The sequence below is a fragment of the Hominibacterium faecale genome, assembly GCF_020734085.1.
In the GTDB taxonomy this organism is placed as follows: Bacteria; Bacillota; Clostridia; order Peptostreptococcales; family Anaerovoracaceae; genus Hominibacterium; species Hominibacterium faecale.
In genome coordinates, this window is sequence record NZ_JAJAGH010000013.1 from 57,672 (window position 1) to 115,342 (window position 57,671).

General features: G+C 47.5%; 44 protein-coding genes (2 of these 44 cut by a window edge). 19 read left to right on the forward strand and 25 right to left on the reverse strand.

The window, feature by feature from the left end; translation table 11 throughout:
• Both LG211_RS16915 and gltX read left to right on the forward strand, forming a co-directional pair.
• On the forward strand, positions 1-1,047 hold the 3' end of the coding sequence (locus tag LG211_RS16915; RefSeq protein WP_227755491.1) for an EAL domain-containing protein. Its footprint begins 1,683 nt before the window's first position; the window shows 1,047 of its 2,730 coding nt (coding positions 1,684-2,730); the start codon falls outside the window, past its left edge; its stop codon occupies positions 1,045-1,047.
• A 61-nt stretch (positions 1,048-1,108) separates the two neighbouring features.
• Positions 1,109-2,755 carry a glutamate--tRNA ligase gene (gltX, locus tag LG211_RS16920; protein WP_269478048.1) on the forward strand — a complete coding sequence of 549 codons (1,647 nt, stop codon included), beginning with the start codon at positions 1,109-1,111 and terminating at the stop codon, positions 2,753-2,755.
• 80 nt (positions 2,756-2,835) lie between these two features.
• On the opposite strand, the gene LG211_RS16925 is transcribed toward gltX, so the two are convergent.
• The 7 genes from LG211_RS16925 to pdxR all read right to left on the reverse strand — a co-directional run bounded on the left by LG211_RS16925 (position 2,836) and on the right by pdxR (position 16,174).
• Positions 2,836-6,432, reverse strand: coding sequence for a response regulator (locus LG211_RS16925; protein WP_269478049.1), 3,597 nt, complete (start codon positions 6,430-6,432; stop codon positions 2,836-2,838).
• Entirely contained in the window at positions 6,429-9,026 is a 2,598-nt protein-coding gene (locus LG211_RS16930; protein ID WP_148397458.1) for an EAL domain-containing protein, read from the reverse strand. Before LG211_RS16930 ends, LG211_RS16925 begins: the two co-directional genes overlap by 4 nt.
• Positions 9,027-9,620: 594 nt before the next feature.
• Positions 9,621-10,505 (reverse strand): DUF5688 family protein, encoded by an 885-nt coding sequence (locus tag LG211_RS16935; protein WP_148397459.1) that lies wholly within the window; start codon positions 10,503-10,505, stop codon positions 9,621-9,623.
• Between the two features lie 182 nt (positions 10,506-10,687).
• Entirely contained in the window at positions 10,688-13,297 is a 2,610-nt protein-coding gene (locus LG211_RS16940; RefSeq protein ID WP_269478050.1) for an InlB B-repeat-containing protein, read from the reverse strand.
• Between the two features lie 314 nt (positions 13,298-13,611).
• Complete coding sequence (locus tag LG211_RS16945) at positions 13,612-14,397, reverse strand: hypothetical protein (RefSeq protein WP_269478051.1); 786 nt, start codon at positions 14,395-14,397, stop codon at positions 13,612-13,614.
• 29 nt (positions 14,398-14,426) lie between these two features.
• The gene (locus LG211_RS16950) at positions 14,427-14,696 is read right to left on the reverse strand and encodes a TIGR04076 family protein (RefSeq protein WP_148397462.1); all 270 of its coding nucleotides are present in this window, start codon (positions 14,694-14,696) and stop codon (positions 14,427-14,429) included.
• A 92-nt stretch (positions 14,697-14,788) separates the two neighbouring features.
• Positions 14,789-16,174 carry a MocR-like pyridoxine biosynthesis transcription factor PdxR gene (gene pdxR / locus LG211_RS16955; protein WP_253020876.1) on the reverse strand — a complete coding sequence of 462 codons (1,386 nt, stop codon included), beginning with the start codon at positions 16,172-16,174 and terminating at the stop codon, positions 14,789-14,791.
• A gap of 124 nt (positions 16,175-16,298) precedes the next feature.
• On the opposite strand from pdxR, the gene LG211_RS16960 reads away from it, so the two are divergent.
• Positions 16,299-16,778 carry a pyridoxamine 5'-phosphate oxidase family protein gene (locus tag LG211_RS16960; protein ID WP_227755499.1) on the forward strand — a complete coding sequence of 160 codons (480 nt, stop codon included), beginning with the start codon at positions 16,299-16,301 and terminating at the stop codon, positions 16,776-16,778.
• Positions 16,779-17,095: 317 nt separating this feature from the next.
• Here LG211_RS16960 and LG211_RS16965 read toward each other — a convergent pair whose 3' ends face one another.
• The 9 genes from LG211_RS16965 to LG211_RS17005 form a co-directional block, all read right to left on the reverse strand.
• Complete coding sequence (locus tag LG211_RS16965) at positions 17,096-18,346, reverse strand: adenosylhomocysteinase (protein WP_269478052.1); 1,251 nt, start codon at positions 18,344-18,346, stop codon at positions 17,096-17,098.
• A gap of 4 nt (positions 18,347-18,350) precedes the next feature.
• Positions 18,351-20,183, reverse strand: a complete 1,833-nt coding sequence (gene glmS, locus LG211_RS16970; protein WP_148397466.1) for a glutamine--fructose-6-phosphate transaminase (isomerizing) — start codon at positions 20,181-20,183, stop codon at positions 18,351-18,353.
• A gap of 12 nt (positions 20,184-20,195) precedes the next feature.
• Positions 20,196-21,545, reverse strand: a complete 1,350-nt coding sequence (gene glmM, locus LG211_RS16975; RefSeq protein ID WP_148397467.1) for a phosphoglucosamine mutase — start codon at positions 21,543-21,545, stop codon at positions 20,196-20,198.
• 44 nt (positions 21,546-21,589) lie between these two features.
• A complete protein-coding gene (locus tag LG211_RS16980) occupies positions 21,590-22,792 on the reverse strand; it encodes a CdaR family protein (RefSeq protein ID WP_269478053.1) in 1,203 nt (400 codons plus the stop codon).
• Entirely contained in the window at positions 22,779-23,636 is an 858-nt protein-coding gene (cdaA, locus tag LG211_RS16985) for a diadenylate cyclase CdaA (protein WP_148397469.1), read from the reverse strand. The genes LG211_RS16980 and cdaA overlap by 14 nt, the downstream gene beginning before the upstream one ends.
• 150 nt (positions 23,637-23,786) lie before the next feature.
• On the reverse strand, positions 23,787-24,314 hold the full coding sequence (gene hpf, locus LG211_RS16990) for a ribosome hibernation-promoting factor, HPF/YfiA family (protein ID WP_227755502.1): 528 nt from the start codon (positions 24,312-24,314) through the stop codon (positions 23,787-23,789).
• A gap of 321 nt (positions 24,315-24,635) precedes the next feature.
• Positions 24,636-25,376 (reverse strand): ComF family protein, encoded by a 741-nt coding sequence (locus tag LG211_RS16995; protein ID WP_227755503.1) that lies wholly within the window; start codon positions 25,374-25,376, stop codon positions 24,636-24,638.
• Positions 25,377-25,392: 16 nt separating this feature from the next.
• Positions 25,393-27,606: an SF1B family DNA helicase RecD2 gene (gene recD2 / locus LG211_RS17000; protein WP_227755504.1), complete on the reverse strand. Its 2,214-nt coding sequence runs from the start codon at positions 27,604-27,606 to the stop codon at positions 25,393-25,395.
• A 35-nt stretch (positions 27,607-27,641) separates the two neighbouring features.
• Complete coding sequence (locus LG211_RS17005; protein ID WP_227755505.1) at positions 27,642-28,601, reverse strand: 3'-5' exoribonuclease YhaM family protein; 960 nt, start codon at positions 28,599-28,601, stop codon at positions 27,642-27,644.
• 272 nt (positions 28,602-28,873) lie between these two features.
• On the opposite strand from LG211_RS17005, the gene LG211_RS17010 reads away from it, so the two are divergent.
• The 15 genes from LG211_RS17010 (at position 28,874) to LG211_RS17080 (ending at position 43,733) form a co-directional block, all read left to right on the forward strand.
• Complete coding sequence (locus tag LG211_RS17010) at positions 28,874-29,317, forward strand: cell wall hydrolase (RefSeq protein WP_148397473.1); 444 nt, start codon at positions 28,874-28,876, stop codon at positions 29,315-29,317.
• 18 nt (positions 29,318-29,335) lie between these two features.
• Positions 29,336-29,965 carry a hypothetical protein gene (locus LG211_RS17015; protein WP_227755506.1) on the forward strand — a complete coding sequence of 210 codons (630 nt, stop codon included), beginning with the start codon at positions 29,336-29,338 and terminating at the stop codon, positions 29,963-29,965.
• Between the two features lie 522 nt (positions 29,966-30,487).
• The gene (locus tag LG211_RS17020) at positions 30,488-31,132 is read left to right on the forward strand and encodes a TetR/AcrR family transcriptional regulator (protein ID WP_269478054.1); all 645 of its coding nucleotides are present in this window, start codon (positions 30,488-30,490) and stop codon (positions 31,130-31,132) included.
• A 63-nt stretch (positions 31,133-31,195) separates the two neighbouring features.
• Positions 31,196-31,828, forward strand: a complete 633-nt coding sequence (locus LG211_RS17025) for an MptD family putative ECF transporter S component (protein WP_269478055.1) — start codon at positions 31,196-31,198, stop codon at positions 31,826-31,828.
• Positions 31,825-32,529 (forward strand): energy-coupling factor transporter transmembrane component T family protein, encoded by a 705-nt coding sequence (locus LG211_RS17030; RefSeq protein WP_269478056.1) that lies wholly within the window; start codon positions 31,825-31,827, stop codon positions 32,527-32,529. Before LG211_RS17025 ends, LG211_RS17030 begins: the two co-directional genes overlap by 4 nt.
• Positions 32,530-32,538: 9 nt before the next feature.
• Positions 32,539-33,999 carry an ABC transporter ATP-binding protein gene (locus LG211_RS17035; RefSeq protein ID WP_269478057.1) on the forward strand — a complete coding sequence of 487 codons (1,461 nt, stop codon included), beginning with the start codon at positions 32,539-32,541 and terminating at the stop codon, positions 33,997-33,999.
• A gap of 24 nt (positions 34,000-34,023) precedes the next feature.
• Positions 34,024-35,763 carry an ABC transporter ATP-binding protein gene (locus LG211_RS17040; protein ID WP_269478058.1) on the forward strand — a complete coding sequence of 580 codons (1,740 nt, stop codon included), beginning with the start codon at positions 34,024-34,026 and terminating at the stop codon, positions 35,761-35,763.
• The gene (locus tag LG211_RS17045) at positions 35,760-37,493 is read left to right on the forward strand and encodes an ABC transporter ATP-binding protein (RefSeq protein ID WP_269478059.1); all 1,734 of its coding nucleotides are present in this window, start codon (positions 35,760-35,762) and stop codon (positions 37,491-37,493) included. The genes LG211_RS17040 and LG211_RS17045 overlap by 4 nt, the downstream gene beginning before the upstream one ends.
• A 33-nt stretch (positions 37,494-37,526) precedes the next feature.
• The gene (locus LG211_RS17050) at positions 37,527-37,892 is read left to right on the forward strand and encodes a metal-dependent transcriptional regulator (RefSeq protein WP_269478060.1); all 366 of its coding nucleotides are present in this window, start codon (positions 37,527-37,529) and stop codon (positions 37,890-37,892) included.
• A 202-nt stretch (positions 37,893-38,094) separates the two neighbouring features.
• On the forward strand, positions 38,095-38,412 hold the full coding sequence (locus tag LG211_RS17055; protein WP_336246086.1) for a winged helix-turn-helix domain-containing protein: 318 nt from the start codon (positions 38,095-38,097) through the stop codon (positions 38,410-38,412).
• Between the two features lie 216 nt (positions 38,413-38,628).
• A complete protein-coding gene (locus LG211_RS17060) occupies positions 38,629-39,018 on the forward strand; it encodes a cysteine-rich VLP domain-containing protein (protein WP_269478061.1) in 390 nt (129 codons plus the stop codon).
• Positions 39,019-39,302: 284 nt separating this feature from the next.
• Positions 39,303-39,653: a replication initiator protein A gene (locus LG211_RS17065; protein ID WP_269478062.1), complete on the forward strand. Its 351-nt coding sequence runs from the start codon at positions 39,303-39,305 to the stop codon at positions 39,651-39,653.
• Positions 39,643-39,906: a hypothetical protein gene (locus LG211_RS17070; RefSeq protein WP_269478063.1), complete on the forward strand. Its 264-nt coding sequence runs from the start codon at positions 39,643-39,645 to the stop codon at positions 39,904-39,906. Before LG211_RS17065 ends, LG211_RS17070 begins: the two co-directional genes overlap by 11 nt.
• A gap of 68 nt (positions 39,907-39,974) precedes the next feature.
• A complete protein-coding gene (locus LG211_RS17075; protein WP_269478064.1) occupies positions 39,975-41,618 on the forward strand; it encodes a recombinase family protein in 1,644 nt (547 codons plus the stop codon).
• 135 nt (positions 41,619-41,753) lie between these two features.
• On the forward strand, positions 41,754-43,733 hold the full coding sequence (locus LG211_RS17080) for an NAD(+) synthase (protein WP_253020870.1): 1,980 nt from the start codon (positions 41,754-41,756) through the stop codon (positions 43,731-43,733).
• A 129-nt stretch (positions 43,734-43,862) separates the two neighbouring features.
• On the opposite strand, the gene LG211_RS17085 is transcribed toward LG211_RS17080, so the two are convergent.
• The 5 genes from LG211_RS17085 to LG211_RS17105 form a co-directional block, all read right to left on the reverse strand.
• Positions 43,863-44,327 carry a hypothetical protein gene (locus LG211_RS17085; protein ID WP_227755508.1) on the reverse strand — a complete coding sequence of 155 codons (465 nt, stop codon included), beginning with the start codon at positions 44,325-44,327 and terminating at the stop codon, positions 43,863-43,865.
• Positions 44,328-44,329: 2 nt separating this feature from the next.
• Entirely contained in the window at positions 44,330-45,193 is an 864-nt protein-coding gene (locus LG211_RS17090) for an AraC family transcriptional regulator (protein ID WP_148397476.1), read from the reverse strand.
• A gap of 159 nt (positions 45,194-45,352) precedes the next feature.
• Positions 45,353-47,509, reverse strand: a complete 2,157-nt coding sequence (speC, locus tag LG211_RS17095) for an ornithine decarboxylase (protein WP_148397477.1) — start codon at positions 47,507-47,509, stop codon at positions 45,353-45,355.
• Between the two features lie 113 nt (positions 47,510-47,622).
• Positions 47,623-48,939 (reverse strand): 5'-nucleotidase C-terminal domain-containing protein, encoded by a 1,317-nt coding sequence (locus LG211_RS17100; RefSeq protein ID WP_336246088.1) that lies wholly within the window; start codon positions 48,937-48,939, stop codon positions 47,623-47,625.
• Positions 48,917-49,813 carry a bifunctional metallophosphatase/5'-nucleotidase gene (locus tag LG211_RS17105; protein WP_269478065.1) on the reverse strand — a complete coding sequence of 299 codons (897 nt, stop codon included), beginning with the start codon at positions 49,811-49,813 and terminating at the stop codon, positions 48,917-48,919. The genes LG211_RS17100 and LG211_RS17105 overlap by 23 nt, the downstream gene beginning before the upstream one ends.
• Before the next feature lie 243 nt (positions 49,814-50,056).
• On the opposite strand from LG211_RS17105, the gene LG211_RS17110 reads away from it, so the two are divergent.
• A complete protein-coding gene (locus tag LG211_RS17110) occupies positions 50,057-51,043 on the forward strand; it encodes a DUF2156 domain-containing protein (protein WP_253020868.1) in 987 nt (328 codons plus the stop codon).
• Positions 51,044-51,258: 215 nt separating this feature from the next.
• On the opposite strand, the gene LG211_RS17115 is transcribed toward LG211_RS17110, so the two are convergent.
• The 4 genes from LG211_RS17115 to LG211_RS17130 all read right to left on the reverse strand — a co-directional run.
• Entirely contained in the window at positions 51,259-53,073 is a 1,815-nt protein-coding gene (locus tag LG211_RS17115; RefSeq protein WP_148397479.1) for a sensor histidine kinase, read from the reverse strand.
• The gene (locus LG211_RS17120) at positions 53,048-53,734 is read right to left on the reverse strand and encodes a response regulator transcription factor (protein ID WP_148397480.1); all 687 of its coding nucleotides are present in this window, start codon (positions 53,732-53,734) and stop codon (positions 53,048-53,050) included. The genes LG211_RS17115 and LG211_RS17120 overlap by 26 nt, the downstream gene beginning before the upstream one ends.
• Positions 53,735-53,811: 77 nt before the next feature.
• The gene (locus LG211_RS17125; protein ID WP_148397481.1) at positions 53,812-55,161 is read right to left on the reverse strand and encodes an APC family permease; all 1,350 of its coding nucleotides are present in this window, start codon (positions 55,159-55,161) and stop codon (positions 53,812-53,814) included.
• 165 nt (positions 55,162-55,326) lie between these two features.
• Positions 55,327-57,671: the 3' portion of an EAL domain-containing protein gene (locus tag LG211_RS17130; protein WP_269478066.1), read on the reverse strand. 187 nt of this gene lie beyond the right edge of the window; the window shows 2,345 of its 2,532 coding nt (coding positions 188-2,532); the start codon falls outside the window, past its right edge — the gene reads right to left on this strand; its stop codon occupies positions 55,327-55,329.

Genomic DNA, 57,671 nt, shown 5'->3' on the forward strand with positions numbered 1-57,671 from the left:
TTAGGCATTTCTCTGTCAGAGGAAAGCGAGGCATCTTTTGCGGAAAAGCTGCAAAAATCAATGGCAGAGCCGGTCCATGCCAACAGCTCCTCCTTTGCTTTGAAAATACGGATGGTGATCTGCCGTTATCCGGACCATGGTTCCAATCCGGAAGCGCTCCTGGACTGCATACAGTCGGCCCTGCGTTTTGCGAAAACCTCGGACCGGCAATATGTAATCTACAACGACAGGCTGGACGAGATGATCCGAACGGAAGCCGGCATTATCCATCACCTGAAATCTTCGATTGAACAGGAAACCCTTGAAGTCTGGTACCAGCCGATGGCTCATCTTGTGAGCGGAACCTACAATGCAGTAGAGGCGCTGGTACGCTTGCCCGCTGGAAACGGAACGTATTTCTCTGCCGGACAGGTGGTATCATTGGCAGAACGGAGTGGCATGGTGGAAGTGCTGGGGGACTATGTACTCAAAAAAGCCTGTAAGTTCATCGCATCCCATGGAAGCAAACTGGGCCTTGAGCATATGGGCATCAATCTTTCAGTTCAGCAGCTCCTGATGGGCAACAGCTCCAATCATTTACTGACTATGATTGAAACGGCCGGCGCTGACCACAAACGGATCACTTTGGAAATTACAGAAAGTATTCTCATTCAATCCATCGAGCAGGCTTCGGCTATTTTGGACAAGCTGAGGGAAGCCGGGATTCGAATTGCTCTGGATGATTTTGGTATAGGATTCAGCAGCCTGAATTACCTTTCCAATCTACCGGTAGATGTAATCAAAATCGATCGCTCCCTGACGCGGCAAATTCCCACCAATCCCAAGCAGCACGCGTTGCTGCGCGCCATTGTGGAAATGGCGAAAATCAACTCGCTGACAGTCGTCGCAGAGGGTATTGAATCCCAGCAGGAGCAAAGCCTGATTGCGGCCCTGGACATCCAGTTTATTCAAGGCTTTTATTACGCCCGTCCTATGCCGGAAGAGGAACTCACTCGCTTTTTGAAAGAGAAGAATCCCCATTCTGATCCCCAGCTGACACCCACTTGATTATGACCGCCCTGCGGGGTATAATAATGGGGCAAAGCTTGAAAGAGAAAGGATGCAACACATGAATTATGATAAACTGGCGGAACTCCTATTTCCGCATATAACCAAAACACCGGAAGATTATGAAACCATCTATCCGCCTCGTCAGCTGCCGGCCGGAGCCAAGGTCACCAGACTGGGCCCCAGCCCCACAGGATTTATCCATCTGGGCAATTTGTACGGCGCCTTTGTCGATGAGCGGCTAGCCCGCCAGAGCGGCGGCATCTTTTACCTGCGTATTGAAGATACGGACGATAAACGTTATGTGGATGGCGCTGTTGAAACGATCATCACATCGCTGGACTTCTTTGGCATCGATTTTGACGAGGGAGCTGCCATCGACGGATCCAACGGCGATTACGGCCCCTATTACCAGAGTCAGCGGGGTGAAATCTATCAGTGCTATGTAAAGGCGCTGGTAAAAAAGGGACAGGCCTATCCTTGCTTCCTCACAGAAGAGGAAATTGCCGCTATTCGCCAGAATCAGGAGCAAAACAAAGAAAACCCGGGAATTTACGGAGAATATGCGCCCTGCCGCGGCCTCATCTTGGAAGAAATCGAGCAAAACATCAACGCCGGAAAACCCTATGTAATACGCCTAAAGTCCGATGGTCATCAGGATCCACAGAAGGCCAGGACCATTTCTATAGAGGATGGAATACGCGGCATACTCTCCATGCCGGAAAACTATCAGGATGTGGTGATTCTGAAAGCGACCGGGATTCCCACTTACCATTTCGCCCACGTAGTGGACGATCATCTCATGCGTACGACCCACGTGGTCCGGGGAGAAGAGTGGATTTCCTCCCTGCCCATTCATGTGGAGCTATTTGAAAAACTGGGATTTGAGATGCCGATTTTCTGCCACACCGCTCAGCTGATGAAGCTGGACAACGGCAATAAGCGCAAACTTTCCAAACGAAAAGATCCGGAACTTTCCCTGGACTATTACCGGCAGGAGGGATATATGCCCCAGGCCGTAAGGGAATACTTGCTGACGGTTCTCAACTCCAACTATGAAGAATGGCGCCAGAAAAACCCGGACGCCGATGCCGGAGAATTCCCATTCCAGGTTGAAAAAATGAGCAATTCGGGAGCCCTCTTTGATCTGGACAAGCTCAACGATGTTTCCAAAGATGTTCTCGTCAAAATTCCGGCTGACCAGCTGTGCGCATTTTTAAAACAGTGGGCCGGAGAATTCAAGCCTGAGATTCTGCCTCTACTGGAAGGCCATGAGGACTATATTGAAAAGATTCTTGATTTAGGAAGAAGCGGTAAGAAGCCGAGAAAAGATTTGGTCTACGGCAAACAGATTTTTCAATTTATCCGTTATTTCTTCGATGACTATTTTGAAATCGAAGACGCTTATCCGGAAAATGCGTCAGACGATGTCAAGGAAATTTTGTCCCGCTATCTGGAAACTTACGATCACAGCGACGACCAAAGCCAGTGGTTCGATAAAATTCGGGCGATTGGGGAAGAACTGAATTATGCCGCCCGCCCGAAGGATTACAAGAAAAATCCCGATCAGTACAAAGGTCATGTCGGCGATGTGAGCACGGTGATCCGAATCGCGGTCATGGGACGGAGCCAATCCCCCGATGTTTGGGAGATCCAGCAGATTCTGGGTGAAGAACGCACTAAGGCCAGATTAAAGGCCCAGCTCTAAGAAGATGATATTAAAAAGCCTGGCGCCCTGCTTATAAATAGTAGGCACCAGGCTTTTATATTAATCTATTTTTCAACCGCTTAGTCTTCCTCTTGTTCAAAAATAAAGGTATACAAGGTTTGATAAAGTCTCTGCGGATCAATCGGTTTTGCAAGATGTGCGTTCATGCCGGCCGCCTTGCTCTTTTCAATATCGTCATCAAAGGCATTGGCGGTCATGGCGATAATAGGAACACTCTCTGCATCCGAATTGCTGAGGTGCCGAATATTGACTGTTGCTGACAGCCCGTCCATCAATGGCATGCGGATATCCATCAGGATCGCGCTGTAATATCCAGGCTCCGATTTGCTGAACATCTCCATAGCCCGCAGACCATTCTCCGCGGCTTCTACCTGAAATCCTTTGCTTTCCAGCAGCATAACCGCTACTTCCGTATTAATGGCATTGTCTTCAGCCAGCAAGATACGCTTTCCGGAAAAATCGTAATCAAAATCCTCTTTTTTCTGCTCCCGTTCCTCTTTCTCTCCCATTGCTTTGGAAAAAGCAGAAACCAGCGATGATTTGAACATCGGCTTACTCATAAGCAAATTGACACCTGCTAATTTTGCTTCATGCTCGATCGATCCCCAATCATATGCCGTTATGATAATGATCGTCACCTCCGGACCTACGATCTGACGAATACGCCTTGCAGTTTCAATCCCGTCCATTTCAGGCATCTTCCAATCGATCAAGATCATATCGTAATATTTTCCAGAGCTCCACAGCTCCTTGACCCGGTCGATGGCCTTGCGACCGCTATCCACCCACTCAGCCTTAACGCCCATTTCATGTAGCGTAACCACAGCGCTTTCGCATACTGCCACATCATCATCTACTACAAGTGTTTTTAAGTGAGAGAAATTATAATTTTGCTTTTTCTGATGGTTGTGCAGCTTTTCATCTTCCTTCAGCCCCAGCTTGACGTCAACTGTAAACTCGGTTCCAATGCCTTTGATGGAGCGAACAGCAATATTTCCATCCATCATATCGACGATGTTTTTGCTGATTGCAAGTCCCAATCCGGTGCCGCCGTATACGGCCGTCGTACCTGTTGATTCTTGAGAAAAGGGTTCAAAAAGGTGAGGCAGAAATTCTTCACTCATGCCAACGCCCGTATCATTAACAATAAAACGAAGAACGGCATCGTTTTTTGTTCGCTTCCGCTGTGAAACGGACAATGACACTTTTCCCCCATCTCTTGTAAACTTAATGGCATTACTCAGGATATTAATGATAACCTGCTGCAGCTTCATAGCATCGCCAATATAATAATCATCCAGAACCGGATCGATAATACATTCATATTCTACGCCTTTGGATGCTGCCTGAGAATAGCAGATGGAATTGATGCCTCCAAGGAATTCTTCTGTTGGGATTTCCTCATTTTTCAACAGCATCTTACCGCTCTCAATGCGGCTCATATCCAGTATATCGTTGATTAATGATAGCAAGAACCTGGAAGAAATACCGATTTTGGAAATACATTCAGCCACCCGGTCGTCATTACCAATTGCCTGGGCTGCTATGGTGCTCATTCCAATAATCGCATTCATCGGCGTACGAATTTCATGACTCATACGGGACAGAAAATCCGTTTTAGCCGCATTGGCTTGTTCTGCAGCCACCAGTGCTGAAGCCAATTCTTCCTTCTGACGCTGTTCCTGCTGTACAATATCGGTCAAGTCCGTCCTAGCTGCACAAACACGTTTCAGCTCTTTGCTGATATAGAAAATCTGAAATCGCTTTATACGGGGATGCTTTTCATTTTCATCGAGAAATTCAGTAACAAAGCTGTAAGAATCCTGCTGTTCAAGCTGTTCTTCCATATATCGATACTCCAGGTTGTCCAAATAGATTTCTCTCGATGGACGATCCATCAATTTATCTGCAGCGATGCGAATTTCTTTTTGGAACTTTCCCTGCGAAGGGATTCTGCACGCCTCACTGCCAGGCAGGGAAATAACACGGTATGTATCCTGTGCAATATCAATTTCCATGATATTATCGTAATCAAGGTCGGCAATGCGTGTCAACAGCTGTTCTTGCAGCTTTTGCTCCGTAATATCCAGGGTATAGAAGAACATGATGATATCTCCGCTCTCCGGATTGAGGCAGGTACGGAGCCTTGTACTGCCCCAGAAAATACTATCATCGTTTCGCCTTCGCAGATAATCGAATTGATAATCCACCTTGCCGGCTGCATAGTCCGCCAGCACGCTCTCTTTCGCCAGCGTACCGGCCATCTTTAGCCCGTACGTCTCATCCACTGCTGAATGGGATAGACTTCTTACGATATCCTCATAGGAATCGCCGATTTTGGCTACAGCCACATCCGATGTAGATAGATAGGACTCCACCCTATCCTGCGTGACATTAACCGTTCCCTGAATACTACCGTCATCGGATGCCAAGGAGGCAAAATAGGCCAGTTCTTGCTCATAGAGTTCTCGAACCCTCTGCTGCAGCTGTTTTTCCTCCGTGATATCCACAAAAACACAATAGAAGTATGGTTCGCCGTCTTCCTCCACAAACATCTGCGCTTTCACCGAAACCCACTTTACAGCGCTATCTTTGCAGCACAAGCGATTCTCCACCTGAATACTGCTGCCGTTTTTAAGCTGCTCTCTTAGGTTTTTTTCCAACATTTTAAAGTCATTGGGATGAATGACCCGAGACATTTGATTACCCATATCCGCAAACTCTTCGCGTGAATAACCTAAAAACTCGAACAGCCCGTCATTTGCATCAATAATGGATAGTTCTTTGTCATACCGGCATCTGAACACAGCGCCGGGAATGTTGTTATAAAGATGCATGACTTCTTCCTGCGCCTGTTTCTGTGCATTGATATCAATACAAACAGAAGAAATGGCGGCTCTTCCATCCTCTGCTATCGTAGATCTTCCCAGATCGTGGACCCAGATATAGGAGCCGTCCTTCTTTTTCATACGGTATTCAACCACATATTCCGTTCCATGCTTTAGCTGTTCAGCCACAGCCTCATCGACCCGTTTGCGGTCATGGGGATGTATACAGTTAGAAATCATTCCGCCGATATCAGTGACAAAGTCTTCTTGACTTTCATACCCCAAATAATCCAGCATCTTTTGGTTGATGTAATAAAAGGGGAACCCCTCTTCTATGTATCCGCCCATCATGCCTCCCGGCACCGAATCATTGAGCAAGGCTTGCCGCTGCCGTGCGATCGTCTCCATTACCAGGGTTTGTGGATAATGTTCGCCTCCCTTTTGGCTGCTCCCCGGCTCGGCAGCATAAAAGCTGCAAATCTTCCAGTCCCCTTGTCCGTCCTGCAGCAAGGAAGAAAAGATGTGCAGTTTCCAAGAATACATAGAGTTCTTAAGGGTCATCTCCATAGATAAATTGCAAATGCCTTCTCCCAGACGCTGTTCAACGATATTTGCCAGTTCGCAGGAAAAAGGTTCTTTCATCTCGAGGATATCCTGGCGGATGTATTCTGTCATGGAAGATTTTCCCTGAGCATGCTCATTGCTGCTGGTTCCGACAAAGTTTATATCTTCTGTCAAAAAGGACACTGCGCCTACAGCATCTCGCTGCTCAAACCATTCGCTGCAGAACCTGTTTATCGTTTCTATCGCCGTATTGTTATGTTTCATTTTTGAGGCCCCTTCCATAGGCAGCATCCTCCCTTATTTTTTCCCTTGGCATTGTATAAAGCTTCATCAGCACGGTTAATCCATTCTGTAATTGATTGGCCCATACAATCACAGATCGCCACTCCCCCAGAACAGGCTGTGGGAGATTGCTCCTTAAAATAATTTTTTTGTAGGGCCCGGCATATTTCTTCACCCTTTTTTATTGCTGTTTTCTGTGAACCAAGCCTTTTCATAATAACAACAAATTCATCTCCTCCAAAACGAGATAGGAGATCCGTTTCTCTCGTATGCATACGCAGAACATTGCTGAATTCCTTCAGCATTCGATCGCCTTCCGCATGTCCAAAAGTATCGTTGATCTCTTTTAAATTATCCAAGTCAAAGAGAAAAACAGCAAATGGCAGGTCCTCTTTTTTCAACGACTCCGCAGCAGTATCCAAACCTCGACGGTTTAGAAGCTGGGTCAAGTAATCCCGATATGCATCTTCTTGAAGTATTTGCTGCTGCCTGCGGAATGAAGCAGCACCGCTGGCGCGAGTAACCCGTCTGCGCAGGCTTTTTAGCGTATGGGGCTTGAAGGCAAAATCGTCGGCTCCCATCTGCAAGGCCTGCTCCTCCATTTGTTCATCCGGCGGAGCGGTGACAATCACAGAAATGTCCCAAAGCGCCTTTTCCTTTTGCAGCATTTTCAAAAGCGTAAATCCGCTTTCCCCTCCCAGCGTCAGGCTCAGAATCACAACCGTCAGCCTATCTTGATTGCTCATGATGGCAGAAATCGCCGAATCGGCCTCTCCAGCTTCCAAAACCTGATATTTATCCTCAAACGTTCTGCGGACTTGGTCCCGATATTCCTTCTGTTCATCGATCACAAGAAGTATCTGGGAATGGGTTTCATCCTTGTGATTCCTGCCCCCATCCCTGCTCATAACAGCCAGCTGCCCGCTCTTCAGCAGATTTTCGAATTCGATGGCGGGCATAGGCTTTGCGAGGTAATAGCCTTGCACATAATCACAGCCCAATTCATTGAGGCGCTCCAACTGTTCTTTGGTTTCCACTCCCTCTGCCACAACTTTAAGGTCCATCCAGCGGGCAAGGCCCATAATAAACCGCAGCACCCCTTCATCAGCAGGTTTTGCGGTCTCGTTGCGAATAAATTTCATATCGAGCTTTAAAACATCCAGAGGCATCTCATTGAGCATATTCAAGGAGGAATATCCAGTTCCAAAGTCATCCATTTCAATAATAAATCCCCGCTGGCGCAAATTATTAACTGTGTCGATGATCTGTTCCTGATTCTCCGTATAAGCGCTTTCCGTAATTTCCAGGTGCAGAAGCGACGGAGAAAGCTGGTACTTTTCAATAAACCCGACTAGAATATCACAAAGATCCGCCTGATAAATATCGGCCCTGGACACATTTACAGACACCGGAACCTGTGGATAGCCCTGATCGATCCACCTCTTCAGAATTGCGCAGGACCTTTCCCAAACAAACTGATCCAGCTTTGTGATAAATCCGTTCTTTTCAAATAGTGGTATAAATTCGGCCGGCGATAAAAACCCCCATTGAGGATGATTCCAGCGTACTAGCGCTTCGGCTCCGGCCAGACACCCACCTTCAGCCGTATATTTGGGCTGAAGATAGACCAAAAATTGTTCTTCGGCAAGAGCTGCTTCCATACTATCGGTGATCGCCTGCTCGCGAAGCAGCTGGTTTCTCAAGTTTTCGTCATAGACGGCAAAATGCTTCCCATACTGCCCTTTGATGCTGTGAGCCGCAAGAAACGCTCGATCGCACATCTGCTCCACAGAAATTGACCGATCTTTAATGGCATAAATACCCCATTTGAGCACGACGCTCTTTGTATTAGACAATACGTTAAGCTGTTCTTCGTTGCGTACGAACAGATCATCCGTATAATCGCTGCGTCGTTCCATAAGGCACACAAACTGATCTGCGTTAAAGCGCCCGCAAATACCGTCTTCTCCTACAAGATTGGTATACATGTCCGCTACTCTGCAGAGAAGCAGATCGCCGGTGGGAACGCCGAAAATATCGTTGATCAGTTTGAAGTTTTCAATATCGGAACAGACAATATCATATTCCTGGTCCGGATGCTTTAAAAGGCTTTCATTAACCCTCTGGTAAAAGAATTCTTTACTGTTGAGGCCAGTCAGCTGATCATATTGAAATTGGTTGATCATTGCGGCGGTCTCCCTCAAATGTATGATACTGGCGACTCGATGCAAAATAACCTGCGGATTATATGGCTTAGGCACATAGTCGGAAGCGCCGTGGGCCAGAGCCGAAACTTCATCAGATTCGCTGTCGCTCTGGGTGGTTACGATCACGGGAATTGCAGAAAGCGAAGGATCAGCCTTTGCTATGGTAAGGAAGGTATATCCATCCATCACCGGCATAATGATGTCCAGCAGAATCAGGGCTATCTCTTCAGCATGTTCCTGTAAAATCGCTAGTGCCTCTTCTCCGTTGGCGGCTTCTAAGACCACATACTTATCATCCAGAATTTGGCATAGCATGGTTCTGTTAATGTCATTATCTTCTACAATCAGAATTTGTTTTTGCGGCATCATTGTGTTCTACCTCTCGCCTGAAAGCTCTTTAACTCTTGTTTTTAAGCATATACGGTTATATTATACCTTACGAGGGCCGGCCGCGCAACCGAACTCCGACCTTGCGGCAGGTGGTTGTTTTGACTCCTTGCGTATTGATTTTTTCCTCTCATCTTCGCTAATTAGAGAGCTTTGTCGACACGAATTAGACCTCAGGATTGCAAGGCAATTACAGTATATCCTATTTTCTTCCAAACCACAAACAAAATAGGAGACAAATCCCTATGAGTATTGGTATTTTTCTGCTTTTAATCGGGGGCTCTTTGAATACGGCCCATCAGGCTTCAGGCAGATACCTATACAGCACACAACAAAAAAGAAAAGGCCGCACCCCGAAGGATGCGGCCTTTTTCCTGTTATGCACTATACTAGTTATAGCAATTACAGAAGATAATCACTAACAGTAAGAAGAAAAATAATAAGCTAGTATCGATACCTTCTCCGTTGAGAAGTCCACAGTTGTTACCCATTTAATTCACCTACTTTTCTAATTTTTAACTTCAATATAGACTATGGCTCAGGACCCGAAAATGTTACTTATCCTTCAAAATTTTCTTACGGCAGATCTGTTCTTTCTTCTTGTGGTGAATAGGAGGCTGCCAGCTGAAAGGTCCCCTGTTTTTGGTCGTACTGGTAAATTGAGTTGGATAGGATTTCGAAATCCTGGGTACAGACCCGGTTGCCTTCCTCCAGCAGGCTCACCAGTTTTTGCAGATTTCCTTTTTCTTTGGGAACGGCCATAATTTCGTGGATCGAGCTGGGGATTAGATAAAAGTCTCCGCCGATCTTCTCAGCCAGCATCTGGACAGCCTCTCGGTACATCATTGTTGTAGCGCCATGTAGTTTGGATTCATTAGTCATCACATAGAGCATATCTGACAGCTTGAAAATTTCCACTGGGAACAGTCGTGCTGTATTCTCGTAAGCAGCTTGATCTAGTTCTTCCCGGCTCAATCCCATTTCTTGCATAATGCTGTTGTTGATCATTACCGTTGCCATCCCCTGTTCCTCTTTGCCCATAATGATACGGTAAATGACGGATAAGTCCATCACTTCTCTGTGAGGGACCGTCTTAAGCAGCTCCTGATTTCTGCGGGTATTGATTAGATTCATAACAATAAAATCCTTTCGCTTACTCAAATCCAAATCCAGTTCTTCAGTAGAAAAGCGGGCCGTATAGTGGATAATCAGCGCTGCCATCTTGCAGAGAACCCGATCCAAGTCCTGACACTCTTGGAATAGCTCATACATCTCGTCCATATAAATATTCGGCATGGCAGCGATGTCCGCTGTGCGCTCCGGTCTTACGATCAAAGTATCCTTTTTCTGGTTAATCTTGCAAACGGTACGAATCTCTACCCGATTATTCATAAATCCGGGAGGCAAGAAATCCTTAATGCGTTCTGTAATAACTTCTTTAAATAATTCATAATCCATCATAATTTAACCCCTTTACTTTATGGAAATAATTTACATTAACAGAATAGCACTCAATTTCGAATTTGTCAATATTTTACATTTAAAACCAACCTAACTTTTCGCCAAACAAAGCTAAAAATTATTGCAAAAAAAGAGATCACCTTTCCCTTTCGGAAAATTTGATCTCTGTCAGTATTCATTCTTTAACTTTTCTTATGACGTCTGATGAACAAGATACTGGCTGCTATCGCAGCTAACAGCATGGTGACGAACCATCCTGTCAGGCTGGTATCATCTCCGGTCTTTACAGCCTGAGCTGGAGTATTTTTTTCATCCTGACTGGAAGATCCGGCCTGTGGGCCGTTCTGATTTCCATTGCTGCCGGCTGCCGCCTCTTCGTCCTTTACCCATTTAGCATACAAGGTAAACGGTGAATCAACAAGGGTATTGAAATCATAAGTTAACCTATAATTTTTATCTGTATACCATCCAGCAAAGGTGAAGCCTTTGCGCACAGGGTCTTCCGGTCTGGTAATGGCCGAATGGAACCTGACCGTTTGGGGCTGGACCGGCGTGCCTCCCATAGTGTCAAAGTTTACGGTCACCGTCTCTGACGTGAGCAGCGCATAGGTTGAAAATTTATCGGTAGACATCCAAATAGTGCCCGTTTCCCGATTGATCTGATCGGTAGGAAGGATCTCCGGAACTCCATTGTGTATGCGCACGATACGGACGCTCTGATCCTTAATCAGCGAGGGATCAACTTGGATTGCAAACTCCAGCGGTGTATGAACGCTGGTGAGTTGAATGTTGTCCTCGGTGGTCTCTATACCGTTTTCTGCTTTTCGAACGACTTTCATCACTACCGAAAAATCCAGGTAAGCCGCTGCCTTTTCATCACCGGATGCAAGAGAGTGAATCAGGTCCTTTTCATTAGCTGTCACATTATTGTCATCCAGTTTGTTCGCATAAATGGTGATGGTAACACGCACCTCATCTTTGGAGGTTATATCTTTCAGCAGCTCCCGAATCTTAGCTGCGTCCTCTTCCGAGATTCCCTGGGGTGTTTTTCCTTCCAGAATGGCTTTTACTGCTTCCTTGGCATCCTTAGCAGCGGCGTCTGCCGTACTCTGTGAAACGCTTGCCGGATCGCCTTGTGACACGTCGGGTTTATTTATGGTAACTTCTGGTTCAAACGTGTATGGAACCACGGTTCCCGGAAGGTTCTTATCATCCAGCTTATACTGCATGTACTTTGCTTCGTCATAATACTTTGTATCCAGTATCGTATTATAAGTTCCGCCGGTTATAAAATCCTCATAATTTTCGCTGTATACCGACGCGGCATCTGCGGCCGTGCCAGTCTTATTGAAGGTGCCGCCGGTTATACTCAGCTTCACATCCTTGAAATTTTCCTGCAAATTGGGATTGTACTCATAAAGCGCCTTGCTGCCTTCGATGGTTCCGCCGGAGATGGTTACATGAATGGGTAATTTTGTTACATGCTGAACCACTGCAATTCCTGCGCCCTGTGTGGTAATGCCATTGTCATTGTTCTGATATTGAAAGGCATCGCTGCCCGTTACCTTGCCGCCGTTCATGTTCAGTGTGCCGCTTCGAATCTCCACACCTGTCTTTCCGGTGATTTGGCCGCCTTCGATCTTGAGGACGCCGAAGTGGGGCTGATAAATGGCCGCAGCCTTCTCCGATGAAACCACTGCCGGCTCTTTAATTGTAATCTCTGTTTTGTTGTCAAGGTTATTGTCGGTGCCATTGCCGGAAATGGCGAAGGTTTCCGTGCTTTTAACAGTACCTTCCACCTTGATTACAGCATTTTTCTCTGCTACGATCCCAAATTTAGCGCCGCCGTCAATTACTGCATCGCTGGCTATGGTGACATCGGCGCCGTTTACCCGAATTAAATTCTTGGTACTGGTTCCGGCTTTCACCGTACCGTTCTTGATTACTGCCTTAATCAGACCATCGCTTGTTTTACGGGAGAATGTGATTGCGGAGCTTGTTCCCTTTCCAGTCCATGTACACCTGTTCAAATCAATGACCACATTGTCGCTGGATATAGTCTGGGTAGCTTCCACATCCTTTAAAAGAGTCAGTGTTTCACCACTTGCCGGCGCTATATAGCTGCTACTATTGCAGTAGACGGTACTTCCATCTGCTGTCGTAATCCGTGCAACTGCTACTTCCTTTTTTTCTGCCCAATAGTACCCGCTTTTCCGAAACACGTCTTTTCCTGCAGGAGTGGAAAGCGTTCCTCGCAGAATACCTTTTCCGTACTTTGCACTTTCAGGGGCAATATAAACATATCCTGCTGATGAAGATGTCCCTTCAACCAGTACTTTTCCACCGCTCTGCACATCCAGCACACATTTGTCATGGATACCTAAACGTTTACTGTTCTCCGCTACAGTCAATGTCCTCCCCGCAGGAACGGTCAGCGTTGCACCTTGATAGCCCTCGCCCTCAGCCCTGCCGTACACATCCAGCAAAACATTTTCAGGGATTACAATATCTTCTGTCAGCGTATAATTTTCACGCACATAGACGAGTTTTGTACTTTCACTATTATCTTTGGCCGCAGCCAGCGCCTCTTTCAAAGAATTATAAGTTCCCAACTTATTTTCTTCTTTGTGGTTGCCTGTCACATATGCGTTCCATACCTCAATCGGCCCATCCGCCACTTTCGCTGCAGGCTTGGCTACCGTTTCTGCGAATACAGCGGAATTCATCGATAAGGCCAAAATCAGGGCCATTACCCATGCCAGGGTTCTTTTTACTGCCGTGGTTCTCTTCATTTCTCTCTCCTCCAAAACTCTGCATGAAACCTATGACTCTGCTTTTCGCTCGCCATCGCGCTTTTATCTACAGGATGTTTTGTATGTTTTCCATTAGTTACACATACTAATTGCTGCATGTAACTATACCTTGCAAGCCATGTCGCAGCAAGATTTACTATTTTCTTCCTTGCGGCAACGCCGTACTTGATGGGGAAAATAGTATACCATATTGGCAGCTTTTTAACAAGATTAAGGGAGTTTTTACCAGAACAAGGCAACTAAAAAGCCGGCCCACAGACACAAGCAGACTGCATGCCGGCATTTTTATCAGTTTAATAAAAGAAACATTTTCCACAGACCTCCGGTGAAGGAATGTATTCATCGATGGTCTTGCAGTGAGCCTGGCAGAGCTTCCGATCAATCCCCTTTTCAGTGATTGCCCCGGCCGGGCAGGCCTGAATCATCTCCTGGCTGCAGGATACGCCTTGTGCTTCCTGGTAGCAATATTGGCGCTGAATTTCCTGATAGGTCGCCTCCAGCTGATCCGAATCCAGAACTTTGAATTCTTCCGCGTAGCACCCGTCCGTTATAATCGAACCAAATCGGCCGGCAAACCCGTTTTCCGTTTGGAATGACCCGGCAGGCCCGAATTCTCCCATTCCGGCGGCATAAGCCACCAGCTTGTGAGACCACTCTTCTCTGCATAGATCTTCGTCCCAATCCGTAGGCGTATTGGTGCATGAGGACAGTCTGCCCACTCCATCCAGTACTTCACGGATAACCCCGTTCAAACGCATGGACAGCCACATGGAATCGTTGAAAGCAGTCAGCCACGCTTGGGAAGGCTCCTTCCCTCCACGGTTGCTTTCGGTGATTTCCGGCGCATAGGGGACAAAATGAACGACAGCCGTGTTCCCGGGCCGGTAAATCTTCTTTGGATGGTCGCAGATGTTTCTTGAAAAGTACATATCGAAAATGGGATTTCTCGTGTCCGCATAGCCTACGAGAGGTTCCCCGAATTTGGTCTTAATATCCTCTCTTTCCTGAAACTCCTTCATAGCTGTTTTCACAGCCTCCAATATCTTTTCTTTTATATCCATTCCAAATTTCGCGCTCATAATCGCTCCTCTCCGGGCCGCATCGCCCTCTATTCCTTGATTCTTTCTATTTTAAAAACGTTGATAACTCTTGCATCCGGGCAGCAAAACAGGCATTCGTCCTCGTTTTCCTCGCCGGGAACGGTCCCGCCGTATCGTAAAATGTCGATATACGGAAACGCCGTGTGGAGCATCATTGGGCACATTTTATCCCGGTCCTGATCAAAGTCAAAGGAATCTCCGATCCCATGCCCGTAATGACATGGGCCCTTTTCTTTTTTATCCACCATCGTAATTTTTATCTTCGGTCTTCCCGCCAATTGACTCACCTCTCTTTCGGGACTTTTGCTTCTACCACTTTATCTCATCTTTGGCCTGTTTAAAAGTGTCAATTTTTATGTATTTTCTGGGGTCAATTTTTCAAGGCCCGGAGGATCCGCTCTGCTGCGTCCCGGATGTCCTCCTGTCTGATGCCGCCGAACCCGGCCATAATCAGGTTCCGCTTGCAGCCCAGGGCAAAATATTTGTCCATCGAATAGACTTTGACGCCCTGCCGCTCAATGCGCACCATCATTTCCTCACCAGTGAGCCGCCGTGACTCGACAATCAGATGGAGGCCCGCGCCTTTTCCCAGCAGGCGAAAATCTGGCCCCAGGCCCTTTTCTAGCTCTGACACCAGGATATCGTGTTTTCGCTTATTGGCGAGGCATATTTTTCGTACATGCCGCTCCCAGCTGCCTTCGGCCATGAAAATCCGAAGGGCGTCCTGCACGGTGGCGGAAACGGTGTTGTGGTATTGGGAAAACCACATGTCATATCGGTTTTTCAGCTCCGCAGGCAGTACCATGTAAGCCAGGCGCAGGGAAGGGGCCATGGCCTTTGATGTGCTGCCCAGATAGATCACCTTGCCGCAAGGGTCCAGACCTTGCATGGAGGGGATGGATCTGGCACTATAGCGGAAAATGCTGTCGTAATCGTCTTCAATTATATAAAATCCGCCTTTCTGGGCCATTTGGATCAGCTCCATTCTGGTCTGTATAGGCATCACTGCGCCCAGGGGAAATTGATGAGACGGCGTCACGTATACCGCGTCAATCCTTTCTTCTTTTAGCAGTTCCAAGTCAATGCCGTTCCTTCCCACCTGAACTGGAACAGGCTCTACCTGGTGGTTTTCCAGGACCGCTCGCACGCCATCATATCCCGGTTCCTCAATGGCGCACCTTTTTGGCTTCACCAGCTGAACCAGTATGCTGAGCAGCTGCTGGGTTCCACCGCCGATGATGATCTGCTGGGGACCGCAGGTTACGCCCCGGGCCCGTTCCAAATAGTCGGCCAAATAAGTTCTCAGTTCCAGGTCACCGCAGGAATCCCCATAAGCGGCCAGCTTGTTTCCACACTCGCACAGGGCCTGGTCCATCGCTTTTCTCCATTTTCCCAAAGGAAACTCGTCCATGTGGCAGTTGCCGTATCTCATGTCATAGCGATAGCTGCGCCCGGCGCTCCTCGCTCTATGGTATTCCTGCATTCTCTTTGTCACGGCTTCTTTATCGATCAGGGAAGCGTCCACGTGCTTGACGTAATAACCGCTCCCCCTTTTGTTTTTCAGATAACCTTCTGAGCAGAGCTGGAGATATGCCAGCTCCACTGTGTTGCGGCTCACCCCGAGATTTTCCGCCTGGGTTCTGATGGCTGAAAGCCGGTGGCCTTCTTCCAATTCTCCGGAAATGATTTCTTCCCGAATATGCTGATAAATTTGCGTGTACAAAGGTATTTTACTTGCTCTGTCCAGAATAATCATGATTACCTCCAAAATTGTAACCTATAAGTTTATTATAATTGGCCCTTTCTCCTAGTGCAATTTGTTTTATAATAAATGCATGACATTCGGTATCGAGATCACTGTAATAGAAAGGATAGAAACCATGAGTAGAGAAATGTACAAGAAAGAAAGACAGATCGCGGATGAGACGGTAAAGGAAATGCTGCTGAGCTGTAAAGAAGGAACTCTGGCGGTAAACGGCGATGACGGCTACCCATACTGCATACCAATGAATTTTGTGTATACAAAGGATGCCATCTATATGCACAGCGCCAAGTACGGGTATAAAATCGATGCGCTCAACGCTGATAAAAAAGTCTGCTTTTCCGTAATTGTGCGTTCTGAAGTTGCACCGGAATTATTCACCACCCGCTACGAGAGCATCGTGGCCTGCGGCGACATGGAATTTGTTGAAGACGACAGCGAAAGACGCATGGTCATGGAAACGTTCATCGATCGCTTCTCCCCGGACTTCCACGAAGGCGGCATGAAGTTTATCAAGGGAGCCCTGGGAAAAACAGCTGTACTTAAATTGAACATTAAGGATATAAAGGGCAAGGCTTTCCGTTCTGATAAGTGGTAAGCAGCGCCGAAAAGCCGATTCGACTTAATCATTCTTCTAACCGGCGCAGCCGTAGCCCCCGGAAAACTTCTGTGAAACTATGCATTTTTTTCGCAAAGTTGTGGGTTTACGGGGCCTGATTTGGTGAACAGGCAGGGTTTTCGGCTACAAGGTCGATTCACAAGGCTACAGCCGTTGGAAATTGCGTAAATTTCAAAAATTTTTCCTTATATTTTCCCTCAACTGCTCTTCCACTAAGAAACAGCTGCGCCCACCAAGCGCACCGCACAAAAAAGGCAGCGTACCGCCACCAGTCCGCTGCCTTTTTCAATTGTCTATCAAACCTGCCAGCTGTTGAGATACTGCTCCTGCTCCGAAGTCAGGGCATCGATTTCGATCCCCCAGCATTCCAGCTTTCTTCTGGCAATTTTATCGTCGATCTCAGCCGACACATCGATCACTTTCTTTTCCAGATTGGAGTGATTTTCTTTGATGTACATGGCGGAAAGCGCCTGCACCGCAAAGCTCAGATCCATGATTTCCGCCGGATGTCCGTCCGCGGCGGCGATGTTGACCAGCTTTCCTTCTGCGATGACGTTAATCCACTTCCCGCTGTCAATGCGGTAGCCCATGATGTTTTTGCGGGTTTCCACTTTGTCAGAAGCGGCTTTCTCCAGGCCCTCCATGTCGATCTCCACGTTAAAATGTCCGGCGTTGGCCAGGATCGCCCGATCCTTCATCTTCCTCATATGGTCCACCGTGATCGTATGCTTGCATCCGGTGGCGGTCACAAAAAGATCCCCCAGCGGAGCCGCCTGATCCATCTTCATCACGTCGAATCCATCCATTCTGGCTTCAATGGCTTTGACCGGATCGATCTCGGTGATGATCACCTTTGCCCCCAGCGCCGAAGCCCGCATGGCGATTCCCCTGCTGCACCAGCCATAGCCTACGACGACCACCGTTTTGCTGGCAACAATCAGGTTGGTATTGCGCATAATGCTGTCCCATACAGACTGGCCTGTGCCGTAGCGGTTGTCAAAAAGGTGCTTGCACTGGGCGTCGTTGACAGCAACCATGGGGAACTTGAGAATACCTTCTCTTTCCATGGCCTGCAGACGAATGACGCCGGTCGTCGTTTCTTCGCAGCCTCCCCAGACCTCTTTTGCCAGATCCGGCCGCTTGTTGTGGAGCAGCCCCACCAGATCCCCGCCGTCATCGATGATAATATTGGGTTTCTGCTCCAGGCACATTTCGATATGCCGCTCGTATTCCTGGTCCGTGGCTCCGTGATATGCGTAGACCTTCAGGCCTGAATCCACCAGAGCCGCGGCCACATCATCCTGGGTGGACAGCGAATTGCTGCCGGTTATGGACATCTGGGCGCCGCCGGCGGCAAGTACCAGACATAAATAAGCGGTCTTGGCTTCCAAGTGGACCGACAAGCTGATTTTTACGCCGTCAAAGGGCTTTGTTTTACGAAATTCTTCCTCCAGCCCGGACAGCAGCGGCATATTGTTTCTCACCCACTCGATTTTCTGATGACCCGATGGAGCCAGGGTGATATCTCTTATCTGATTGTTTTCCATACGATTACTCCACTGTTACAGATTTCGCCAGATTCTTCGGCTTATCGATGTTGCAGCCTCTGAATTTGGCCACAAAGTAGGCAAACAACTGGAGCGGAACCACTGACAGCAGAGGAGTAACTTCATCCATACAATCGGGAATATAGATCACTTCCGTGGATTGTTTCTCAATCTCCCTGTTTCCTTCCTTGGCAACGCCTACCACATTGGCCCCTCTTGCCTTGATTTCCTGAATATTGGAAAGCATCTTCTCAAAGAGGAAATCTTGGGTAGCCAGAGCGAATACCAAAGTATCTTCTTCGATCAGAGCGATGGTTCCATGCTTCAGCTCTCCTGCCGCAATAGCAAAGGAGTTAATATAGGAGATTTCCTTCAGCTTCAGCGAGCCTTCATAGGACACGCCCGAATCCACGCCTCTGCCGATGAAAAAGACCTGCTCTTTTCTACAATACTTCTTGGCAACGGCTTCAATTTCTTTTTCCTTTTTCAGCAGGTCCTCAAGCTTATCCGGGATCTGCTTCAGCTCTTCAATGAAGCGGGCATAATAGTCCTTGTCGATCACGCCTTTGGTGTGGCCCATGTACAGGGCCAGCAAATACATACACATCAGCTGGGTCGTATAAGCCTTGGTGGATGCCACCGCGATTTCGGGCCCGGCCCAGGTATAAAAGACATCGTCCGATTCTCTGGCAACGGAGCTTCCCACCACGTTAACCACGGATAGGATTCTGGCACCCTTCCGTTTTGCTTCCCGAAGGGCTGCCAGCGTATCCAGCGTTTCACCGGACTGGCTGATGGCAATGAACAAAGTCTTATCATCCACAAAAGGATCGCGATAGCGGAATTCAGAGGCAATGTCCACTTCCACCGGTATGCGGGCCATTTTTTCAATGGCCGCTTTTCCCACCAGACCGGCGTGGTAAGCCGTTCCGCAGGCCACGATATAAACCTTGTTGAAGTTTTCAATATCTTCCTTAGTCATGGAGATGCCGTCCAGATTGATGGTATCGTCTTCGTTGAGCCTTCTGGTCAGCGTCTCATACAAGCCTTTGGGCTGCTCATGGATTTCCTTCATCATGAAATGCTCGTAGCCGTCCTTTTCAGCTGCGTCCGCATCCCAGGTGACATGAAAGACATCCCGCTTTACAACCTTCTGGTTTTCGTCGTAGATTTTAATCTCGTCTTTTGTTAAAACGATGGTTTCGTTGTTCTCAATCAAATAAATTTTTCTCACGTACTTGAGCAGAGCCGGAATATCGGAAGCAATAAAATTGCAGCCTTCGCCGATACCCGCTACCATGGGCGCATCTTTTCTAACCGCGACGATCTTGTCGGGTTCCGCGGCAGCGATCACGCCGATGGCGTAAGCGCCTCTCATCTGTTCCACCGCTCGGTTCACCGCTTGATGCAGATCGCCGTCATAATAAATGCCGATAAGATGGGCGATCACTTCCGTATCCGTATCGGACTTGAATTTGACGCCGTATTCATCGATGAGCCATTCCCGCAGCTCTACAAAATTTTCAATGATGCCGTTATGTACAACGGTTATCGTGTTGTCGCTGTTGCTGTGGGGATGGGCGTTCACATCCGACGGAGCGCCGTGGGTAGCCCATCTTGTATGGCCGATTCCAACTGAACTGTCATAGTCGGGGTCTCCGATGATCTTTTCCAAATTGGCGATTTCCCCCACATGTTTGCGGGTTTCCACCTTCCCATCTCTGCAAAGGGCGATTCCCGCCGAGTCATATCCTCTGTATTCCAGGCGTTTGAGCCCTTCAATGATTACTTCCTTGGCATTATTCTCAGTGCCTACATATCCTACAATACCGCACATACCTGTTACCTCCTAACCAAACCTCTTTGTCAATAGCTTCGCCAGATCGTGGGCCAGTTCCGTGATATGATCCACATCCTGCCCCTCCAGCATTACGCGAACCAGCGGCTCTGTTCCCGAAGGACGGATCAGCACCCTGCCGCTGCCTTCCATCTCTGCTTCAACCTTTTTAATGGCTTCGCAAATCTCAGGATCGCTCTTATATTTTGATTTATTTTCGTTTTTTACCTTGGCGTTTTTGAGCACCTGGGGATAGATTTCGATTTCATCCGACAGCTGGGACGCCTTCTTGCCCGAAGCCAGTACAGCCTTTACCAGCTGCAGGGACGACAGAATTCCGTCTCCTGTGGTGGAGTGATCGAGGAAAATAATATGTCCCGACTGTTCACCGCCAATCACGCATCCGGTTTGAATCATGCTTTCCAGCACGTACCGGTCGCCAACGCCGGTTACATCCACCTTGCATCCGAGGGATTCAATATACTTGTGAAAACCGATGTTGCTCATGACCGTTGCCGTGACCTTGTTATCCTTCAGCTGGCCTGCGTCTTTCAGCATCTTGGTGCAGATGCAGATCACCTTATCTCCGTCGATGACCCGGCCCTTTTCGTCAATGGCAATGAGACGGTCCGCATCACCGTCATAAGCCAGGCCCATGAAAGCTCCTTGTTTTATAACTTCCTTCTGCAGCTTTTCCGGATGGGTGGATCCGCATCCGGCATTGATGTTGAGACCGTCCGGCTCATTGCCGATCACCGTCACATCAGCGCCCAAATCCCCGTACACCATCTCCGCCACTTTGTAGGACGCTCCGTTGGCACAGTCCAGTACCAATTTCAATCCATCCAGCCGGCGATCAATGGTGCCGGTCAGATAACGGGCGTAAATCGCCGCCGCGTCATCATCCGCTTCCAGGCATCTTCCCAGCTTATCGCCGGTGATATGGCTGTTGACATCAATATCTCGGAGGATGATATCCTCGATCTCATCCTCAATTTCATCGTCCAGCTTAAAGCCTTCGCTGTTGAAAAATTTAATTCCATTGTACTCAAAGGGGTTGTGGGACGCAGAGATAACCACGCCCACATCGGCCCGGTAATGTTTCACAAGATATGCTACGGCCGGGGTCGGCAGCACGCCGACTTTGATCACGTTGCCACCCACCGCGAGAATTCCCGCACTGAGCGCATCCTCCAGCATATCGCCGGAAATTCTGGTATCTTTTCCGATCAGGACAACCGGCTTCCCTTTTTTCTTGCTGAGCACGTGGGCTCCGGCCTTACCCAGCTTGAAAGCCAGTTCCGGCGTCAGCTCCGCATTGGCTACGCCCCTCACTCCGTCGGTTCCAAAAAGTCTTCCCATCTTATAATCTCCTTATCTTGATCTCTTTCATCGAACACACGCTTTTAGTTCTGCCCGTTGATCGTAATTTCTACTTTCTCCGGGTTTATTTTCAAACTATTAAATTCTTTATCAGAAGTTACCTTAACGGCCACCGTATGGTTGCCTGCCTTGAGCCCCTTCAGGTCTACCTCCAGTTTAAAATCCGAAGCCTCCAGGTCTTTCAGCATCTCTTCGCTTCCGGTAACGGTAGCTTTGACCTCAGCCGTATTAATATATGCGTTCAAACCATCTTCCACGTTTTTGATCTCGCTGTTTTTCGTTGACAGCGTAATCGTCTTTGTGGACAGTCCCTTGATCTTGATTTTCACACCAATGCCCTTTGATTCATCCGCCAATTCTACGCCCTGAGGCAGATTAGGATGGATTTTCAAGGTGGTGCTGGCCTTGACCTTGCTGATATTCACCGGATCGGCGGTAACGCTGGTGATGTCCTCCACAGCGCTCTTTGGACCGCGGATTGAAATCTCGTCAGGTACGGAAAGATCGGTCATCTCATAGGAACTGGGAACCGCTCCCTTAATTTCCACTTTCAGCGGCACCGTCTTTGTATAAAACAAGGTCGCCTGCACTTCCACCGATTCGGCAGATAAGGACACGTCATAAACCGGTTCATGATTCCCATCCACCGCTACCGGCACTGCGCTGAAGCTCTGCTCGTCGTCGGTAATCTCAGAAGCTTTTACCTCTGCCTGCACAGCCTTTACTGAATTTACAACGGATTTGGCGCCTTTGACTTCGATTTCCGTTGGGCTGACACTCACATTTCCCGGCTCCGTGCCTGATGGAGTCTTGCCGGTAAACTTAACACTGATCTGTTTGTATACGGAAACTAATTCCTCCAAGATTACCTTAATCTTAGGGGTTTTGATCTGTCCCAGGGAAACGTTATCCGGCAGCTGCACGGAAACCGGCACATAATTTTCGCCCTCTTCATATCCGAACACATCTGCGGTGGCTTTAATCTTCTCCTTATCCAAGCTGTTCAAGTCGGCTCGTTTTCCCTCCACGACCACATCCACGGAAAAATTGGCTCCGCCCTGGATCGCCAGATCCCTTTGATCCAAAGTGTCCACATTGAGAAGCTCCACTGGAATGTTTTCAAAGGTTTGGGAAGTTGTTGGGTTAATCTCGCCCATGACATAAAACCACAGAAAAATCGCAATTAATAGAGAAAGAATTTTTAAGATGGTATTATTTTTCAGCATTGTTCTTCCTCCTTATCTTTTTAAAGAAATCCGGGAAGAAGTTCTTTTTATCGCCGATGTCTCCGTTATTGAGATACAGATTCAATAAGGTCTTTTCCACAGTTTTGGTGTCCAGGAACCGGGAGAGCTTTCCGTTGACAGCCATAGAAATGATTCCGGTTTCCTCGGATACGATCAATGTCACCGCGTCCGAATGTTCGGTGATTCCGATTCCCGCCCTATGGCGAGTGCCCAGCTCCTTGCCGATCGTCTTGTTCTGCGACAGAGGAAGAACGCAGCCGGCGGCAAAAATTCGGTCGCCTCGTATAATCACCGCTCCATCGTGAAGAGGTGATCCTTCATAAAATATGTTTCCTAAAAGTTCAGCGGATATCTCCGCATCGATTACGGTTCCCGATTCCGCTATATCGGTAAGGGCGGTCTCTCGTTCCAGGACAATTAATGCGCCCACTCGTTCTTTAGAAAATGACTCGATGGCACGGATGAATTCAGTGGTGACATGCTTTGCCCGATCCTTATCCAACTGTCCAAATCCTCCGGGGCGTACCAGCTTTGTCCGCCCTAGGTATTCCAATCCCCTCCTCAGCTCCGGCTGGAATACGATGACCAGAGCAACAAGTCCCAGGGTCATCGTTCCTTTGAGAATCCAGTTGAGGGTATAGAAATTGAGCTGGTCAGATAAAAAAGTCGCAATAACTAAAATAAGCAGACCTTTTACCAACTGCTCTGCTCTTGTTTCCCGTATGAATCCTAAAATTTTATAAATGATAAACGCAACGATCAGGATATCGATGATATCGGTAATACCAACACCTGATACAACGTTTCTGAAAAAATCCTGCATTTGCTATCCCCTTATGCTTTATCTCATATATTGTACAGAACTTCATTCCTTTTTTCAATAGATCAGCCCAAGTTTTCTCCCTATTACAAAAACAAAGCGCCGGATTTGGTCCGGCGCTTAAATTTTTTCGGGTGGTAAAGCCCACAAGGTCTAGTATGCGGTTTCTAAAAGTCCATAATCGTTATCGTTTCTCTTGTAAACGACGCCTACGCTGTCCGTCTCCATGTTGAGAAAAACAAAGAAATTGTGTTCCAAAAGTTCCATCTGCACGACGGCTTCATCGACAGTCATCGGTACCAGATCGAATCTCTTCTTTCTGACAACCTGAATTTCTTCCTGTTCTTCTTCAGTTTCCGGAAGCTCAGCGAACGCAAGGTCCTTGTGATCTTTATATTTTCTCTGCAGCTTTGTCTTGAATTTGGACATCTGGCGAGATAATTTTTCTACGACGCGATCAACGCCTTCGTAAGGATCCTCTGCCAGGACTTCTGCCCGGAAGATGGTTCCCTTTGTATTTATGGTAGCCTCAACTTTATACTTTCCTTTCTCCCTCAGGGTCATAACATTTGCAGTAATTTCGTTTGAAAAGTATTTGTCCAGTTTTGCGAACTTCTTTTCAATAGTCTCTTTTAACTTTTCACTGGCATTATAGTTCTTACTGTTGATAACTATCTTCATACCCTTAACCTCCTTGCCGCGATACAGCTGATGCCGCATCCGCTTATTAGTGTAAACATATTATAGCAATAAATACAAATTTATTCAATGAATTTGCATGAGAATGTAAGAAAAAGAGCGCAGTCTGTGCCGGCTGCTCAGCTGACCTGGTCTTTGCCCCCACACTTGCCTTTACCTGACTTTGTCAGAGGACTTACTTCTAAGCTACGCCATGATCACTGCCGCCTTGCGGATCAGCTTACGTGGGACCTTTTGCCCGTAGCTGGCATGGCCTTTCAACCACAGGCCTGAGCAGCCGGCGCAAACTGCGCCTTGTATTTTTTATTGTTTAGGCGCTTTGTTTGCCCCGCAGGCGAAGGAAAGCACATGAATTTCCTTTGCGCCCGCCTCGCGCAGCACCCTGCTACATGCATCCATCGTACTCCCTGTAGTATAAATATCATCCACCAGTAAAATCCTGCGGTCTTCCAGCTTATAATGATTCCCCGGCGCTGCAGCAAAGGCTCCTTCCAGATTCTGCTGCCGCTCAAATGCGCCCAAACCCTTCATGGGCAATGTCCGGCGACGGCGAATCAGCAGATTGGGCACGCAGGGCGTCCCCATGCGCCAAGCCAGACGGGAAGCCATTACCGCTGCCTGGTTGAAACCCCTCTGGGCCTGTTTTTTCCCATACATGGGCACAGGCGCGATCAGGTCGAAGTCTTCTTCTTCCAGGCGCATTCGGTCGTAGAGTACATCGCCCAGCTTGCGGCCGATATAGGATTTCCCCCTGTACTTATAATCCAGCAGCACACCACGTTCATAGAGGCCGTACTGGACGCAGGTGTATCCCCGGTCAAAATCGTGGCCGTACGTCCTGCAGTCCCAGCATAAATCGCGGTGATAGCTTTCCTCAAGTATTTTTCCGCATTTTCTGCAGGTCTTTTTTCCCAGCCAGTGAAATTTCTCTATGCACTCGTCACAAAGGGCGTACGGCCGGGTCTTGTCGATGATGCTGCCGCAAGAAATGCAATAAATATTGGACGGATACAAAAGTTCCAATCCTGTTTCAATAATCCCCATAAATCCCCCTTTTATCTTAAAAGCTCAGCAGCGCTTTCAGCCGCACCGAAAGTCCTGAATACCGCTGGGTGATCCGATTGTTGTCCACCATGGCATGCATCTTGTTTTCCGATCCTACCAGTACCACGGCGTGCTTTCCCCTGGTAACGCCTGTGTAGAGCAGATTTCTCGTGGCCAGAACCGGCGGGAACCAGGACATGGGCATGATGACAATGGGAAATTCGCTGCCCTGGCTCTTGTGAACTGTAACCGCGTAGGCCAGTTCCAGCTCATCCAATTGGCTGAAGTCATAGGTAACGTATTTGCATTCGTCAAAGACCACCACCACTTCATTGAATTCCCGGTCAATACTGTTGATGAATCCCACATCGCCGTTGAAAACCCCTTCGCCCTCTGTGAAATCTTCTTGGTTCCGCCATTTAAGCTGGTAGTTGTTCTTAATTTGCATGACTTTATCATGCTCCCGAAAAATCCGGTCGCCTGCTTTACGCTCCTCCAGCTCCGGACAGGGCGGATTGAAAACGTCCTGCAGCTCCCGGTTGAGGTTGATGCTGCCCAGAAGGCCTTTTCTCACCGGCGTTAATATCTGTATATCCCTCACAGGCATGATCTGTGTGTAATAGGCAGGAAGCCTGCGAATGCAAAGGTCTTTGATCAAATTGAGCATGTCCTTTTCCGACTTTTGACGCATCATGAAAAAGTCTTTCCCCTTTTCGTTACAGTCCGGATATTCTCCCCGGTTGATTTTATGGGCGTTGACCACGATTAGGCTTTCCTTCGCCTGACGAAAAATTTCTGTAAGCTTGACGCAGTAAATATACTCGCTGTTGATGATATCACGCAGAACATTTCCAGCCCCCACAGACGGCAGCTGATCCGCGTCCCCCACCAGAATCAGTCTCGTTGCCGGCTTGATAGCGCTGACAAGTCCGTTCATCAGCATGAGATCAATCATGGATGCTTCATCGATAATCACAGCATCGTAGTCCAGAGGGTCCTCTGCGGTCTTTCCAAAGCGCATGGTGTCTTCCCCTTCGGAATAATAATATTCCAGCAGCCGGTGTATGGTGCTGGCCTCATAGCCGGAAGTCTCGGTGATCCGCTTGGCTGCTCTTCCGGTAGGCGCAGCAATGGCCGTCTTAAGGCCGCTGTGCTGGAGAATCTTGATGATGGAATTGATGATCGTCGTCTTTCCTGTTCCAGGTCCGCCGGTGATCACCGATATCCCCTGGTTCAGCGATGTTTTCACTGCGTATTTTTGGTTTTCGGAAAGGGCGATTCCGCTTTCCGTCTCTGTGACAGCAATCAAACTGTCCAGGTCGGAGCCGATGGCTTTCAGCCCGGCCGAGTTGATCGCGGCCAAACATTTACATACATTCTGTTCTGCCAGATAATAGGGCATTAGAAAGACCACATTGCGGTTTTCTAGATTTTCAATATGCACATCGCCTTGAAAAGCCATCTCAACCAGGCAGTCGTTAATTTTATCGCTTTCTACCTCCAAAAGTCCGCCCGCTTTTTCGCAGAGAACCGTTTGCGGCAAAAATGTATTCCCCTCTCCTGCAAAATACCAGAGGGTAAATTTGACACCGCTCTTGATCCGATGTTCGTCGTCCCTGGCGATTCCCATTTTTTCAGCAATCTTATCGGCTTTTTTAAAGCCGATGCCGAAGATATCCTCTGCCAGCCGGTAGGGGTTTTCTTCAACAGCCGTGATCGTATCGGATCCATAAACGCGGTACAGCTTCATCGCATAGTCTGCATTGATTCCGAACTGCTGCAAATATAAGGTGATCCTGGCGAATTCCCTGTGGCTGCGAAACGCCTCGGCCACAGCCTCTGCTTTTTTGTCGCCGATGCCGTCGATCTCCGTCAGCTTTTGCGGCTGTTTTTCAATAATTTCAAAGGTCTCGCTTCCAAATTTGGCAACGATGGCCGCAGCCGTCTTTTTTCCAATGCCTTTGAGGACTCCGGATGCCAGAAATTCTTGGATCCCGTCCTCCGTAGAGGGCATGACCTCTTCAAAACCGCTTACAGCGAACTGTTCGCCGTAAGTGGGGTGTATTTTCCACTGGCCCCTTAGTATATAGCTGCTGCCCTTATGGCAGGATGGCAGGCTGCCTACTGCAGTAAACTGTTCCTCTTCTGTTTCAAAGACCGCAATCGTATATCCGTTTTCTTGGTTATGAAAAATAATCTCTGCGACGCTGCCTTGTTTTTCTTCCATCATTTGATTTTCTTCACTCCCCGAAACACTCCTTCCGATCAGTCTTTTACCTTGTACAGTCTGCGGTTATCCAGCGTCCATACTCGGTCGCTGAATTCGCCTGGCTCTGTTTTGTCCAGGGCATCCTGCATGTCAAACATTCTGGCGTCAATCATATCCAAATAGTGGAGGATCTCTGCTTCCGGGAAAAGGGGTTTTTTGGGACTTCCAAATTCCGGTTCATAATGATGGGAAAGGATCATGTGTTCCAACATGATCGCCTTTTCTTTTGGAAAGTCCAGTTCCTCCGTCAGTCGATCCAGAACCTTAATTCCCTGGATCAAATGCCCCAGCATCTGGCCTTCAAAGGAGTACCCGGATGAAATCCCCAGTTCGTTGGATTCGATTTCATTGAGCTTTTCCATGTCGTGGAGGATCACCCCGGCCATGACCAGATCTGCGTTCAGGTTGGTGTACACCTGGCACATCCGCTCCCCGTTCATGAGCATTCTTTTCACGTGGTAGAGCAGTCCGGCCATCTCCGCATGGTGGTTTTTCTGGGCAGCCGGGTAGTACATAAGTTTTTCTCTATTTTCTTGCAGGACTTTGACGCATAGCTTTTTCAGGTCCTGATCGGAAAAGGCCTCCGCCTTGCCTAATATATATTCATACATATCTTCCGGTCTTTCCGGGGCAGCCTTGATGAAATCGCTGAATTCAAGCGGATCATTCTCCGCCCGCCTGCGAATCCGCAGTACCCGGAATTGTTTGAGCCCGTTCCATTCGGTCACGTTGGCCCTGATCTTGACAATGTCACCTTCCTTGATCTGGGCCAAAGACGGCAGCTCCTCGTCGGCTACATCCCATTTCTTTCCCGATATTTCACCGGTCTTATCCGCCAGCATTACATCCAGGTATTGTTTTTTATTGGCTCCAATCTTCACGGCGATGGATTTCACCATAAAAAAATCCGTAACTTCCTGCGCGGTCTTTATATTTGCAATGTAAACTTCTTTCATTTATTCACTATGTTTCCTCTCTAAAATCTATTTATCTATTATACTACAAGTTACCTTGGAATGGGCGGCCCTTTTTCGCAAAGTTATCAAAAACCCATTTCTAAAACGCTGGCTCTGCGCGGCCATCGAACCCAGCAATTCAATAAAAGCCATAGAATAGGATTTTCCCTTTCGGTACATTCCCCTGATCCTGCCTGCCGTTTTGTAAGTATGCACCAGATTTCGTGTCTATGCATATACTGACTGTAGTATGAAAAGCAGAGGTGAATTTTATGGCACTAGACACTCGTGAGCTGTTTGCACGGCTCATCCAATGCGAGGCGGGTGGAGAAGGGGACGATGGAATGAGAGCAGTTGCTACGGTTATCATGAATCGAGCCACCATTGATTACGGTGAGTTTGCCCGGGTCAGTCAAGGCGGCGACGTACGCAACATTATCACTCAGCAGGGCCAGTTTGTCTGTATGAGAGAATCCGTCGGAGGCCGTTACAACCCGCAGAATGTATATAATATGACACCTACCGATATCCATTACGATATTGTGGATTGGGCGATGGCAGGCGGCAGGCTCCAGGGCGTTGACCATTCTTTATTCTTTTTTAACCCTTATAGTGATACCTGTCCGCCTTATTTTCCCACCAATGTAGGCGTGATCCATAATCGCGTTGGCGATCATTGTTTTTATATTCCAACTTCGAACTATGCGAATACTTAAAAAGAGAGGTATGATTTTATGGCATGTTGTGAAACTCCATTAATACGAATTGAGAAAATTAAGAAAAACCAAATTGTAAACCCGGGATCATCTCCTTATAACCAGATGCCGGAAACAGGCCCAAGCAATAGCACTCAACCGGGAAATCTGCTTCCGCCGCAGGATATGACTCCTATTGTAACACCAAATACTCCAGTGGACTCTGGAGCGGATCCGGTCAATCAGATACCCGCTGCACCTGGCTCCAGCATGACACCGGAGCTGATCCCCAATGCGCCCACCTTTACGGTTCCCGCCAATCCGCTCCTTCCGGAAGGATACCGGGAAGTTCTGGATTATAATGCGGTACAGTATGCCAATGGTTTCTACCGGACGCAGATCGGCCGTTACGTGCGCGTTGAGCAGCTGATGGGGTCTAATTCCATAGAAACGAGGGAAGGCTACCTGATTGGCGTAGGAATTAATTATATCATTCTTCAGGAAATGTCCACAGGAAATATTCTTGTAATTGATTTCTACGGCATTAAAAGCATGTATGTTTATTACAATTTGGGCGGCACACCAGTCCTTCCAAGAACAATGGAAGCAGAAGACGAGGCAGTATCCGCGCAGCAGGAAACAGAACCAGCTGTAAAAGGCAAGAAATAAGATTTGCCATCCGAATCTTTTAATGCAAAAACTTAACGAAATCCATGATAAATCCCGGAGCAGCTGTGCTTACGGGATTTTATCGTTTAGTAACAGCCAATTGGAAAAGCAAAAGATTCTGCTCAACGGCAGAGGAGCATAAGGAAGTATTGCAAAAATACTGCCCTATGCCAAGTGAACGGGAAATAAGAAAACTCTATGTGAATGGACGAACCATTTGCATAGAGTTTTTCTTTTGCTTATTGAAAATTTTTCAGCGTCCACAGGACGCGCAGCCGCTACCAAAGGTAGCGATCTTGGGGGCTTGGGGGTTATCCCTCAACAAGCATTTTGGCGGGGTTGTTCCCCGCCAAAATCGCAAATATGTACATATTTGCATTGCTTGCCAATCTGTGAAAACATATATGTTTTACCGTACCGGAAAGTCAAAAGTTTTGCTTGACAAGAGAGAGGCTTGTTCTTATAATAAAAATATCAGTGTTATTTTATATCACTGCTATTATTTAAAAAGGGGGTGAAAAAATGAAAAACAGTGATTCGACAAAGCAATACGTGAAGGGGGAGCAAACACGTCAACATATTTTAGACGTTGCAAAAGCAGAATTTCTGGAGAAAGGCTATCTCGGCGTTTCTATCCGCAATATAGCAAAAATAGCAGAAGTAACAACGGGAGCAGTCTTTCGGTATTTCCCGGATAAAGAAAGTCTTTTTGGCGCATTAGTGGATTCGGTGGCAGACACAGTATTGTCAATGTATAGCAAAGGAAATCAACAAGGGTATCAACTGTTGGAAGGTGGAGAGCCACAAAAGATGTGGCAAATTTCCGATCAGTTCATTCATAACTTTGTAGAATATCTTTTTGCAAACAAGGAGGCGTTCTCTCTTTTAATCAACTGTTCCGGCGGAAGTCCATACGAAAGTTTCATAGATAATTTGGTGGCAGAAGTGGAGCGGCAGACATACGCATTTTTACAGGAGATGTTGAAAAAAGAGTACCCCTGCAAAAAGTTATCCAGCGATGAAATACATATTTTAATCAGCGCCCAATATCATGCCATATTCGAGATTGTGCGGCATGACCTTTCTAAAGAGGATGCAATTTCACGCCTTCGTCTAATCGGAGACTTTTTCCGTCCCGGCTGGAACAACATTTTTGGTGGAAAGTAATAATTTTTTGTCCAAAGGTTAGCTATCGCTAACTAAATTGAATTTTTGGAAGGAGAATCTATCATGAGTACAAATTCAAAGACATCTATTGAAAACGCAAAGAAAAAAATCACGATCCGAGACATTATGACTATTGCAGCAATGATGGTGCTTACCTTAATCGTTAGTGGCGTAACAGGCCCTTTGACACTTCCCGTACCATTTCTTTATCTATATGTATGCGCTGGCCTGCAAATGTTCTTGTGCGCAACTTTCTACCTCGTTGTTGCAAATCGTCTGAACAAGCATGGGATTTTTCTTGTCTGGGGCGTGGTGTATGGCCTGCTTCTTGGTTTGAGCGGCTATCTGTTCCTTCTGCCGTATTTCGTTGGTGTCGCTGCTATCTGTGAACTGGCTATGATTGGGAAAAATACCTACCGTAACCCGCTTCGCAATACGATAGGCTGGAGCATTTGGGGGCTTGGAATGATTATCGGAAATGCAGTACCGATTTGGGCGGCATGGGATTCTTATGTAGCGCAAGCATCTGCAAGTGGATTTTCTCAAGAAGTGTTTGATATGCAGATCAATATGTTATCTAATCCTTTGAATATGGTTTTTGCCTGTGTTATTACGCTTGGGTTGGCGGTATTGGGTTGTATGTTCGGAAATCGCATCTTGCGCCGTCACTTTAAGAAAGCGGGGATTGTTGGATGACCTGTGCAGTCTCAGCAAGTACCGAGAGGATACGAAAAATCAATGTGTTGGTTCCACTGTTTATCACAGTTTGCGCCTGTGCAGTAGCTTTTTTGGCGAAGCAGGCTGTGTATCAGATGGTTTTTACCTGCCTGCTCTTTTTGCTGATGGCATTTTGGGGATTTGCTAAGACGGGTTTGAAATTTTTGTTGGTTTATGCAATCTGTGAAGTTTGGTTACGCATCAATCTTCACTTTGGTATTGGCTTCCCTTCACCCATGATGTTTACCTTTATCATTGAATTTATTCCTATCATGATGCCGGTATATCTGGCGGTTCAGGTGCCGTCTGGAAAACTAACAGCAGGGTTAAGACAGTTGCCAATCCCCACGAAAATGATGTTGACTGTCATCGTTATTCTTCGCTTTATGCCAACCATTTTATCGGAGTTTTCCGATGTAAAAGATGCTATGCGCACAAGGGGATTTTTACATTCTCCATCGCGTGTGCTTCTTCATCCGTTGGCAACAATGGAGTACGTGGCTGTCCCAATGATTTTCCGTTCGTTGAAAATTGCGGATGAATTGGCATCTTCCTGTATGGTACGTGGAATTGAGAGTCCATATAAAAAGCAGGGGTACTATGTAAATAAGATGCGGTGGAGTGATGTGTTGCTTATATCTTTCTTTCTTGCCGCTACTGTGGCTTTTCTCGTATTGTGAGGTGATCGTTTGAAAGAAGCAATCGAAATTAAGAATGTAAGTTTTGCTTATGAAGGCGTGTCGGAACAGCTAAAAAATGTGAATCTCTCTATAAAGGAAGGCGAAGTAGTTGTTTTAACAGGACCTTCAGGCGGCGGGAAAAGCACTTTAACAAGAGTCATCAATGGTCTGGTCCCTTACTTTTATGAAGGGGAGCTTTCCGGCGAGGTTTATCTTCTCGGGAATAATTTAGCGGAACTTCCCTCATGGGAACGCGGACGCTTTGTGGGAAATGTTTTTCAAGATCCCCGAAGTCAATTTTTTGCAAACGAAGTGGCTGGAGAGATTGCCTTTGGCTGTGAAAATTATGGATTTTCCCATAATGATATTGTAACACAAGTAGAACGAACAGCAACAGAATTACAGATCAACAATTTGCTGGAAGAAAAAGTACGCTATCTCTCCTATGGTATGCGCCAGCGGGTAGCAATCGCTTCCGCAAAAGCGATTGATCCTCCTGTTTATGTTATGGATGAACCTTCTGCAAATTTAGATATGAAAGCAACCTTGGGATTAGCCGATTTAATCCAAAGGCTCAAATCACAGGGAAAAACAATCCTTATTACAGAACACCGACTTTACTATCTGCAAAATATTGCAGACCGCATTGTGTATTTACAGGATGGGAAGATTGTTGCAGAGTTCTCGCCATCGGATATGGCGAAACTTCCAACAGAGCAGATTAGGGAATGGGGACTTAGAAGCATGGAACTAAGAACGCTTCCTGTTCAAGAAAGAGATGTGCCCCCATCGGTAGATGCCATATTTGAAGTAAAAGGGTTATGCAAGAATTTTGGTTCTCATATCGTTGCCGAAAACGTGGGGTTTCAATGCAAAAAGGGAGAAGTTATTGCTATTGTCGGCCCAAATGCTGCGGGAAAAAGTACACTGGGCAAGATGTTATCTGGCCTTGTTAAAGAAAGCAGCGGAACGGTATCTTATATGGGTAAGCGATTGAAGCCTTCCAGCAGACGCGGCCTTATATGGTATATCATGCAGGATTTAGATAGCCAGCTTTTTGGCGAGGACTTGATGGACGAACTGCTTACAGGGCAGAAAATCACACCGGAGAGAAAAGAAAAAGCCGCAAAAATCTTACAGGAATTGGATTTGTCTCCCCTTATAGAACATCATCCCGCAACCCTTTCCGGTGGACAAAAACAGCGCCTTGCCTTGGGAGTCGCGTTGATGAACGAAGCTCCAGTGCTAATTCTCGACGAGCCGACCAGCGGCCTTGACGGAAAAAACATGCGAAAGGTAAGCGAACAGATTAAAAAACTTGCCGCCCGAGGACACATTATATTGATGATTACCCACGATATTGAGTGCGCCCTTTCTACATGCAATCGGGCATTACATATAAAGAACGGATGCCTTGTAGACGATTTTGAGATCAAAAGCGCGGAGCAATTACTGCGCGTTATGCAATGAATATGAGACGAGAGGAGTGATAGCATGGAAAATACGCAAAAATCCGGTATAGCCTATCTTTTCCAGTTGGCAGGAAAATACAAACTTCATTTGGCGTTATCCGCAGTGTTTGGTATTTTAAGCGCATTATGTACTTTTATCCCCTACATAATGATTTACAAAACGCTCTTGCTGCTGTTCAGCGGAAACGTAGATTTTTCAAAAGTATTGCAATATGGAGTGATTGCAGCCTTGGCGATTGTCGGAAAGTTTGGATTCTCCATTGTTTCCGGCACATTCTCCCATTTGGGAGCTTTTAATACCTTGTATCAGGTGAGAACACAGATCAGCCGCCATATAGCTAAAATCAATCTTGGCTTTTTCACCAACCATACATCTGGAGAAATTAAAAAGGTCATTATTGAAGATGTAGAACGGATTGAAAAGTTTTTAGCGCATCAGATTCCAGATTTTACATCGGCTATTTGTGTGCCGGTCATTGTGTTTATTTATCTTTTGACCGTCAATGTTCCGATGGCTCTTTGCCTACTGATTCCTGTGGTACTGGGATTAGCCGTTCAGTTTGTTGCAATGGCTGTTACAGGAAAACAGATGCCTACCTATCATAGACTGCTCGGCAAATTAAACTCCACAATTATGCAATTTATCAATGGTATGCCGGTGATGAAAACCTATAATATGACAGCGGAGAGCTATCGTGAGTATGCTGATACCGTAACGGAATACAATGCGTTCTGGAAGCAGAGCACTCGCAGTCAAGGATATACTTACGGTATCTTTATTACTTTAGTGGAAAGCGGAATCCTATTTGCGTTGCCTTTAGGCGGCTGGCTTTACTTTCAAGGCGGCCTTTCCGCTGGTGATTACCTTTTCTTTATGATTATGAGTATGGTGTTTTTAACCAGCCTTCTAAATCTGATGAATTTTGCCATGATGTTTAATCAGATTATGAGTGGCCTTTCCCGTATTCAGGCTATCATGGAAACGCCTGATTCTACAGAGGGCACACATACCTTAAATAAAGCAGAGAGTCACAAAATTTTGTTTGAGCATGTTACCTTTCGTTATGATAAGGCAGACGTATTAAAAGATGTCAATATAGAATTGCCTGCCGGAACGGTTACAGCTTTTGTGGGAGCCTCCGGGGCGGGAAAAACTACAGCAGCACAGCTTGTCCCCAAGTTTTGGGAAGTATCAGAAGGAGCTATCCGTATTGATGGAAAAAATATCAACGAGTTGAAAACAGAGAATCTTATGGATTTGGTTTCTTTCGTTTTTCAGGAGACTTTCATGCTGAACGACAGCATCTATCAAAATATCGCCATAGGAAATCAAGCAGCAACTCGTGAGGACGTGGTAGCTGCGGCTAAAGCGGCGCAAATCCATGATTTCATTACGAGCCTGCCCCAGGGCTATGATACAAAACTTGGTGAAAATGGCGTGAAGATGTCGGGGGGAGAAAAGCAGCGTGTGTGTATTGCCCGTGCTATTTTGAAAGACGCACCAATCATTGTTTTTGACGAAGCCACCAGCTATACCGATATTGAAAATGAACATAAAATACAGATTGCCCTTTCTAATCTGTTAAAAGGTAAAACCACCATTATGATCGCCCATCGCTTACATACGATTATTAGTGCGGATCAAATTTGTGTATTCGATAAGGGAAAAGTAACTGAAAAAGGTACCCATAACGAATTGCTCGCCCAAAACGGTCTTTATAGTCGGATGTGGCAAACTTATATGCAGGAGGTGGAAGTATGATTTCTTTTTATAAAACCGTAAAAGATGTCGTTGGAGAAAGAATGAAAAACTTTATTCTCCCAGTGGTCTTATCATGTGTAGATTCTATCCTGCATATGGGCATGTTCTGTATTATGCTGACTGTCCTCTTGGAATTGTTGAATCAATCCTTTTCTTCTGACAAACTCCTGATTTGCAGTATTATCCTTTTGGTTTTGTTTGTTGTACGGGCTATCCTCTATTCGATCAACTATACCCGGACACAATTTCGCGGTGCGGATGTAACTGCACATCTGCGCTTATCATTAGGGGATCATATCCGAAGTCTGAATTTAGGATATTTCAATAAAAACAGTATTGGTCGGCTGACTTCAACCCTTACAACTGATATAGCCGACTTCGAGCAAATCCTTACCCATTCAATGTCCAGTATTTTTAAGGTTCTATTTTTCAGTGCGTTTACACTGCTGTTTGCGTTTATCATAAGCTGGCAATGTGGATTGACGCTGATGGCTTCGATTATATTAGCTTTCCCTTTAATGTATATTAGTGGGAAAATGTCAAAAAAATATGGTGCAAAGCAGAGAAATAGTGTAAATGGTGTGATTTCCCGGATTGTTGAGTACATCAATGGAATTAAGACGTTCAAACTGTATAATCTGACAGGAGAACGATTTGAAAGATTGGATAATAGCTTCAAGGATTTGAAAAAACAATCTATTCGGCTGGAACTTTCTATTATGCCATTTTCCATTCTTTTTTCCATTGTAACCTCTTTCATGCTTCCAGTTACGCTTGTTGCAGGCACATGGATGCTGCAAGGAGGAATCCTTGATACGCAGGCGTTTGTTTTGGTAATTATGATTGCCGTATCGCTTTCCAGTATGATGGCTACCTTGGGAAGTTTGTACCCGGAAATGACTTATCTTGGGAAAGCTGCTGAAAATATTTTGCGAGTTCGGAAAGAAAAGCCGCTAACTTATCAAAAAGATGCGGATGATATAGAAGCATACAAGATTTGCTTTGATAACGTACATTTTTCCTATGAGGACGATATAGAGGTATTACAAGGTATTTCATTCCAAGCTGCTCCAGGTACAACGACTGCATTGGTGGGACCGTCCGGCAGCGGTAAGACCACAGTAATCAGTCTGCTCTCTCGTTTTTGGGATGTAACCAAAGGAACAATTTCGATTGGCGGACAGGACATTAAGAAGCTTTCTCCAGACAGTTTAGCCAGCCATATGGCTGTAGTATTTCAAGATGTTTATTTGTTGAATGATACGATTGCTGGAAATATCCGTGTTGGGAATCCAAATGCCACACAGGAACAAATTGAGGCAGCCGCAAAAGCAGCAAGATGCCACGACTTTATTATGCAGTTACCGGATGGATATGATACTTTGGTTGGTGAAGGTGGTTCCACGCTTTCCGGTGGTGAAAAACAGCGTATTTCGATTGCAAGGGCATTGATTAAAGATGCGCCTATTGTCCTGTTGGACGAAACTACTTCTAATCTGGATGCTGACAATGAACAGGAAATCAATAAGGCTCTGGATAAGCTCATGGAAGGTAAAACGGTTATTGTTATCGCCCATCGGTTAAACACGATTGTCAATGCCGATCAGATTTTAGTCTTACAGAACGGAAATATAGCGGAACAGGGTACCCACCAAGAACTAATCAAACGTGGCGGCTGGTATTCTCATGTAATCTCCGAACAGGAAAAATCAAAGGAATGGAAGATATAGAGCACTCAAAATTACTGCAAGGGAGGTGTGCCAATGGCTTTGACATCAGCAATGGAGGATTATCTGGAGGCCATCTTAATGGTAAAACAGCAGCACGGTTATGTTCGATGCGTAGATGTTGCAGAGCAATTAGGAGTAAAAAAGCCTTCCGTAAGCCGGGCAGTCAAGGAACTCACAAAATCCGGCCATCTTGTTAAAAATGCCAACGGCACGCTCTCCCTGACAGAAGCAGGCTTGCAGCTTGCCGAGCAGATTTACGAAAAGCATCGCTTTTTTACAGAACGGCTTATCGCAGCCGGTGTGGATCCCAAAATCGCAGAGCATGATGCCTGTAGTATTGAACACGCGATCAGCGCGGAGTCTTTTCAAAAATTAAAGGAAGCATTGGATGACGGTTAGGTGGTGATGATATGGGAAATTAGCTGTACTGGATTTAGCCGAAACCGGCTGGCAGATTGGAGAAAAATTGTTTGCCTTGCTTTCTGTAGAGCAACGGAGGGAACTTGCGCAGTTTGTTTTCGAGAGCGAAACAAACTATACCAATCCGGTTCATTTGCCACATCAGGCCATCTTCCGCGGCAAATATTCTATCCCCCAAAGGGTGAACCACTCCCTAACAGAAACCCGATCCGGAGATTTGTACTTCTGTTTAGAGCAGAGACTTGTTACAATCCGAGAGCAACCAATAGAATTAACGGTCAAGGAATTTGAAATCTTCTCCCTACTTATCTTAAATCCTAAACGGGTATTCACCTATGAAATGCTTATGGATTTGGTATGGCATGAGGACTATACCTACTACTCCCGCAAGGCAGTCAATAACCATGTGAGCAATCTGCGGAGGAAGCTAAAGATTGCGCCTGATCTACCGGATTATGTGAAAAGCGTCTACGGTATCGGCTACAAGTTTGAAATATGAAAGGCAGAAATGCCGTCATGATTTTCATATCATGGCGGCATTTTTTAATTCCCTAAAATTTTTCCACTTACCCATGCAACAATCCCCCGAAAAATGTACGGATATATGAAAGGTGTTTTTTGACTGCCACAAATTTATTTTCAAAAAGGGGTTTCATTTTGCTTTCAAAATGTACGGATAGATAGAGAGAGTTTTTTGACCATCTGAAAGGAGGTGATGGAAATCAAAGAAAAGCTCCCCGTCATGACCTATTCCCAGTACCGCAGAGCCAGAAAGCTGGTCCATCAGTGCTGCAACTATGACGGCGGGAACTGCCTTGTCCTTGACGATGGAGAAGAATGCGTGTGCGTGCAAAGCATTTCCTACTCCCTGCTGTGCAGGTGGTTTCGAGCCGCTGTCCTGCCCTTGGATGAGCCTTTGGCGGCTGCTTTGCTTTATCGAAAAGAGCAGAAACGGTGTGCTGTCTGCGGCCAGCCATTCCTTCCCGGTTCCAACCGGGCGAAATATTGCAAGATCTGTGCCGCCATCGTTCACCGCAGGCAGAAAACAGCCAGCGACCGGAAAAGGAGGGCTGCCTGCGGACAATTAGAGACGAAAAAACCTTGATTCTACAGGCTTTGTAAACGCTGGTCAACGGGATAGAGGGATAAATCCCTTATACCCGCCAAAAACGAGCTTCTAACTGTCCGTATTGGGATTTTCCGTATTCGGGATTCTAGGACACGGCAAAGCGGACGCTCTGGAGCGCCCATATCCTGTATTTCAGTCCGTGGCTTTCCCGCCTCTCTGACAGCCCTGATTTAGACGGTAGTTAATAAGAAAGAGTCAAATACAAAACAGTCAATATCAATCTATCTATCACAGCGATGGATGGATAGGAAGGAGGATTTATGATTCCATACAAAACAGATACGGAAATTTCGTCTTACATCATTTTTCCACGGTTCCTTATCTCTCTGGATTTATCCAATGACGCCAAGGTGCTGTACGCCCTGCTTTTGGACCGGGCGGGGATTTCCAAAAAGAAAGGCTACATCGAATCGGACGGAACCATCCGCCTGTACTTTACTGTGGAGGATGCCAAAGCGAAACTCCGCCGGAGCAGACAGGTAACGACGCGGGCGTTTCACGAGCTGGAGTCCTTGGGCCTGATTGTCCGCCGGAAACAGGGCCTCGGCCGACCTGCTGTAATCACCCTAAATATGCCGACTGATAAAAGGAGGTGCGCCAATGACCGATGAACAAAAGCTGTATGAACTGCTGAAAGACTTTGACCCCGATGTGGGAGAGCGAATGGAAAAGCATTTCAAAGACGGAGCGTTTTACTTTGACCTTGGCGGCAGCAGCTATCCCTTCTTTGAGGGGAATACTGTCTACACGGTCATTCCCCACTTTGCAGGAAAAGGTTCGGAAGGGATCGTGAAGAAACTGAGGCGGCTGATGGAGAAGGATTTGCGGGAAAAAGAACCTGAAATTGAAGAAACGGAGCTGTAAAAAGCGATTTGGAGCGTTATAATAAGGGCAACTGTTTACTTGGCTGCCTGAACAGAAAGGAGAAGCAAATGAACCAGCAGCCAGAGAAAATCACCGCTTTATACTGCCGCTTGAGCCAGGACGACGCCCTGGACGGGGAAAGCAATTCCATTACCAACCAGAAGGCCCTGCTCAGTAAATACGCCGCCGAACATGGGTTTCGGAATATCCAATTCTTTGTAGACGACGGATATTCGGGAACCAGTTTTCAGAGGCCGGGCTTTCAAGAGATGATGAAATATGTGGAGGATTACAGCGTATCCGCTGTGATTGTCAAAGACTTGTCCCGGCTGGGCAGGGAGTATTCCTATATGGGGCGGCTTCAGGATTTCATTTTCCCCGCTTATGACGTCCGCTTTATCGCTATCAACGACGATGTAGACAGCGCCAAAGGGGAAAATGATTTTGCGGTGTTCAAAAATGTGTTCAACGATTACTACGCCAAGGATACCAGCAAGAAAATCCGGGCAGTGGTAAAGATGCGGGGAGAAGCCGGGGAACATCTCGCCAGCAATCCGCCTTATGGGTACATAAAAGACCCGAGGGACAAGAAGAAATGGGTTGTGGACGAAGAAGCGGCAAAGGTGGTACAGCGCATCTTCAACCTCTGCATTGCGGGGAAAGGACCCATGCAGATCGCCAAAATCCTCACAGCCGATAAGGTACTGACCGTTACCGCCTATCACGCCAGGCAGAAAGGCTGGGCCATGCCGGAGAATCTTTATCAGTGGTGCGCTAAATCCGTCGCCGGGATATTGGAGCGGCGGGAGTATACGGGCTGTACCGTGAATTTCAAGACCTATACCAAGTCCCTGAAATTCAAAAAGCGGATGGAAAACCCGGTTGAGAACCAGAAAATATTCGAAGATACCCAGCCTGCCATCATTGAGAAAGGCCAGTGGGAACGGGTACAGGAACTGCGGAAGAACAAACGCAGGCCGACAAAAACAGGAAGGACCAGCATGTTCTCCGGCCTTCTCTACTGCGCCGACTGCGGGGCCAAGCTGTACTTCTGCACCTGCAACACCTACAAGGACAACAGCCAGAACCATTTTGTCTGCTCCAACTACAAGAGCAACACCGGCTCCTGCAAAATCCACTATATCCGGGAACAGGTGCTTTACCGGATCGTGCTGGAGACTATCCAGCGGACATTGGTTTACGTCCGTATGTTCCGAAAGGACTTTAAGCTGGAAATGCTGGCGCAGGACGAAGAAAGCCGGAAAGCGGAGCTGGCGGAAAAGCAGAAAGCCCTCTCTGAGGCGAGGAAGCGGATGGAGGATTTGGACAGAATTATCCAGCACATCTATGAGGACAACGTGCTGGGCAAGCTGTCCGACAGCCGGTACTTAAAATTATCCCGCCAATATGAGAAAGAGCAGGCAGAGATTGAGCAGCTTGCCGCTGTGCTGGAACGGGAAATTGAGGCACAGGCCGGGCAGGTTTCGGATGTGAACGAGTTTCTGAAGCTGGTGGACAAGTATCTGGATATTCCGGAACTTGACGCCGCCATTCTCAATGAACTTGTAAGCAAGATTGTGGTGCACAGCCCGGTAAGGGAGAACGGGAGGAAGCATGTACAGATCGATTTGTACTTTACCTATGTGGGGCAAATCCGCATCCCTTTGAAGATTGGAAGGGAGTCCTTAAACGAATCGGAACCGGCGTGTTAAGTCACGCCGGTTCCGACCAAATTCTTTTTACTTCCTTATGGGACGCTGCCTAAAGCAGCACCTTTTTAATTTTTCAGAAATGGTATATAATAGATGGGATATTACGATGCATACCAGTTAAGGAGAAAAATACCGATGAAACATTTAGGTTTAGTTCGGGTCGGTGCCGCGGTACCGTCCCTGAAAGTCGCCAACACAAAATACAATACGCAGCAGATTCTCACTCTCATCCAAGCGGCGGAAAAGGAACGGGCAGGGTTTCTCGTCTTTCCGGAGCTTGCCATCACCGGGTACACCTGCGGAGACCTGTTTTATCAGGAGCATTTGTATCAAAGCCAGCTTGAATGCCTCTCAGAAATTGTCCTCGCCACCAAAAAACTGAGGACGACGGTGATTCTCGGCTGCTATCTGCGGATTGAAAACAGTCTCTATAATTGCGCCGTTCTCATCCAGGGCGGAAAAATCAAAGGAATCGTACCCAAAATGTTTTTGCCCAATTCCAAGGAGTTTTATGAGGCCCGGTGGTTTGCCAGCGGAATCGATCTGGCCCGCAGGCAGAAAGCAATCCGCCTCTTTGGCGAGGACATTCCCTTTGGAAACCTGCTTTTCTGCGATGATGCGGCTGAGCTTTGCGTGGGCGTGGAAATCTGCGAGGACTTGTGGCTTCCCATATCCCCCGGCTCCCAGATGGCCATGGCCGGTGCACATATCCTCTTCAACACTTCCGCCAGCAACGACACGGTGGGCAAAGCGGATTACCGGAGAAACCTGGTTACAGTGGAAAGCGCCAAGTGCAATTGCGGTTACGTCTACACATCGGCCGGTGTCAGCGAATCTACCACCGATGTGGTATTCAGCGGCCACAGCCTGATTGCGGAAAACGGCATTGTCTTGAAAGAAAGCGACCGCTTCCAGCGGCAAAGCCAAATCATTTACAGCGAAATTGATTTTCAGAGAATCCGTTTTGAGCGGGCCCAGGACAGTAATATGAGCCGCTGTGCTTCTGCTTTCGGGGAGCCGGAGAAGTATCAGCAGATCGGACTTTCACCGGTCGCCTTGATCACTTCCCAGGATACCCTCTACCGCCGCTATGACCGGAATCCCTTTGTGCCCGACGACACCCAGATGGTCAACCAGCGCTGCGGGGAAATTTTCAACCTGCAGGCAGCGGGCCTGGCCAAGCGCATTGAGCATTCCCATTCGAGAAAATCCGTGGTGGGTATTTCCGGCGGATTGGATTCGACGCTGGCTCTGCTGGTTTGTGCCTATACCCACAAGCTGATCGGACGTCCGGCCGACGATATTGTGGCCGTCACCATGCCGGGCTTTGGCACAACCGGAAAAACGTATCACAATGCCATGACCATCATGAAGCTACTCGGCGCGCAGGTTCGGGAAATTTCCATTAAGGATTCTGTAAACCAGCATTTCGCCGATATTGGCCACGATCCCCAGGTTCACGATGTGACGTATGAGAATTCCCAGGCCAGAGAGCGGACGCAGATCCTCATGGATACGGCCAATCAGGAAGGCGGGCTGGTGGTAGGCACCGGCGACCTTTCGGAAATGGCGCTGGGATGGTGCACCTACAACGGCGATCACATGTCCATGTACGGGGTCAACGCCAGTGTTCCCAAGACGCTGGTCCGTTTTGTCGTCAAATGGGTCATGGAAAACAAGCTGAGCGGGCCCAGCGAAGATCCGGATTTCAGCTCTGACAACGCTCTGCTGAAGGAAACCCTGCAAGACATTCTGGATACGCCCATTTCTCCTGAGCTGCTGCCGCCTGATCCCAACGGGGATATCGCCCAAAAGACCGAGGAAAGCGTGGGGCCTTATATCCTCCATGATTTCTTTATCTATTATACGATCCGTTATGGAATGGAACCGGAAAAGCTTCTCTTTACAGCAAAAAACGCCTTTGCCGGCGAATACGACGAGGCATTTATCAAGAAATGGATGACCACCTTCTACCGCAGGTTCTTTGCCCAGCAGTTCAAAAGAAGCTGCGTGCCTGACGGCCCCAAAGTGGGATCGGTCAGCTTGTCTCCTAGAGGGGACTGGCGGATGCCAAGCGATGCGGACGCGGCCATCTGGCTGGATGAAATTAAGTAAAAAACGTGTGCATGACGATATTTCCTGCGTTATGAAAAAAAGCCGGCCGGCGTCCGTAAGAGAAACGGGCGCCCAACCGGCTGGCTGCTGAATAGATGGCTGCGCTATTTTTCCAGCCCAGCCCGCAGGCTAGAATCTGGATTTCTCATAGTTGTAAGGAACGCTTGTCCCGGCAGCCACATCTTCAATTTTCTCCAGGATCAGCCAATCGTCCATATTCCCCTGATGCTCAAAATCCAGAGGCTCGATCTGCTCCACTCCTTGGAATTCCACAAGGCAAAGGCATTTTTTATGCCACCGTTTTTTCTGCTTTTCAGACAGGTTCAGCTTCTGCTGGTTCTTCTCTAAAACCTCATCAATCTCTTCATCGGACAGCTTCACAAAATTTTCCACATCCTTCACCACAGCCTTGGCCGTAATTTTAGCAGTCCCTTTTTCCATAAAGTAGAGCTCCTCGCCGGCAAAAACCCTGCTGTGGGGAATTTTCCGCCCGGCCGCGCCGCGTACGACCATCGTCTTTGTTCCGTCCAAAATTTTATCTAGGACCTTTTCTCCGCGTTTGCCTGCATTGTCGCAGTATACTAAATGTACCATTTTCATTCCTCCAATATAATCGGTATCCAGATTTGGCTTAAATAATCCTCCCCATAGGCATTTCCCCGGCTGTACCATTCCACCTCGGGACAGCTTGCATGGGCAAAAGGATATTGATTCAACCACTCTTCTTTTAAAAACTTCCACCCGGTCTGGATGGCTTGAACTGACGGCCCCCTGCAATCAAAGACAGCCCAGGTCATCTCCGGCAGAGTTTCCTCTATAAAACCCTCCGGCTTATCCTGTGCGGTGCTGACCATGATCGCATATTCCATCTGGTCATCGGTGCCGCCGGGGCTTAAAAAGAGACCGTAGAGTCCGGGCGGGTCTGCCGAATCCATTGCAACCATTTGAGAAAAAACGCCGTTTTGCTGGCACTCATTCCAGAAGCAAGGGATTTGAGCCGCCCTATTCCCATCTTTTACGGATAGGATTATGCTTTTCCCAATAAGACGGACGCTTTCTTTCTGTTCGATTCTCCAGGCATATTGGGGTTTTGCGGAAATCCCCATTCTGGGATAAACACGAAGCTCCTCCCGGCGGCTGCGGGCGGCTTTGGGCGAAATGCCGTGAAACTGTTGGAACGCTCTTGTAAAGGAAGTGGGTGACTCATATCCATATTTGTAGCTGACTTCGATCACTTTCAGATCCGTGCTTTTCAGATCATATCCGGCCAGCGTCAATTTGCGGAACCGTACGTACTCGGCAAAGCTTATTCCGTTCATATAAGAAAACACTTTCTGGAAAAAGTCGTAAGAACAGCCCGCCAGTTCTGCGATCGCGTCAGCGCTGATCGGTCCTTCCTCGCGCTGCAAGTGCGCTTCCACATACTCAATGATGTTTTCCAATCTTTCATTCCACTCCACAACATTTCTCCTTTCGCTGCTTAGTTAGTTTACCACCAAATCACAAAACATTCCTCTCATTTTCCGCACTGTCCGGATCGTTTTTTTGAAAGAAAAAAACGGCTCAGCAATCCGCAAAATAAAGGGATTGCCAAACCGTTGTTCAGACTGGTTCAGCCGCTATGCTTCATCCAGCACGTACGCATGGGCTTTCGTCCTGCCGTCTCGTTTCATCAGATAGACGCCATGAATTTCCGGCGCGAACCCGGGGAAACGATTGATGCCCTCTTCGAGAATGCTGAAATATTGAACTGCCGCGCTGCTCCACCGTTCTCCCGGCGCAACGCAGAAGATGCCCGGCGGATAAGGCAGCGCGCCTTCCAGCGCCACCTCGCCCTCAATGCCTGAGATTTCGACCATCTTCGCCTGATTGCGAATCAGCGCCACACCGGCTTCGTACGGAGTCATCGCCACTTCCGGGAAGGTTTCTTCTCGGAACAGCTCCCGCTGATACTCCTTGGCGTTGTTGTCTTTGTAAAAGTCATGCATCTCCTGACAGAGATCCCGGATCCCCACGCCTCTGTACCGCTCTTCATTATCCCAGTACAGATAGGGGATTACCTGGCTCACCGGAGCATTCTGCCGCACCAGCTGCTCAAAGCGCATCAGCTGAGCCACCAGTGAATCCAGCTTTTCTTTGCTCTCAGCCGGGGTCATCAAAAAGAGAATGGAGTTAAAGTCATTCTTCTCAGGAATAATCCGGTTGTCTCGCAGGAAGCTGGCGAGAATGGTAGCCGGAATTCCAAACTCTTCATATTCTCCGGTCTGGGCGTCGATGCCCGGCGTGGTCAGCATCAGTTTGTTGGGATCGAGGAAATATTGATCTTTTCCATACCCTTCAAAAGAGTGCCATTTGTCCCCCGGAATGAAGCGGAAAAATTCAATATTATTGGCAATCTCCTCCGTGCTGTATTCTTCCCACGGTCTGCCGTTGATCGTCGGCGGAATGAAGGGTTTTAGCATGGTACAGCTCCGCAGGATGGCCTTGCGGGCCTCGATGCCCATTTTCACGCAGTCGGCCCAAAGCCGCTTGCCCGATTCCCGATCCTGCATTCTGGCGTTTACATCCAGCGCCGCGAAGATTGGGTAGAAGGGGCTGGTGCTGGAATGGGAACGGTAGGAATTATTGAACCGTTTATAGCCCAGATAACGCTTCTGCCCTTTAATATGGGAGTCTTTTTTATGTATGTAGGAGGACTGGGAAAATCCGGCCTGCTGCTTATGAACTGACTGGGTAACGAAAATTCCCGGGTCGTCCGGCCCCAGTTCCAAAAGCAGCGGCGAGCAGTCCCGCATCATGGGGATAAATTGTTCGTATCCCACCCAGGCCGAGTCGAACAAAATATAGTCGCATAAATGACCGATGCGATCAACCACCTGGCGCGCGTTATAAATCGTGCCGTCATAAGTTCCCAGCTGGATTATGGCCAGGCGGAACGGCCGTTTTTCTTTTGCCCGCTTTGGATCGATGGCGGCGATCCGCTGCCTTAGATAGTCTTCCTCAAAGCAGTGGTCATCGATTCCGCCGATGAACCCGAAGGGATTTCTGGAAGTTTCCAAATAGAGCGGCAGCCCGCCTGCCTGAACCAGCGCGGCGTCGTAGTTGGATTTGTGGTTATTGCGGTCGAAAAGTACCAGGTCGCCCGGCGCCACCAGGGCGGTAGCCACAATAATGTTGGAGGTGCTGGTACCGTTCATGACAAAAAAGGTATTGTCCGAATTGAAAACCTTGGCTGCATTTTTCAAAGCATCTTCCGCTGGTCCTTCATGGATCAGCAGATCGCCCAGGGCCACATCCGCATTGCAGATATCGGATCTGAAAATCATCTCGCCGTAAAAGTCGTACAAATAACGGCCTGCCGGATGTTTTCTGAAATATTGGCCGCTTTGATGACCCGGACAGTTGAATTGCTGATTTTTCAGGTCGATATAATTGCTGAGGGTTTCGAAAAACGGCGGCAATACGCGCCACTCATACTGCTCTGCCGCAGTTTCAATCTCGTTGTCGATGATATCCCGGTTGAGATTTCCCACATATACCCACCGATAAATCATTTCTCTCATATCTTGGTTGACGTATTCTTCGTCCTCGGAAAAAACAAAGACCGGAACTTCAAACCGAGTCTCGTAGATCTCCCGGATGATATCCCTGTCTTTATTTGACACCACCGCCGCGGCAATATCCGTGTAATCCGTATCCTGGACTTCCACCAGATTCCGCTTGGTTGAAAAGTACTGCCGGATGGCCGGCGAATAAGCAATTTTCAATGATCTCAATAAAAATCCCTCCTTCTTTACCTAGTAACAAAGTAACTTGGCATCCTCTAAAATCATTCTCACTGCCCCACAGTAACATGAACATTCTATTCTGTCAACACATGAAATGCTTTTTAACGTCTGCGGCAAAACGGCCGCACATAAAGCGCCGTCCCGCCGGATGTGAGAAGAATTAAAACCAGGCTCCAAATGGAAAAGCTGTCATCGCCTGTAGCCGGTGTTTCGGTTTTTGCTTGGGCCAGAGTCTGTGTCTCTTTTGCTGCTGAAGCGGCTGTCTCTTCCTTTTGCAGCGTTATTTGGGGCTCCTGGTATGTAATCGCCGGTATGGACCTCTCCGCATCGCCCTCCAGACCGGCCCCGGTATAATTATTGACGTAAATCTGCTTTTGATCCCGCGACAAAGCAATACCATGAGGTCCATCGGCGACTTTGATCCGGGCGATCCCATTATTATCCGTCTTTACATTTACCGGCTGGGGCTGACCGTCCATATACACGGATACCACCTTGCCCGCGGCCGGCGATTGGTCTTTATTTTTTACGGAAAAGGCGGCCGTATAGGCCGCTGCCCGATATTCTCCGGCGATTTGAATACGCCCCGCAGCAGTTCTCGTGTTCAAAGCTTTCTTTCCATTCTCTGTAAGCTGCTCGATATATGCCCGCAGTGTTTCCAGTTCCCCGCCAATCTCACCGACCATATCACAATTTTTTAGCATCGAGAAATCGTTTCCGCCTGACATGAGGAAATCATTGGATACCAATATCATTTTTGTCGAACTGTCATTTCTATCCAAGCTCACATTCCTACCTCCCATTTCCAGGGTTACTTTCTGCACTTTGGAACCCTTGGCCGCAGCCGGATCGTAGGAGAAGGAGAATCCGCTTATTTGCAGAAAACCGCCGTCCGGTGTCCCGTATAATTTCCCGCTCTTTTTGTCCTGGCCGGTAACATTGGATACGGAACGCTCCAACATTTCATATAAAAGCTTGGGGGTTATTTCTTTCATCATCAGCGTGTTTGAAAAAGGGAAAACCGTAATCAAATCCTCCGCGGTTGCTTGGCCGTTAGGAAGCGACGCCCGGATTCCTCCGCCATTTTCCACGGCTGCTACCGGCAGGCTCCGATAGCTGTCCATCCCCGATGCGGTTTTTAAGAAATTTTCGCCTGCCCAGCGGTAAGCGTCTGCCGCCAAATCACCCAGATTGGTTTCCGTGATCCTCGCTTCTTTGTAATTGTTGATCGTCCCTCCCCAGAGGGTATTTCCGACTGCGCAGACTTTCTGGGACAGCAATGGCTTCTGGGAATCATTGATTTTATTGATGGCCTCCGTCACTTCTGCTTTTGGCGTTACGTTCTGCAGCGCCCCATAGGAAAGCAATTCTCCAGATACGGAATCGCTTTTTCCGTCACCGGAAAAGCGAAGCTCCACTTTTCCCAAGTCTGTCAGTCCCGTTCCTGTCTGCTGGATAAGAACGTCGTTTACAGGAGGAGCACCCTCTTTGGTGTGGCTGTGGCCGTCGATAATCACATCCAGTTTGCCCTGATACTCCCCCGTCAAAGCAGTTGCCAGCGCTTTGCTGGTGCAGGGCACCGTATCGTGCTCTCCCAAATGGGCCAGGGCCACGATCTTCTCCGCCCCTTCTTTTTTTCAGCTCATCGATTTCTTTTTTAGCGGATTGGATTTCATCCTCAAAGGTCACGCCCTGTATGCCTGTAGGATTGGTGGCCGCAGCGGTTTCTCTTGTTGTCAGGCCAAAGAATCCGATTTTAACTGTCTTTGTTCCAATGGTTCTTTCGATTATGGTGTGGCAGCCGGTGTTTCCTGACGGAGTATCTTTGAGAAGCAGCGATCCATTGTAAAATACATTTGCCGCCAGGATTGGAAACGCCGCAGAGGATGCATTTTGGAGAAGCTGGGTCGTTCCGTAGTCCAACTCATGGTTTCCCAGGGCCATTGCATCGTATCCCGCTATGTTCATCAGCTTGATCACGTCAGCGCCTTTGGTCAGGGAGGCCAGAGGCAGCCCCTGTGTCGCATCACCCGCGTCCACCAGGATGGACCCGGGTGTGTTTTCCTTGATTGCCGCCACCTTATCGATTCCAATGCTCGATTCTGAAGCCGCCAATGCGCCGTGCATATCGTTGGTGTGGTAGATTGTAACGGTCATATCGCCTGTCTTTGCTTGAGCCGTAGACTCCTGTGCCCAGATTTCAGAGGCTCCCTGAGACAGAGCATAAAAAATCATACATATCAGTATATACAGTACCAGTCCGATCCTTGCTTTTCTGTGTGTGTGTTTCATAACCGTTTTCCCTTCCCGCCCCGTGGGGCAGCCCTTCCAACCTGGCAGTTTTATTTCATTTATTCTAATATTCGCCCGTAGAAATGTCAAACAACATTGCTTTGTCAACCAGTCGGGTGTAAAATAAGAAAGATGCTTTTATACATAACGGTAAAAATTTCTAATTTTGTATGATAGGAATCGATTGATTTTTCGTTTTGGGGGTATCAATATAAAAGCAGACAAAGGGAGGAAAAGGAGTAGATGATGAATTGTAATTTATGCAGGAAAGAGCTGTGCTACAATAAGAAAAAACCGGACGCTTGCGTAGAAAAAAGGCCGGAATTGTATTTCCAAAAGCTGACGATGAGCGACCAGCAAGCGCTGGAACCGTATTTTGCGTTGAGACCGAATAAAATTTGCGACAGTAGTTTTTTAGACATATTTTTATGGAGCAGATCCAACCGGCTGGAGTATTGTTTGATCGAAGGGGAAGCCGTTCTGTGGAAGATGGAGCTAGACGGTGAAGTTTACACGGTCATGCCGTCTTGTCGAGAAGAGGATCTGCCTTATTACTTTGATTTGGTCCAGACCTATTTCAACAAAGAGTTGAATCTCCCGTTGAAGATTTATCTGGCTGATGAAGAAGCTGTAGAAACTCTGGCACTTTGCGAGAATCCGTACTATCGAATCACCGAGCAGGAGGATTTGAAAGACTACTTATATGATGCGGAAAAATTGAGAACGCTGTCCGGGAGAGCCTACCACAAAAAGAAGAATCTAGTCAATAAGTTTAAAAAGCAGTATGAAGGCAGATGGGAATATCGGAGCCTGACCGGTGACGATGCGGAAGAAATCAAGGGGTTTCTTGAAGATTGGTATGGACTCCAAACCTCGGATGAGGAAGGACTGGATAAGGAAAAAGAGGGCATTTGGGACGTCCTCAGCAGCCCCATCGTGCCAGAAATCCGCATGGGCGCCCTTTACGTGGACGGGAAGATGGAAGCCTTTTCTATGGGCAATTATAATGATCTTGAAGAAATGGCGATTATTTGTGTTGAAAAGGCTAATTTTCAGTTCCCCGGACTCTATCAGATGATCAATCAGCAGTTTGCGCTCAATGAGTTTCCGCAAGCCCGCTTGATTAACCGGGAGGACGATGTGGGCCTGGAAGGTTTGAGAAAGGCCAAGCTCAGCTATAATCCGATCGGATATGCAAAAAAATACAAGGTGCTTCAAAGCCTTTACTAAAAAAAGTGTGCATGACGGGAGCACAGCTCCCTATGCACACATGTCGGCCGCAGGGGCCGACGCTTCGCAATGTACTTTCTTTGAAACTCCGTCAATATCGATGGCATCGATATTTCCTACGTTATCAGAAAGTGGCTGTCGCATTAGAATTGATCTAATACGACAGCCACTTTATCGTTGCATGACTTTATTTTCATCTTAACCCTCAATCTCCATTATTCGGGTTTGCCGTTGTCTTCTTTATCCTCATCCGGTTCCGGCTCTTTCGTCTCTTCTTCCGGTTCATCCGGCAGGTCCATGGATTGAGGCTCTTCAGTCAGGTCAAGTTCGCCCTCCTCCGGCTCCCTATCTTGCGCTTCCATCGCAGGCCCCATTTCTATGTCATCCGGCATCACGATGGGCTCATCCGCCGCCGCTGCCGGAAGCATAACTCTCACCTTGAACAAGTCGCCGTCTATGGAAAGCTCCATCCAGCCATCCATCAATTTCATCAGGTCCTTGGCAATGGCCAGGCCGAGGCCGCTGCCTTCCGTGGTTCTTGATTCATCGCCCCGTTTGAAACGCTCCGTCAGCTCCGAAGGGTCGATATTCAGAGACTGCCTGGAGATGTTCTTCATCTCCATGATCGCCAGGCCGCCTCTTTCAGACTGCTGTTTTCTAAAATCCACATAGACCCTTGTATGAGGCTGGGAATATTTCAAGGCGTTGCTCAAAAGATTGGAAATGACCCGCCATAAGAGCTGCCCGTCTGCTTTTACGAAGTAATGGCTCTGATCGGCATTGATGATAAATTCCAGCTCTGATTCTTCCACCCGCTGATTCAGCTCTCCCAATCCCTGGTTCAGCAGGGATAACAGATCCACTTTGCTTATGCGCACTGGGATCGCCCCGCTGGAAGCCTTAGCTGCTTCGAAAAGGTCCTCGGTCAGCTGGCGCAGCCGCTCGGTTTTCTGCTCCAAAACATCCAGATATTCCGGTGCGTTTACACTATCCAAGCCTTCTGTCTTGAGCAGATCAATATAAGTGACCATCGATGTCAGCGGAGTTTTCAAATCATGAGAAACGTTGGAAATCAAATCCGTCTTCATTCTCTGGTTTTTCAGCTCGTTCTGCACGGCGATACTGGTTGCCTTGGAAATCTCATTGATTCCAGCGGCCAGCTGATCCAATTCACCGTCTCCATCGGACGGAATCTTATAGTCCAGATTACCACTGCTGACTTCTTTGAGTCCCTTCTTAATTTCATCGTACTTGTGTACCCATTTGGGGGCAAAGACTAGAATTACGATCAGCATCACCGGCGCCAGAAAAACAGTCGCTGACAGCAGGCAGATGAGAATCGCAACCAGAACGACCTTGCGCATGGTGCTGCCGCCCAAGTAAATCTCCGTATAAATCTTGCGGATTAGCCAGCCGCACGCAGACCGCTCCAGGAACACGCCGGCTTTGATCTTTTTTACACAAGATAGAATCAATCCCAGTCCCAGGGCCGAGGCCCCCACCCCTAGAATAGTCGCTAAAATCGCATATACCGTAATGTTGAACACCGTTGCCGAATACCATCCGATTCCATAAATCGCGCCGAATACGCTGTCAACCACCTGCGAAAAGATCGCCCCGCCTCCGAAAAAAATCAGGCAAATGGCAGCCAGCTGCACTTCTGCAAAGACCCGGTCAAATTGATTGAGTCGAATCTTACCATCGCCGCTTCGTTCTCCCACTGCTACTACTAGGTAAATCAGCGAGAGCAGGGCAATGATGCCCATGGCAATGGCCAGGATAATCCATACCTTCATATGCTCTTCCAATGCTTCCATCTGCAAGGCCAAATTGCCGCCCTGCTGTTCCAGGAATTCGCTGAAGCTGCTGAATCCGTTGCTTTCTAAAAAATACGGATCCATGTAGCCTGAATAAGAGTTCAGCCTTGCGGCGCCGATTATGCAAACAATGGAAGCCAGAAAGCTGATCACGCACACGATGTATGCTGTGATAAAAACAGGCTTATTAGATTTTTTCAATTTTGTATCCAATTCCCCACACCACCTTTAAATATTTTGGATTTTTAGGATTAATCTCTATTTTTTCTCTAATTCTCCGAATATGTACGGCCACCGTGTTCTCAGGATTGTAGGCAGGCTCATTCCACACTGCCTCATAGATCTGCTCCATGGAAAATACCCGGCCGGCATGTTCGGTTAAAAGCTTGAGGATCCCATATTCGATAGGCGTCACCGCCACATTCTTTCCATCCAGTTCCACAGTCTTTTGTTCATCATCGATAATCAGGCCTCCTGTTTTGAAGATACCTGTCTTTTTTTCCAGACTGCCCAGATTTACATATCGTCTCAACTGTGATTTAACCCTGGCGATTAGCTCCAGAGGATTGAACGGCTTTGTGATATAATCGTCGGCGCCGACGTTAAGTCCTGTGATTTTATCATAATCCTCCGATTTTGCGGAGAGCATGATGATGGGAATGTTTTTTTCTTCCCGAATCTTCATCGTAGTCCTCATACCGTCCAGTTTTGGCATCATGATGTCCATGAGGATCAAATGAATATCCGCTTTTTCTACCAAGCTCAAGGCCTCCATTCCATCGTAAGCCTTAAACACGTCGTACCCCTCATTTTTCAAATAGATCTCTATGGCATTCACGATTTCCTTATCATCATCACAAACTAAGATATTCATGGTTACTCCTTTCAGCTTATAGCTCTATCATACGGGGCATTTCTTAATAAAGAGGCCACCCGTTTCTTACAACTTTCTTAACTCCTGCTTTTTCCTATAAAAATGCCGATCGCCATCACCGCTGCGAAGATGATCAGGTAATAAACCACCGCCATCCGGTGGGCGAAGCAAGCGGCAACAATCATAAAGATACATCCTAAAATAGCCAGGGAGGGCATGACAAATCGTTTGAAAACATTCAAGTCTTTTTCCTTTTTCATCATCAGGATGAAAACCGGAATGTAAAAGGCGTATAAGGTCACAATTGGCAGTTCGGAAGTATCAAAGCTGAAAGGCCCGAACCAGGGGCCGGCCAGATTGGAACCGTAGAAATAAAACAGCCAGAATCCGCACAGCAGAAGACCGAAGATGGCCGAGTTGGACGGCATGTTGGTAGCCTTATCTACAGAGCCGAACAGTTCCGGCCGTGGGCCTTCTTTTCTGGCCGCCAGCGCATACATTCCCCTTGTGCATCCCAGCATCAGCCCATTGAGCGTTCCCAGACAGGAAATGACGACAATCACAAAGATGATCGTGCCTGCCGCCTCTGAGAAAACGGTCTCGAATGCCAGCTTGGCGCCCTCTTCTCCGCCGGCCATCATCACTTCATTGCTCACCGCTCCCGCCAGTCCGATGTAGTAGAGAATATAGACGCCCATAATGATCAGGGTCCCCAGCAGCAGCGCTCTGGGCAGGTTCTTTTTGCTGTCTTTCAGCTCGGAATTGATGCTGGTGGCAATGATCCATCCCTCATAGGCGAAGGCAGAAGCTACCACGGCGGTAAACAGCAGTGTCGCCGTATCTCCCGTTTCTTCGACCACATTGGTGAAATTGCGCACTGTCATTCCGCTTCTAAGGCCTACTATGGTACCCACAACTGCCATCAGCAGCAAAGGGATCAGCTTGATAATCGTAGTGGACACTTGAAACTTGCCGGAAAGCACCGGCGATAGGGCATTGAGTCCAAAACTGCAGATCAAATAAAGTCCTGCTATCACCATACACGGACCGCCCGTTATATCCCATCCCAAAAGCACGCAGGTATATCTGGCCGAAACCCAGGCCAAAACGCAGGTTAAATTAGGATAATACAAAATTGCCAAAAACCATCCCACATAGTATCCGTATTGCTTTCCCGCTGCTGCCTCGGCATAATCCACTACGCCGTTGACTTTTTCATATTTGGTGGCCATAACGGCAAAGGTATAAGCGCAGGTGACCATGATCAGCCCGCCGATCACCCAGGCCAAAATTCCCAGCGGCAGATTTCCTCCCGTTGCGTTGAGGATCTTCTCCGCTTTGAAAAAAACGCCGCTGCCGATGACAATGCCCACGACCATGGCGATGGCTGTCACCAGCCCGTATCGTTTCTCCAGTTTTGTTTCCATAGATTCTTTTTTCTCCCACTGTACTTTATATTTCACATCCAGTTTTTCTGCGTTCTTGCAGCTCCAACCGGCCTTTCTTTTAACAGTATCCCCATTATACCTCATTTGCATAAGTCTGGTGCAGAAGAAAACCGCACAACTGCCGCTATGTACGGTTTATGCTGGTCATAAAGCGCTGTGCTGCAAATGTTTTCCTCCTTGAGCCAGCATGTGTTCCATCTCTTTTTCCCGATCTATGTTTTCGACTACGCCCACTGCGTGGGCCGGATTTCCGTCTTTATCGAAAACAGAGGTCATGCGGATCCTCTCCCAGTGGTAGCTGCCGTCAGAGGCTCTCAACAGGGTTTCGCATCCGGATTTGGGCTTTCCGTCAAAGATGTCCTGGTACATCTGCAGCAATGGTTTTGTATAATCAGGATGCACCAGTCCTTTTTCAATCATGCAGCCGGGGACGTTTTCCAAATGGGAAGGCAGTCCCACCAGCCCGGTATCTTTTTCCCCATAATCCAATGCCCTGTTCTTAATATCCAAATCAAAGAGTATGCTGGATGTGCTTTGCATTGCCAGGCGCAGGCGTTCTTCTGAAATTCGCAGTTGTTCCTCCGCCTCCTTTTCCTTGGTCACATTTCGTATGGAAGCGTAAAAAATTTTCCGGCCCCTGTTCTCGGCTAAAAAGAATACTTTTACCTGTATCCAGATCAGCTTTCCGGATTGCAGTTTTCGCCGCAGCACGCCATCGACGCCATTCTCCTGATACTGGCATGCCGCTTTGACCAATTGACGAAAGGTATCTTTGTCCCCTTCGTAGATCATGTCGGAAATGTGTTTACCATAAGAGCGAACTTCCTCTTCGCTGCACCCAATCTCTGCGTAATACCCTTCATTGGCACGGATCAGTTCCAAATTGTCGTTGTAATACTCATAGAAGGCCACTCCGCCTATGATATTCTGTAAAAGCGCATCGGACCAGGCATCCGGCTGCATCAGTTCCTGAAGGTGAAAGGTGTCGCCCATCTTATGACGCATACCCTGGTCGTCAACCTTCTCCCGATCCTCTATTAAGTTCCAAAATACATCCATGGGCATGGGGCGGTAATAATAGTACCCTTGCGCATAATGGCAATTGATACTCAGCAGGAATTCCACCTGCTGCTCGGTCTCTACTCCTTCTGCAATTACATAGAGATTGAGCCACTTGGCCATCCGTACCACAGAACTCATGATGTCTCCGCCTTTATCATGACCGTCGGTTTCTCCGGTAAGAAAACGCATGTCCAGCTTTATGACATCAATATGAATGTCCTTCAGCATGTTCAGCGAGGAGTACCCGCTGCCAAAGTCATCCATAAGGATGGTGAAGCCGTATGCCTGCAGCCGGTCCACCACTTTTGACAAGTATTCCATATTGCGGGCGTACACCGTTTCTGTAATTTCCAGCTGGAAAAGGGCAGGGTCGATCTGGTAGCGTTCTACCAGCGAAACCAGCTGTTGATAAAGATCGTTTTGATATAAATTGGTCCTTGATACATTGACGGATATGGGAATTGGTCGTTTGCCTGCAGCGATCTGGCGGCGAAGTTCTCTGCAGACTTCTTCCCATATAAAGTAATCCACTTTAATAATGAACTGATTTTTTTCAAACGCTGGTATAAATTCGCTTGGCGGGATGAGGCCTTTTTCCGGGTGCTGCCAGCGTACCAGGGCTTCCGCACCAACGATTTTTCCTGTGTCCATATCGCATTTGGGCTGCATGTATACCTTGAATTCTCTGTTTTCCAGGGCAGACTCCATATCGTTGACGATTTCCTGTTCCAGAATGAGATTTGCTCGCAGTTTCTGGTCATAGACAGCGTAGTTTTTCACATATTTATTTTTTACAGATTTCAAAGCCAACAGCGCGCGGTCGCACATCCTGCTGGCCGGCATGAAGCGGTCCTCCACTTGATAGAACCCAATGGCCGCTACCAGCTCCATTTGAAGCGGATAATCTTTGAACAATTTTGTAATAAGTTCTGCGATGTAAGCGTACTGTCCTCCAATATTCGGATAACAGCATGCAAAAACATCAGCCACAATGCGCCCGACCGCACCGCCTGCTTCGGCGGTGCCCACTTTCAGATGGTTAGCCACAAACTGAAGAAGCCGGTCCCCTTCTTCGGTTCCATAAAGATCGTTGACGATTTTAAAGCGGTCGATGTCAAGGCAGATAATCGTATAGTTTCTCTCCGGGTTCCTGCGGACCAAGGCTTCCGTTTTTTCATAAAAGGTTTCTTTATTATAGACGCCGGTCAGGGAATCATACTGCCCGGCCAGCCTCAGTTCATTTCGTATCACCATATTGTGAACCCGCCGCTGCAGCAGACTCTTTTCATAGGGTTTTATCAATATTTCTTCGGCGCCGGCCTTAATGGAACTGGCGGCGGTATCTTGTCCATAATGGTCTAAGAGGGCAATGATCGGTATATCATATGACAAAAGGGCCTTTTTCACCGAGTCCATAATTTTGTTCT

Excerpts from the sequence above, each read along its gene's own strand:
- LG211_RS16945 (WP_269478051.1), bottom strand. The coding sequence starts at position 14,397 with ATGAGCGCGAAATTTGGAATGGATATAAAAGAAAAGATATTGGAGGCT.
- LG211_RS16930 (WP_148397458.1), bottom strand. The coding sequence starts at position 9,026 with ATGATGCCGCAAAAACAAATTCTGATTGTAGAAGATAATGACATTAAC.
- recD2 (WP_227755504.1), bottom strand. The coding sequence starts at position 27,606 with ATGATGGAAGAAAAACAAGGCAGCGTCGCAGAGATTATTTTTCATAAC.
- LG211_RS17040 (WP_269478058.1), top strand. The coding sequence starts at position 34,024 with ATGGAAAATACGCAAAAATCCGGTATAGCCTATCTTTTCCAGTTGGCA.
- LG211_RS17075 (WP_269478064.1), top strand. The coding sequence starts at position 39,975 with ATGAACCAGCAGCCAGAGAAAATCACCGCTTTATACTGCCGCTTGAGC.
- LG211_RS17060 (WP_269478061.1), top strand. The coding sequence starts at position 38,629 with ATGGAAATCAAAGAAAAGCTCCCCGTCATGACCTATTCCCAGTACCGC.
- LG211_RS16935 (WP_148397459.1), bottom strand. The coding sequence starts at position 10,505 with ATGATGGATTATGAATTATTTAAAGAAGTTATTACAGAACGCATTAAG.
- LG211_RS16940 (WP_269478050.1), bottom strand. The coding sequence starts at position 13,297 with ATGAAGAGAACCACGGCAGTAAAAAGAACCCTGGCATGGGTAATGGCC.
- LG211_RS17045 (WP_269478059.1), top strand. The coding sequence starts at position 35,760 with ATGATTTCTTTTTATAAAACCGTAAAAGATGTCGTTGGAGAAAGAATG.
- LG211_RS17085 (WP_227755508.1), bottom strand. The coding sequence starts at position 44,327 with ATGGTACATTTAGTATACTGCGACAATGCAGGCAAACGCGGAGAAAAG.
- LG211_RS17030 (WP_269478056.1), top strand. The coding sequence starts at position 31,825 with ATGACCTGTGCAGTCTCAGCAAGTACCGAGAGGATACGAAAAATCAAT.
- LG211_RS17010 (WP_148397473.1), top strand. The coding sequence starts at position 28,874 with ATGGCACTAGACACTCGTGAGCTGTTTGCACGGCTCATCCAATGCGAG.
- LG211_RS17025 (WP_269478055.1), top strand. The coding sequence starts at position 31,196 with ATGAGTACAAATTCAAAGACATCTATTGAAAACGCAAAGAAAAAAATC.
- hpf (WP_227755502.1), bottom strand. The coding sequence starts at position 24,314 with ATGAAGATAGTTATCAACAGTAAGAACTATAATGCCAGTGAAAAGTTA.
- LG211_RS17070 (WP_269478063.1), top strand. The coding sequence starts at position 39,643 with ATGACCGATGAACAAAAGCTGTATGAACTGCTGAAAGACTTTGACCCC.
- LG211_RS17065 (WP_269478062.1), top strand. The coding sequence starts at position 39,303 with ATGATTCCATACAAAACAGATACGGAAATTTCGTCTTACATCATTTTT.
- pdxR (WP_253020876.1), bottom strand. The coding sequence starts at position 16,174 with ATGATTATTCTGGACAGAGCAAGTAAAATACCTTTGTACACGCAAATT.
- glmS (WP_148397466.1), bottom strand. The coding sequence starts at position 20,183 with ATGTGCGGTATTGTAGGATATGTAGGCACTGAGAATAATGCCAAGGAA.
- LG211_RS17005 (WP_227755505.1), bottom strand. The coding sequence starts at position 28,601 with ATGAAAGAAGTTTACATTGCAAATATAAAGACCGCGCAGGAAGTTACG.
- LG211_RS17080 (WP_253020870.1), top strand. The coding sequence starts at position 41,754 with ATGAAACATTTAGGTTTAGTTCGGGTCGGTGCCGCGGTACCGTCCCTG.
- LG211_RS17125 (WP_148397481.1), bottom strand. The coding sequence starts at position 55,161 with ATGGAAACAAAACTGGAGAAACGATACGGGCTGGTGACAGCCATCGCC.
- LG211_RS17015 (WP_227755506.1), top strand. The coding sequence starts at position 29,336 with ATGGCATGTTGTGAAACTCCATTAATACGAATTGAGAAAATTAAGAAA.
- LG211_RS17020 (WP_269478054.1), top strand. The coding sequence starts at position 30,488 with ATGAAAAACAGTGATTCGACAAAGCAATACGTGAAGGGGGAGCAAACA.
- LG211_RS16995 (WP_227755503.1), bottom strand. The coding sequence starts at position 25,376 with ATGGGGATTATTGAAACAGGATTGGAACTTTTGTATCCGTCCAATATT.
- LG211_RS17050 (WP_269478060.1), top strand. The coding sequence starts at position 37,527 with ATGGCTTTGACATCAGCAATGGAGGATTATCTGGAGGCCATCTTAATG.
- cdaA (WP_148397469.1), bottom strand. The coding sequence starts at position 23,636 with ATGCAGGATTTTTTCAGAAACGTTGTATCAGGTGTTGGTATTACCGAT.
- LG211_RS17105 (WP_269478065.1), bottom strand. The coding sequence starts at position 49,813 with ATGAAACACACACACAGAAAAGCAAGGATCGGACTGGTACTGTATATA.
- LG211_RS16965 (WP_269478052.1), bottom strand. The coding sequence starts at position 18,346 with ATGGAAAACAATCAGATAAGAGATATCACCCTGGCTCCATCGGGTCAT.
- gltX (WP_269478048.1), top strand. The coding sequence starts at position 1,109 with ATGAATTATGATAAACTGGCGGAACTCCTATTTCCGCATATAACCAAA.
- LG211_RS16925 (WP_269478049.1), bottom strand. The coding sequence starts at position 6,432 with ATGAAACATAACAATACGGCGATAGAAACGATAAACAGGTTCTGCAGC.
- glmM (WP_148397467.1), bottom strand. The coding sequence starts at position 21,545 with ATGGGAAGACTTTTTGGAACCGACGGAGTGAGGGGCGTAGCCAATGCG.
- LG211_RS17110 (WP_253020868.1), top strand. The coding sequence starts at position 50,057 with ATGATGAATTGTAATTTATGCAGGAAAGAGCTGTGCTACAATAAGAAA.
- LG211_RS16980 (WP_269478053.1), bottom strand. The coding sequence starts at position 22,792 with ATGCTGAAAAATAATACCATCTTAAAAATTCTTTCTCTATTAATTGCG.
- LG211_RS17120 (WP_148397480.1), bottom strand. The coding sequence starts at position 53,734 with ATGAATATCTTAGTTTGTGATGATGATAAGGAAATCGTGAATGCCATA.
- LG211_RS16960 (WP_227755499.1), top strand. The coding sequence starts at position 16,299 with ATGAGTAGAGAAATGTACAAGAAAGAAAGACAGATCGCGGATGAGACG.